The organism is Ramlibacter sp., assembly GCF_035655895.1.
Classification (GTDB): domain Bacteria; phylum Pseudomonadota; class Gammaproteobacteria; order Burkholderiales; family Burkholderiaceae_C; genus Ramlibacter.
The window spans coordinates 280,375-335,771 of sequence record NZ_DASRTN010000011.1 but is presented as its reverse complement, the minus strand read 5'-3'; the positions used below and the strand labels follow the sequence as shown (position 1 = coordinate 335,771).

General features: G+C 69.6%; 54 protein-coding genes and 2 tRNA genes (1 of these 56 running past the window's edge). 39 read left to right on the top strand and 17 right to left on the bottom strand.

The features are described 5' to 3' along the window. The 20 genes from tpiA to VFE82_RS13875 form a co-directional block, all read left to right on the top strand. Window positions 1-737 carry the 3' portion of a triose-phosphate isomerase gene (gene tpiA / locus VFE82_RS13970; RefSeq protein ID WP_325000921.1) on the top strand. The gene continues 7 nt to the left of window position 1, outside the view, so only the last 737 of its 744 coding nucleotides appear in the window; its start codon lies off the left edge, out of view; it ends in the stop codon at window positions 735-737. 32 nt (window positions 738-769) lie between these two features. Continuing rightward, complete coding sequence (gene secG / locus VFE82_RS13965) at window positions 770-1,180, top strand: preprotein translocase subunit SecG (protein WP_325000920.1); 411 nt, start codon at window positions 770-772, stop codon at window positions 1,178-1,180. A gap of 119 nt (window positions 1,181-1,299) precedes the next feature. Next, window positions 1,300-1,384, top strand: a tRNA-Leu gene (locus tag VFE82_RS13960). 58 nt (window positions 1,385-1,442) lie between these two features. After that, the gene (locus tag VFE82_RS13955) at window positions 1,443-1,814 is read left to right on the top strand and encodes an NADH-quinone oxidoreductase subunit A (protein WP_325000919.1); all 372 of its coding nucleotides are present in this window, start codon (window positions 1,443-1,445) and stop codon (window positions 1,812-1,814) included. A gap of 36 nt (window positions 1,815-1,850) precedes the next feature. Next, complete coding sequence (locus tag VFE82_RS13950; RefSeq protein WP_027102937.1) at window positions 1,851-2,330, top strand: NuoB/complex I 20 kDa subunit family protein; 480 nt, start codon at window positions 1,851-1,853, stop codon at window positions 2,328-2,330. Window positions 2,331-2,343: 13 nt separating this feature from the next. Beyond that, window positions 2,344-2,979, top strand: coding sequence for an NADH-quinone oxidoreductase subunit C (locus tag VFE82_RS13945; RefSeq protein ID WP_325001024.1), 636 nt, complete (start codon window positions 2,344-2,346; stop codon window positions 2,977-2,979). Continuing rightward, window positions 2,972-4,225 (top strand): NADH-quinone oxidoreductase subunit D, encoded by a 1,254-nt coding sequence (locus VFE82_RS13940; protein WP_325000918.1) that lies wholly within the window; start codon window positions 2,972-2,974, stop codon window positions 4,223-4,225. Before VFE82_RS13945 ends, VFE82_RS13940 begins: the two co-directional genes overlap by 8 nt. Next, window positions 4,222-4,728 carry an NADH-quinone oxidoreductase subunit NuoE gene (gene nuoE, locus VFE82_RS13935; protein WP_325000917.1) on the top strand — a complete coding sequence of 169 codons (507 nt, stop codon included), beginning with the start codon at window positions 4,222-4,224 and terminating at the stop codon, window positions 4,726-4,728. Before VFE82_RS13940 ends, nuoE begins: the two co-directional genes overlap by 4 nt. Window positions 4,729-4,730: 2 nt before the next feature. After that, window positions 4,731-6,098: an NADH-quinone oxidoreductase subunit NuoF gene (nuoF, locus tag VFE82_RS13930; protein WP_325000916.1), complete on the top strand. Its 1,368-nt coding sequence runs from the start codon at window positions 4,731-4,733 to the stop codon at window positions 6,096-6,098. A 14-nt stretch (window positions 6,099-6,112) separates the two neighbouring features. Next, window positions 6,113-8,278: an NADH-quinone oxidoreductase subunit NuoG gene (nuoG, locus tag VFE82_RS13925; RefSeq protein ID WP_325000915.1), complete on the top strand. Its 2,166-nt coding sequence runs from the start codon at window positions 6,113-6,115 to the stop codon at window positions 8,276-8,278. Next, window positions 8,275-9,351, top strand: a complete 1,077-nt coding sequence (nuoH, locus tag VFE82_RS13920) for an NADH-quinone oxidoreductase subunit NuoH (protein WP_325000914.1) — start codon at window positions 8,275-8,277, stop codon at window positions 9,349-9,351. The genes nuoG and nuoH overlap by 4 nt, the downstream gene beginning before the upstream one ends. 106 nt (window positions 9,352-9,457) lie before the next feature. Beyond that, a complete protein-coding gene (gene nuoI / locus VFE82_RS13915; RefSeq protein WP_325000913.1) occupies window positions 9,458-9,979 on the top strand; it encodes an NADH-quinone oxidoreductase subunit NuoI in 522 nt (173 codons plus the stop codon). 30 nt (window positions 9,980-10,009) lie between these two features. After that, a complete protein-coding gene (locus VFE82_RS13910) occupies window positions 10,010-10,687 on the top strand; it encodes an NADH-quinone oxidoreductase subunit J (protein ID WP_325000912.1) in 678 nt (225 codons plus the stop codon). Further along, complete coding sequence (gene nuoK / locus VFE82_RS13905; RefSeq protein WP_325000911.1) at window positions 10,684-10,992, top strand: NADH-quinone oxidoreductase subunit NuoK; 309 nt, start codon at window positions 10,684-10,686, stop codon at window positions 10,990-10,992. Before VFE82_RS13910 ends, nuoK begins: the two co-directional genes overlap by 4 nt. A 124-nt stretch (window positions 10,993-11,116) precedes the next feature. After that, a complete protein-coding gene (nuoL, locus tag VFE82_RS13900) occupies window positions 11,117-13,192 on the top strand; it encodes an NADH-quinone oxidoreductase subunit L (RefSeq protein ID WP_325000910.1) in 2,076 nt (691 codons plus the stop codon). Window positions 13,193-13,205: 13 nt separating this feature from the next. Beyond that, window positions 13,206-14,681, top strand: coding sequence for an NADH-quinone oxidoreductase subunit M (locus VFE82_RS13895; RefSeq protein WP_325000909.1), 1,476 nt, complete (start codon window positions 13,206-13,208; stop codon window positions 14,679-14,681). A 10-nt stretch (window positions 14,682-14,691) separates the two neighbouring features. Next, complete coding sequence (nuoN, locus tag VFE82_RS13890; RefSeq protein ID WP_325000908.1) at window positions 14,692-16,179, top strand: NADH-quinone oxidoreductase subunit NuoN; 1,488 nt, start codon at window positions 14,692-14,694, stop codon at window positions 16,177-16,179. 78 nt (window positions 16,180-16,257) lie between these two features. Next, entirely contained in the window at window positions 16,258-16,566 is a 309-nt protein-coding gene (locus tag VFE82_RS13885; protein ID WP_325000907.1) for a DUF2818 family protein, read from the top strand. After that, the gene (locus VFE82_RS13880; RefSeq protein WP_325000906.1) at window positions 16,559-17,134 is read left to right on the top strand and encodes an NUDIX hydrolase; all 576 of its coding nucleotides are present in this window, start codon (window positions 16,559-16,561) and stop codon (window positions 17,132-17,134) included. Before VFE82_RS13885 ends, VFE82_RS13880 begins: the two co-directional genes overlap by 8 nt. Before the next feature lie 83 nt (window positions 17,135-17,217). Beyond that, the gene (locus VFE82_RS13875) at window positions 17,218-17,676 is read left to right on the top strand and encodes a DUF1178 family protein (protein ID WP_325000905.1); all 459 of its coding nucleotides are present in this window, start codon (window positions 17,218-17,220) and stop codon (window positions 17,674-17,676) included. 244 nt (window positions 17,677-17,920) lie between these two features. Here the strand turns inward: VFE82_RS13875 and VFE82_RS13870 are convergent, their stop codons facing one another. After that, the gene (locus VFE82_RS13870; protein ID WP_325000904.1) at window positions 17,921-19,696 is read right to left on the bottom strand and encodes an ABC transporter transmembrane domain-containing protein; all 1,776 of its coding nucleotides are present in this window, start codon (window positions 19,694-19,696) and stop codon (window positions 17,921-17,923) included. A 73-nt stretch (window positions 19,697-19,769) separates the two neighbouring features. On the opposite strand from VFE82_RS13870, the gene VFE82_RS13865 reads away from it, so the two are divergent. The 5 genes from VFE82_RS13865 (at window position 19,770) to VFE82_RS13845 (ending at window position 25,274) form a co-directional block, all read left to right on the top strand. After that, on the top strand, window positions 19,770-20,318 hold the full coding sequence (locus VFE82_RS13865) for a MarR family transcriptional regulator (RefSeq protein WP_325000903.1): 549 nt from the start codon (window positions 19,770-19,772) through the stop codon (window positions 20,316-20,318). After that, complete coding sequence (locus VFE82_RS13860) at window positions 20,299-21,750, top strand: efflux transporter outer membrane subunit (RefSeq protein WP_325000902.1); 1,452 nt, start codon at window positions 20,299-20,301, stop codon at window positions 21,748-21,750. The genes VFE82_RS13865 and VFE82_RS13860 overlap by 20 nt, the downstream gene beginning before the upstream one ends. A 14-nt stretch (window positions 21,751-21,764) precedes the next feature. Beyond that, complete coding sequence (locus tag VFE82_RS13855) at window positions 21,765-23,069, top strand: efflux RND transporter periplasmic adaptor subunit (protein WP_325000901.1); 1,305 nt, start codon at window positions 21,765-21,767, stop codon at window positions 23,067-23,069. Beyond that, the gene (locus tag VFE82_RS13850; protein WP_325000900.1) at window positions 23,069-24,634 is read left to right on the top strand and encodes a DHA2 family efflux MFS transporter permease subunit; all 1,566 of its coding nucleotides are present in this window, start codon (window positions 23,069-23,071) and stop codon (window positions 24,632-24,634) included. Before VFE82_RS13855 ends, VFE82_RS13850 begins: the two co-directional genes overlap by 1 nt. 85 nt (window positions 24,635-24,719) lie before the next feature. Beyond that, entirely contained in the window at window positions 24,720-25,274 is a 555-nt protein-coding gene (locus VFE82_RS13845; protein WP_325000899.1) for a hypothetical protein, read from the top strand. Between the two features lie 12 nt (window positions 25,275-25,286). On the opposite strand, the gene VFE82_RS13840 is transcribed toward VFE82_RS13845, so the two are convergent. Both VFE82_RS13840 and VFE82_RS13835 read right to left on the bottom strand, forming a co-directional pair. After that, window positions 25,287-26,321, bottom strand: coding sequence for a carotenoid 1,2-hydratase (locus VFE82_RS13840; protein ID WP_325001023.1), 1,035 nt, complete (start codon window positions 26,319-26,321; stop codon window positions 25,287-25,289). Between the two features lie 14 nt (window positions 26,322-26,335). Continuing rightward, window positions 26,336-28,864 carry an ABC transporter permease gene (locus VFE82_RS13835; protein WP_325000898.1) on the bottom strand — a complete coding sequence of 843 codons (2,529 nt, stop codon included), beginning with the start codon at window positions 28,862-28,864 and terminating at the stop codon, window positions 26,336-26,338. 47 nt (window positions 28,865-28,911) lie between these two features. Between VFE82_RS13835 and VFE82_RS13830 the strand changes: the two genes are divergently transcribed. Then, window positions 28,912-29,646, top strand: coding sequence for a GNAT family N-acetyltransferase (locus VFE82_RS13830; RefSeq protein ID WP_325000897.1), 735 nt, complete (start codon window positions 28,912-28,914; stop codon window positions 29,644-29,646). A 16-nt stretch (window positions 29,647-29,662) separates the two neighbouring features. On the opposite strand, the gene VFE82_RS13825 is transcribed toward VFE82_RS13830, so the two are convergent. After that, complete coding sequence (locus VFE82_RS13825; protein WP_325000896.1) at window positions 29,663-30,151, bottom strand: hemerythrin domain-containing protein; 489 nt, start codon at window positions 30,149-30,151, stop codon at window positions 29,663-29,665. A gap of 261 nt (window positions 30,152-30,412) precedes the next feature. Here VFE82_RS13825 and VFE82_RS13820 point away from each other — a divergent pair, with 261 nt between their 5' ends. Both VFE82_RS13820 and VFE82_RS13815 read left to right on the top strand, forming a co-directional pair. Continuing rightward, window positions 30,413-30,610 (top strand): ribbon-helix-helix protein, CopG family, encoded by a 198-nt coding sequence (locus tag VFE82_RS13820; RefSeq protein WP_325000895.1) that lies wholly within the window; start codon window positions 30,413-30,415, stop codon window positions 30,608-30,610. Window positions 30,611-30,721: 111 nt separating this feature from the next. After that, entirely contained in the window at window positions 30,722-30,934 is a 213-nt protein-coding gene (locus VFE82_RS13815) for a CopG family transcriptional regulator (RefSeq protein ID WP_325000894.1), read from the top strand. Between the two features lie 21 nt (window positions 30,935-30,955). On the opposite strand, the gene VFE82_RS13810 is transcribed toward VFE82_RS13815, so the two are convergent. From VFE82_RS13810 to mutL, 4 genes are read right to left on the bottom strand one after another with little or no spacing between them, the layout of a single operon-like run. Next, window positions 30,956-31,621, bottom strand: coding sequence for an ABC transporter ATP-binding protein (locus VFE82_RS13810; RefSeq protein WP_325000893.1), 666 nt, complete (start codon window positions 31,619-31,621; stop codon window positions 30,956-30,958). After that, window positions 31,618-32,595: a tRNA (adenosine(37)-N6)-dimethylallyltransferase MiaA gene (miaA, locus tag VFE82_RS13805; protein ID WP_414708759.1), complete on the bottom strand. Its 978-nt coding sequence runs from the start codon at window positions 32,593-32,595 to the stop codon at window positions 31,618-31,620. The genes VFE82_RS13810 and miaA overlap by 4 nt, the downstream gene beginning before the upstream one ends. A gap of 56 nt (window positions 32,596-32,651) precedes the next feature. Beyond that, window positions 32,652-33,494: an alpha/beta hydrolase gene (locus tag VFE82_RS13800; protein ID WP_325000892.1), complete on the bottom strand. Its 843-nt coding sequence runs from the start codon at window positions 33,492-33,494 to the stop codon at window positions 32,652-32,654. Window positions 33,495-33,527: 33 nt separating this feature from the next. Continuing rightward, window positions 33,528-35,411, bottom strand: a complete 1,884-nt coding sequence (gene mutL / locus VFE82_RS13795) for a DNA mismatch repair endonuclease MutL (protein WP_414708758.1) — start codon at window positions 35,409-35,411, stop codon at window positions 33,528-33,530. 36 nt (window positions 35,412-35,447) lie between these two features. Here mutL and VFE82_RS13790 point away from each other — a divergent pair, with 36 nt between their 5' ends. Then, window positions 35,448-36,092, top strand: a complete 645-nt coding sequence (locus VFE82_RS13790; RefSeq protein ID WP_325000891.1) for a DedA family protein — start codon at window positions 35,448-35,450, stop codon at window positions 36,090-36,092. A 38-nt stretch (window positions 36,093-36,130) separates the two neighbouring features. On the opposite strand, the gene VFE82_RS13785 is transcribed toward VFE82_RS13790, so the two are convergent. Next, a complete protein-coding gene (locus VFE82_RS13785) occupies window positions 36,131-36,676 on the bottom strand; it encodes a PAS and helix-turn-helix domain-containing protein (RefSeq protein WP_325000890.1) in 546 nt (181 codons plus the stop codon). Window positions 36,677-36,778: 102 nt separating this feature from the next. Between VFE82_RS13785 and VFE82_RS13780 the strand changes: the two genes are divergently transcribed. The 5 genes from VFE82_RS13780 to VFE82_RS13760 all read left to right on the top strand — a co-directional run bounded on the left by VFE82_RS13780 (window position 36,779) and on the right by VFE82_RS13760 (window position 40,883). After that, entirely contained in the window at window positions 36,779-37,477 is a 699-nt protein-coding gene (locus VFE82_RS13780) for a CoA transferase subunit A (RefSeq protein WP_325000889.1), read from the top strand. Between the two features lie 10 nt (window positions 37,478-37,487). Then, window positions 37,488-38,123, top strand: coding sequence for a 3-oxoacid CoA-transferase subunit B (locus VFE82_RS13775; protein WP_325000888.1), 636 nt, complete (start codon window positions 37,488-37,490; stop codon window positions 38,121-38,123). Between the two features lie 136 nt (window positions 38,124-38,259). Further along, window positions 38,260-38,817, top strand: coding sequence for a hypothetical protein (locus VFE82_RS13770; RefSeq protein WP_325000887.1), 558 nt, complete (start codon window positions 38,260-38,262; stop codon window positions 38,815-38,817). A 72-nt stretch (window positions 38,818-38,889) separates the two neighbouring features. Then, on the top strand, window positions 38,890-39,564 hold the full coding sequence (locus VFE82_RS13765) for a response regulator (protein ID WP_325000886.1): 675 nt from the start codon (window positions 38,890-38,892) through the stop codon (window positions 39,562-39,564). Then, window positions 39,561-40,883, top strand: a complete 1,323-nt coding sequence (locus VFE82_RS13760) for an ATP-binding protein (protein ID WP_325000885.1) — start codon at window positions 39,561-39,563, stop codon at window positions 40,881-40,883. Before VFE82_RS13765 ends, VFE82_RS13760 begins: the two co-directional genes overlap by 4 nt. A gap of 16 nt (window positions 40,884-40,899) precedes the next feature. On the opposite strand, the gene VFE82_RS13755 is transcribed toward VFE82_RS13760, so the two are convergent. Then, window positions 40,900-41,472 carry a DNA-3-methyladenine glycosylase gene (locus VFE82_RS13755; RefSeq protein WP_325000884.1) on the bottom strand — a complete coding sequence of 191 codons (573 nt, stop codon included), beginning with the start codon at window positions 41,470-41,472 and terminating at the stop codon, window positions 40,900-40,902. Beyond that, the gene (locus tag VFE82_RS13750) at window positions 41,459-43,300 is read right to left on the bottom strand and encodes an ABC transporter ATP-binding protein (protein WP_325000883.1); all 1,842 of its coding nucleotides are present in this window, start codon (window positions 43,298-43,300) and stop codon (window positions 41,459-41,461) included. The genes VFE82_RS13755 and VFE82_RS13750 overlap by 14 nt, the downstream gene beginning before the upstream one ends. A gap of 90 nt (window positions 43,301-43,390) precedes the next feature. Here VFE82_RS13750 and imuA point away from each other — a divergent pair, with 90 nt between their 5' ends. The 4 genes from imuA to VFE82_RS13730 all read left to right on the top strand — a co-directional run bounded on the left by imuA (window position 43,391) and on the right by VFE82_RS13730 (window position 49,367). Next, the gene (gene imuA / locus VFE82_RS13745; RefSeq protein WP_325000882.1) at window positions 43,391-44,128 is read left to right on the top strand and encodes a translesion DNA synthesis-associated protein ImuA; all 738 of its coding nucleotides are present in this window, start codon (window positions 43,391-43,393) and stop codon (window positions 44,126-44,128) included. Continuing rightward, window positions 44,097-45,383, top strand: a complete 1,287-nt coding sequence (locus tag VFE82_RS13740) for a DNA polymerase Y family protein (RefSeq protein ID WP_325000881.1) — start codon at window positions 44,097-44,099, stop codon at window positions 45,381-45,383. Before imuA ends, VFE82_RS13740 begins: the two co-directional genes overlap by 32 nt. Further along, on the top strand, window positions 45,376-48,666 hold the full coding sequence (locus VFE82_RS13735; RefSeq protein ID WP_325000880.1) for an error-prone DNA polymerase: 3,291 nt from the start codon (window positions 45,376-45,378) through the stop codon (window positions 48,664-48,666). The genes VFE82_RS13740 and VFE82_RS13735 overlap by 8 nt, the downstream gene beginning before the upstream one ends. Before the next feature lie 83 nt (window positions 48,667-48,749). Next, window positions 48,750-49,367 (top strand): YbhB/YbcL family Raf kinase inhibitor-like protein, encoded by a 618-nt coding sequence (locus VFE82_RS13730; RefSeq protein ID WP_325000879.1) that lies wholly within the window; start codon window positions 48,750-48,752, stop codon window positions 49,365-49,367. A 59-nt stretch (window positions 49,368-49,426) separates the two neighbouring features. Here VFE82_RS13730 and VFE82_RS13725 read toward each other — a convergent pair whose 3' ends face one another. After that, window positions 49,427-49,954 (bottom strand): phasin family protein, encoded by a 528-nt coding sequence (locus tag VFE82_RS13725; RefSeq protein WP_325000878.1) that lies wholly within the window; start codon window positions 49,952-49,954, stop codon window positions 49,427-49,429. Between the two features lie 202 nt (window positions 49,955-50,156). Further along, window positions 50,157-51,605 carry a hypothetical protein gene (locus VFE82_RS13720; protein WP_325000877.1) on the bottom strand — a complete coding sequence of 483 codons (1,449 nt, stop codon included), beginning with the start codon at window positions 51,603-51,605 and terminating at the stop codon, window positions 50,157-50,159. Window positions 51,606-52,027: 422 nt separating this feature from the next. On the opposite strand from VFE82_RS13720, the gene VFE82_RS13715 reads away from it, so the two are divergent. After that, on the top strand, window positions 52,028-53,143 hold the full coding sequence (locus VFE82_RS13715) for an ABC transporter substrate-binding protein (protein WP_414708766.1): 1,116 nt from the start codon (window positions 52,028-52,030) through the stop codon (window positions 53,141-53,143). Window positions 53,144-53,271: 128 nt separating this feature from the next. Here the strand turns inward: VFE82_RS13715 and VFE82_RS13710 are convergent. The 4 genes from VFE82_RS13710 to VFE82_RS13695 all read right to left on the bottom strand — a co-directional run bounded on the left by VFE82_RS13710 (window position 53,272) and on the right by VFE82_RS13695 (window position 55,388). Beyond that, a tRNA-Gly gene (locus VFE82_RS13710) sits at window positions 53,272-53,345 on the bottom strand. A 65-nt stretch (window positions 53,346-53,410) separates the two neighbouring features. After that, window positions 53,411-54,070 carry a phosphoribosylanthranilate isomerase gene (locus VFE82_RS13705; RefSeq protein ID WP_325000875.1) on the bottom strand — a complete coding sequence of 220 codons (660 nt, stop codon included), beginning with the start codon at window positions 54,068-54,070 and terminating at the stop codon, window positions 53,411-53,413. Between the two features lie 78 nt (window positions 54,071-54,148). Further along, window positions 54,149-54,961 (bottom strand): helix-turn-helix transcriptional regulator, encoded by an 813-nt coding sequence (locus tag VFE82_RS13700; protein WP_325000874.1) that lies wholly within the window; start codon window positions 54,959-54,961, stop codon window positions 54,149-54,151. Between the two features lie 28 nt (window positions 54,962-54,989). Beyond that, window positions 54,990-55,388, bottom strand: coding sequence for a VOC family protein (locus tag VFE82_RS13695; RefSeq protein ID WP_325000873.1), 399 nt, complete (start codon window positions 55,386-55,388; stop codon window positions 54,990-54,992). Window positions 55,389-55,397 lie beyond the last annotated feature (9 nt).

Below are 55,397 nucleotides of genomic sequence, written 5' to 3'. Positions count from 1 at the left end.
AGAAGCTGATCGCCGGCAACTGGAAGATGAACGGCAGCGTGGCGGCCAACGACGCGCTGGTGCGCGCGGTCGTGGCTGGCATGCGGGATGCCGCGTGCCAGGTCGCCGTGTGCGTGCCGGCCCCGTACCTGGCCCAGGTGCAGATGCTGCGCCACGGCTGCGCGCTCGAGCTCGGCGCGCAGGACGTCTCCACCCACGAGCAGGGTGCCTACACCGGCGAGGTGTCGGCGGCCATGCTCAAGGAGTTCGGCGTGCGCTTTGCCATCGTCGGCCACTCCGAGCGGCGCCAGTACCACGGCGAGACCGACCAGCTGGTGGCCGACAAGGCCAAGGCCGCGCTGGCCCACGGCATCACGCCCATCGTGTGCGTGGGCGAGACGCTGGCCGAACGCGAGGCGGGCCACACCGAGGAGGTCGTCAAGCGCCAGCTGGCGGCCGTCATCCACACCAACGGCCACTGCATCAGCGAGATCGTGGTCGCCTACGAGCCTGTCTGGGCGATCGGCACCGGGCGCACCGCCACGCCCGAGCAGGCCCAGCAGGTGCATGCCGTGTTGCGCGCGCAGCTCAAGGCGGCAACGCCGCAGGCCGACCGCGTGTGCATCCTCTACGGCGGCAGCATGAACGCCGCCAACGCGGCCAGCCTGCTGGCCCAGCCGGACATCGACGGCGGCCTGATCGGTGGCGCGTCGCTCAAGGCCCCCGATTTCCTGCAGATCATCGCGGCTGCCCGCTGAGCGGCCGAAACACCTTCCGGAGTGAACCAAGCATGAACGTGATCCTCAACCTCCTGCTGGCCGTCCAGATCCTGACGGCGCTGGGCATGATCGGGCTCATCCTCATCCAGCACGGCAAGGGCGCCGACATGGGCGCCGCCTTCGGCAGCGGCGGCTCGGGCAGCCTGTTCGGCGCCTCGGGCAGCGCCAACTTCCTGTCGCGCACGACGGCCGTGCTGGCCAGCGTCTTCTTCGTGTGCACGCTGGCGCTCGCGTACTTCGGCAACTACCGCGCGCCCGAATCGGGCAGCGTGCTCGACCGCGCCGCGGCGCCCGCCGCCGCCCCGGCCTCGGTGCCGGCTGGTCCTGCCGCGCAGATCCCGGGCACCAGCGTCCCGGCCCCCGGTTCGGCGCCGGCGCCGGTTGCGCCGGCCTCCGGCGCCGGCCAGATCCCGACGAAGTAGCGCGGCGAATCAGCTCCCCGTCAGGGGAAGCGCTGGCTTTTCGGAGTAAACTCCAAGGCTGCCCGGAAAGCCAGCAACAAAGAAGACAGCCTCATGCCTGTCCGGGCAAGCAGCGACATGCCGTCGTGGTGAAATTGGTAGACACGCTATCTTGAGGGGGTAGTGGCGAAAGCTGTGCGAGTTCGAGTCTCGCCGACGGCACCAGACAAAAAGAGCCGCGGGCCGCGCCCCGCGGCTTGAATCTCGGACCTCCAGGCCTCAGATGCAACTCGATCAGTACCTCCCAGTCCTTCTCTTCATTCTGGTAGGCATCGCGGTCGGGGTCCTGCCGCAGGTCCTGGGCTATGTCTTCGCGGGGGCGGCCGGCTTCAACAAGCCCGACGCTGCGAAGAACTCCCCCTACGAATGCGGCTTCGAGGCGTTCGAGGATGCGCGCATGAAGTTCGACGTGCGCTACTACCTCGTGGCGATCCTGTTCATCCTCTTCGACCTCGAGATCGCCTTCCTCTTCCCGTGGGCCGTGGCGCTCAAGGAAATCGGACCGGTGGGCTTCTGGGCCATGATGGTCTTTCTCGGGATCCTCGTGGTCGGCTTCGTCTACGAATGGAAGAAGGGCGCGCTGGATTGGGAATGACCCACTCCCGGCGCAACGCCAAGGATTCAAAAGCAAATGGCTAACGAAGGCATTCTCGACAAGGGCGTCGTCACGACGACCGTGGACAGCGTCATCAACTGGGCCAAGACCGGCTCGTTGTGGCCGATGACGTTCGGGCTCGCGTGCTGCGCGGTGGAGATGATGCACGCCGGTGCGGCGCGCTACGACATCGACCGCTTCGGCATGCTGTTCCGGCCGAGCCCGCGGCAATCCGACCTGATGATCGTGGCCGGCACGCTGTGCAACAAGATGGCCCCGGCCCTGCGCAAGGTGTACGACCAGATGCCCGAGCCGCGCTGGGTGCTCTCGATGGGCACCTGCGCCAACGGTGGCGGCTACTACCACTACAGCTACTCCGTGGTGCGGGGCTGCGACCGGATCGTGCCGGTCGACGTCTACGTGCCCGGCTGCCCGCCGACGGCCGAGGCGCTGCTCTACGGGATCATCCAGCTGCAGCAGAAGATCCGCCGCACCCAGACCATCGCACGGGCCTGACGCCATGACCGCCATCACTCCCTTCGCGGTCGATCCCGCGGCACTGCAGGCCACGCTCACGCAGGCCCTGGGGTCGCTGGCCAAGCGCGTCGACCTGCGGCTGAACGAGATCACGGTCACGGTCTCGCCCGAGAACTACCTGCCCGCCGCCCAGGTCCTGCGCGATGCGCCGGATTGCCGGTTCGAGCAGCTGATCGACCTGTGCGGGCTGGACTACTCGGACTACCGCGGCGGCGCCTGGGACGGCCCGCGCTACGCCGTGGTCTCGCACTTCCTGTCGGTGAGCCTGAACCACCGGGTGCGCCTGCGCGTCTTCTGCGCCGACGACGAACTGCCGGTGGTCGATTCGCTGACCGGCCTGTGGAGTGCGGCCAACTGGTTCGAGCGCGAGGCGTTCGACCTGTTCGGGATCATCTTCGAGGGCCATGCGGACCTGCGCCGCATCCTGACCGACTACGGCTTCATCGGCCACCCGTTCCGCAAGGACTTCCCGGTGTCCGGCCATGTCGAGATGCGCTACGACCCCGAGCGCCAGCGCGTGATCTACCAGCCCGTGACGATCGAGCCGCGCGAGATCACGCCCCGCATCATCCGCGAGGAGCACTACGGCGGCATCCAGGCCGGCCGTGGGCTGGACAATCATGGCTGAGATCAAGAACTACACCCTGAACTTCGGCCCGCAGCACCCGGCCGCGCACGGCGTGCTGCGCCTGGTGCTGGAGCTCGACGGCGAGGTCATCCAGCGCGCCGACCCGCACATCGGCTTGCTGCACCGGGCCACCGAGAAGCTGGCCGAGACCCGCACCTACATCCAGTCGCTGCCCTACATGGACCGGCTGGACTACGTCTCGATGATGTGCAACGAGCACGCCTACTGCCTGGCCATCGAGAAGCTGATGGGCATCGAGGTGCCGGTGCGCGCCAAGTACATCCGCGTCATGTTCGCCGAGATCACCCGGCTGCTGAACCACCTGCTGTGGCTCGGCGCGCATGGTCTCGACTGCGGCGCGATGAACATGCTGATCTACTGCTTCCGCGAGCGGGAGGACCTGTTCGACATGTACGAGGCGGTGTCCGGCGCGCGCATGCATGCGGCGTACTTCCGCCCGGGCGGCGTCTACCGCGACCTGCCCGACAGCATGCCGCAGTACAAGGCGAGCAAGGTGCGCAACGAGCGCGAGATCAAGCGCATGAACGAGAACCGGCAGGGCTCGCTGCTGGACTTCATCGACGACTTCACCAAGCGCTTCCCCGGCTACGTCGACGAGTACGAGACGCTCCTGACCGACAACCGGATCTGGAAGCAGCGCACCGTCGGCATCGGCGTGGTGACGCCCGAGCGCGCGCTGAACCTGGGCTTCACCGGCCCGATGCTGCGCGGTTCCGGCGTTGCCTGGGACCTGCGCAAGACGCAGCCGTACGAGGTCTACGACCAGATGGATTTCGACATCCCGCTGGGCAGGACGGGCGACTGCTACGACCGCTACCTGGTGCGCGTGCAGGAGATGCGCGAGGCCAACCGCATCATCAAGCAGTGCGTCGACTGGCTGCGCGTCAACCCGGGTCCGGTGATCACCGACAACCACAAGGTGGCGCCGCCCGACCGCGAGTCGATGAAGTCCAACATGGAAGAGCTGATCCACCACTTCAAGCTCTTCTCCGAAGGCTTCCGCGTGCCCGAGGGCGAGGCCTATGCCGCCGTGGAGCATCCAAAGGGCGAGTTCGGCATCTACATCGTGAGCGACGGCGCCAACAAGCCGTACCGCCTGAAGATCCGCGCGCCCGGCTTCCCGCACCTGGCCTCGCTGGACGAGATGGGCAGGGGCCACATGATCGCGGACGCGGTGGCCATCATCGGGACGATGGACATCGTGTTCGGGGAGATCGATCGATGATCACTGAGACCATGAAGGCGCGCTTCGACCGCGAAGTGGCCAAGTACCCCCCCGACCAGAAGCAGTCGGCCGTGATGGCCTGCCTGGCCATCGTGCAGCAGGAGCAGGGCTTCGTCAGCCGGGCTGCCGAGCAGGAGGTCGCCGAGTACCTGGGCATGCCGCCGATCGCGGTGCACGAGGTCACGACCTTCTACAACATGTACAACCAGGCGCCGACGGGCAAGTACAAGCTGAACGTCTGCACCAACCTGCCGTGCCAGCTGCGTGACGGCGCCAAGGCCCTGCACCACCTGGAGCAGCGGCTGGGCGTGAAGATGGGCGAGACCACGGCCGACGGCCTGTTCACGCTGCAGCAGAGCGAGTGCCTGGGCGCCTGCGCCGACTCGCCGGTGATGCTGGTGAACGACCGCACGATGTGCAGCTTCATGAGCAACGACAAGCTCGACCAGCTGGTCGACGGCCTGCGCGCCGCCGATGGCGCGTCGAAATCGAAGGCGGGCTGACCATGAACGCCCAGCAAGTTCTTTCGCAGTTCCAGGCGACCGGGGTGCAGACCTGCTTCCACGGCCGCCACCTGAACCCGCAGATCTACGCCAACCTGGACGGCACCAACTGGCGCCTGAAGGACTATGAGGCGCGCGACGGCTACAAGGCCCTGCGCAAGATCCTGCAGGAGGGGCTCACGCAGGACCAGGTGATCGCCACCGTCAAGGAATCGGCCCTGCGCGGCCGCGGCGGCGCGGGCTTCCCCACCGGCCTGAAGTGGAGCTTCATGCCCCGCCAGTTCCCGGGGCAGAAGTACCTGGTGTGCAACTCCGACGAGGGCGAACCGGGCACGTGCAAGGACCGCGATATCCTGCACTACAACCCGCACATCGTCATCGAGGGGATGATCATCGCGGCCTACGCGATGGGCATCTCGGTGGGCTACAACTACATCCACGGCGAGATCTTCCAGACCTACGAGCGTTTCGAGGAAGCGCTGGAGGAGGCGAGGGCGGCCGGCTACCTCGGCGGCAACATCCTGGGGTCGGGCTTCTCGTTCCAGCTGCACGCGGCGCACGGCTTCGGTGCCTACATCTGCGGCGAAGAGACCGCGCTGCTGGAATCGCTCGAAGGCAAGAAGGGACAACCCCGTTTCAAGCCGCCGTTCCCGGCCAGCTTCGGCCTGTACGGCAAGCCCACGACGATCAACAACACCGAAACCTTCGCCGCGGTGCCCTGGATCATCCGCAACGGCGGCCAGGCCTTCCTGGAGGTCGGCAAGCCGAACAACGGCGGCACCAAGATCTTCTCGATCTCGGGCGACGTGGAGATGCCCGGCAACTACGAGATTCCGCTGGGAACACCGTTCAGCAAGCTGCTCGAGCTCGCCGGCGGCGTGCGCGGCGGCAAGAAGCTCAAGGCGGTGATCCCCGGCGGCTCGTCGTCGCCGGTGCTGCCGGCCGACATCATGATGCAGTGCACGATGGACTACGACTCCATCGCCAAGGCCGGCTCGATGCTGGGCTCGGGCGCCGTGATCGTGATGGACGAGACGCGCGACATGGTCGAGAGCCTGCTGCGCCTGTCGTACTTCTACATGCACGAGTCCTGCGGCCAGTGCACGCCGTGCCGCGAGGGCACCGGCTGGCTGTGGCGCGTGGTCGACCGCATCCAGAACGGCCACGGCAAGCCCAGCGACATCGAGCTGCTGAATTCGGTGGCCGACAACATCCAGGGGCGCACGATCTGCGCCCTGGGCGACGCGGCGGCGATGCCGGTGCGCGCCATGATCAAGCATTTCAAGCACGAGTTCGAGGCCAAGATCACGCGCCCGAACCTGCCCACGTCGGACGGCAAGCAGCCGGTGCCTGCGGGCGCCCGCGGCTGATCGTCGAGAGAACCATGGCTGAAATCACCCTAGACGGACAGAAGGTCGAGATCGCCGACGGCAGCATGGTGATGCATGCGGCCGAGAAGGCTGGCACCTACATCCCGCATTTCTGCTACCACAAGAAGCTGTCCATCGCGGCCAACTGCCGCATGTGCCTGGTGGACGTGGAGAAGGCACCCAAGCCCATGCCGGCCTGCGCCACGCCCGTCACCAACGGCATGGTCGTGCGCACCCGCAGCGACAAGGCCATCAAGGCCCAGCAGTCGGTGATGGAGTTCCTCCTCATCAACCATCCGCTCGACTGCCCCATCTGCGACCAGGGCGGCGAGTGCCAACTGCAGGACCTGGCCGTCGGCTACGGCGGCTCCGCTTCGCGCTACGAGGAAGAAAAGCGCGTCGTGCTGCACAAGGACGTCGGCCCGCTGATCTCCATGGAGGAGATGAGCCGCTGCATCCACTGCACCCGCTGCGTGCGCTTCGGCCAGGAAGTGGCCGGCGTGATGGAGCTGGGCATGGTCAACCGGGGCGAGCACTCCGAGATCACGACCGTGCTGGGCGACACCGTGGACTCCGAGGTGTCGGGCAACATGATCGACCTGTGCCCGGTGGGCGCGCTGACCAGCAAGCCGTTCCGCTACAGCGCCCGCAACTGGGAGCTGTCGCGCCGCAAGTCGGTGTCGCCGCACGACTCGACCGGCGCCAACCTGATCGTCCAGGTGCGCAACAACCGCGTCATGCGCGTGCTGCCGCTGGAGAACGAGGCCGTCAACGAATGCTGGCTGGCCGACCGCGACCGCTTCTCTTACGAGGCGGTGAACAGCGACGACCGCCTGACGGCTCCCATGCTCAAGCAGGGCGGCGAGTGGAAGCAGGTCGACTGGCAGACCGCGCTCGAGTACGTCGCCAACGGCCTCAAGCAGATCAAGGCCGACCACGGCGCCGGCAGCATCGGCCTGCTGGCCAGCCCGCACAGCACGGTCGAGGAGCTGTTCCTGGCCGGCGCCCTGGTGCGCGGCCTGGGCAGCGAGAACATCGACCACCGCCTGCGCCACGCGCAGTTCACGCCGTTCGAGGGCGTGCGCTGGCTGGGCACCAGCATCGCCTCGCTGTCCGAGCTGCAGCGCGTGCTGGTGGTGGGCTCCAACCTGCGCAAGGACCATCCCCTGTTCTCGCTGCGCATCCGGGCGGCGGTGCGCAAGGGCGCACAGGTCTCGCGCATCCACGACAGCGCGCCCGACTGGGCGATGTCGCTCGCCGCGTCGGCCGTCGCGCCGGCCGGGCAGTGGGCGCAGCTGCTGGCCGACGTGGCCACGGCGGTCGCCGCCGAGAAGGGCACCAGCGCGCCGGCGCAAGGCACCGCGACCGACGCCGCCAGGGCGATCGCCGGGTCGCTGCTCTCCGGCGAACGCAAGGCCGTCCTGCTGGGCAATGCCGCCGCGCACCATGCCAACGCCTCGACCCTGCTGGCACTGGCCCAGTGGATCGGCGAGGCCACCGGCGCGACGGTGGGCTACCTCACCGAGGCCGCCAACACCGTCGGCGCGCAACTGGTGAACGCCCTGCCCGGCCAGGGCGGGCTGGATGCGGGCCAGATGCTGGCCGGCGGCCTGAAGGCGGCCGTGCTGCTGAACACAGAGCCCGAGTTCGACTCCGCTGCCGGCGCCCGAGCGCCGGAGGCCCTGTCCAGGGCCGAGATGGTCGTGACGCTCAGCCCGTTCAAGACCAACCTGGCATTCAGCGACGTGCTGCTGCCGATCACTCCCTGGACCGAGACGCCCGGCACCTTCGTCAACGCCGAAGGACGCGTGCAGTCGTTCCATGCGGTGGTCAAGGCGCTGGGTGAGGCGCGGCCGGGCTGGAAGGTGCTGCGCGTGCTGGGCAACATGCTCGGCCTGCCGGGCTTCGGTTTCGATTCCGCGCAGGAGGTGCTGGTCGCCGCGCGCGGGGCCGCCGACGCGCAGCAGCCGATGGTGCAGGGCGCCAAGCTCTCCAACCGCACCGGCGCCAGGGCCGACCTGTCGGTGCCGGCCGGCACGCCGGTGACGGCGGCGATCTACCAGCTCGACGGCATCGTGCGTCGCGCCGAGTCGCTGCAGCTCACCGCCGACGGCCAGGCGGCGCTGCCACCGGCTGCGCAGCGCACCGCCGCGGCCCGCGAGGAAGAGGTGCTTGCATGATCGATTCGATCTACGGCTTCGGCAATGGCCTGATCGCCGCCCCCTGGTGGGCGGCCGCGGGCTGGCCGGTGATCTGGACGCTGATCAAGATCGTCGTCGTGGTCGCGCCGCTGATGGGCGCCGTCGCCTACCTCACGCTCTGGGAGCGCAAGGCCATCGGCTTCACCCAGCTGCGCCCGGGCCCCAACCGCACCGGTCCGCTGGGCATCCTGCAGCCGATCGCCGACGCCTTCAAGCTGCTCACCAAGGAGATCATCCTCCCGACGGTGGCCAACAAGGGCCTGTTCCTGCTCGGCCCGATCATGACCATCATGCCGGCGCTGGCCGCGTGGGCGGTCATTCCCTTCGGCCCCGACGTCGCGTTGGCCAACATCAACGCCGGCCTGCTGTTCCTGATGGCCATCACCTCGCTCGAGGTGTACGGCGTGATCATCGCGGGCTGGGCGTCGAACTCGAAGTACGCCTTCCTGGGCGCGCTGCGCGCGTCGGCCCAGATGGTGAGCTACGAGATCGCGATGGGCTTCGCCTTCGTGGTGGTCCTGATGGTGACCGGAAGCCTGAACATGACCGACGTGGTCATGAGCCAGGCCAAGGGGCAGTTCGCGGGCATGGGCCTGAACGTCCTGTCCTGGAACTGGCTGCCGCTGCTGCCGATCTTCCTGGTGTACTTCATCTCCGGCCTGGCCGAGACCAACCGCCACCCGTTCGACGTGGTGGAAGGCGAGTCCGAGATCGTCGCCGGCCACATGATCGAGTACTCGGGCATGAGCTTCGCCATGTTCTTCCTGGCCGAGTACGCCAACATGTGGCTGGTCTCGATCCTGGCGGTGATCATGTTCCTGGGTGGCTGGCTGCCCCCGTTCGAGTTCCTCTCGTTCATCCCCGGCTGGATCTGGCTGGGCGTCAAGACCTTCATGGTCGTGACCATGTTCCTGTGGGTGCGCTCGACGTTCCCGCGCTACCGCTACGACCAGATCATGCGTCTGGGCTGGAAGATCTTCATTCCGGTCACGCTGGTCTGGCTCGTGGTGGTCGGCGCCTGGATGCAGACCCCGTTCAACATCTGGAAGTAACCGACATGAGTCCCCACGCTCGCCACTGCGCGCGGTCGCTGCCCCGTCGGGCGGCACTCGCCGCGCCGGGGCGGCCGTGCGGCGGCCCGGTGTCTGGAAATTGACTATGGCTACTCAAACCCTCCCGCGAAGCCAGTCCGCGTTCTCGTTGAAGGACTTCCTCTCCAGCTTCATGCTGGTGGAACTGTTCAAGGGCCTGCGCATCACGGGCAAGTACTTCTTCGCGCGCAAGATCACGGTGCAGTTCCCCGAGGAGAAGACGCCGCTGTCGCCGCGCTTCCGCGGCCTGCACGCGCTGCGCCGCTACGAGAACGGCGAAGAGCGCTGCATCGCCTGCAAGCTGTGCGAGGCCGTCTGCCCGGCACTGGCGATCACCATCGACTCCGACCAGCGCGCCGACGGCACCCGCCGCACCACGCGCTACGACATCGACCTGACCAAGTGCATCTTCTGCGGCTTCTGCGAGGAGAGCTGCCCGGTCGACTCCATCGTCGAGACGCACATCCTCGAGTACCACGGGGAGAAGCGCGGCGACCTGTACTACACGAAGGACATGCTGCTGGCCGTGGGCGACCGCTACGAAGCCGAGATCGCCGAGCGCAAGGCCGCGGACGCCAAGTACCGCTGAGCGCGCGGGACGACAACGACAACAAATCCCATGGACGTCAAAACCGGCTTCTTCTACCTGTTCTCGGCGGTGCTGCTGTTCGCGGCCTTCCGGGTCATCACCGCGCGCAACCCCGTGTACGCCGCGCTGTACCTCGTGCTCGCGTTCTTCCAGGCCGCCGCGGTCTGGATGCTGCTCAAGGCCGAGTTCCTCGCCATCTCGCTCGTGCTGGTGTACGTGGGAGCGGTGATGGTGCTCTTCCTGTTCGTGGTGATGATGCTCGACATCAACGTCGACGCGTTGCGCGCGGGTTTCTGGAAGCACTTCCCGGTCGCCGCGGTGGTCGGGGTGGTGATCGCGCTCGAGATGGCCGCCGTCCTGATGGGCGGTTTCCGTCCGGCGGAGCCGGGCAACGGACCGGCCGCCGCGCAGGCGGCACAGGCGGGGGCCACGGCCGCCGCCCAGGTGTCCAACACCAAGGAACTGGGCAAGCTGCTGTACTCGCAGTACCTGTACCCCCTGGAGATCGCGGCGGTCCTGCTGCTGGTGGCCATCATCGCGGCCATCGCGCTCACCTTGCGCGAGCGCAAGGACAGCAAGCACATGGATCCCGGCGAGCAGGTCAAGGTGCGCGCCCGGGACCGCCTGCAGGTCATCAAGATGCCGCCGACGATGGTCGCGCCGGCGGCCGAACCCCAGGCCGCCGCGGCGGTGGAGGCCAAGGCATGAGCATCACCCTGGGTCACTTCCTTTCCCTTGGCGCGATCCTGTTCGCGCTGTCGGTCGTCGGCATCTTCCTGAACCGGCGCAACCTGATCGTCCTGCTGATGGCCATCGAGCTGATGCTCCTGGCCGTCAACATGAACTTCGTGGCGTTCTCGTACTACCTGGGCGACATGCACGGCCAGGTGTTCGTGTTCTTCATCCTGACCGTCGCCGCCGCCGAGTCGGCGATCGGCCTGGCTATCCTGGTGCTGCTGTTCCGCAACAAGTCGAACATCAACGTCGAAGAACTGAACATGCTCAAGGGCTGATCAGAACAAGAACGACAAGAGGAACCGTCGTGGCAGGCTCGTCCTGCCAACGAACGGGCTGTGCGCGATCGCCGCCGCTGGTTGCCGGGCCGAGCCCGGGCCGCAAGCGGCAGGAAAAAGAAACATGAGTCAGACACTCTCCGCATCGACCCTGCTCGCCGTCCCGCTGGCGCCGCTGGCCGGGGCCGCGCTGGCCGGCATCCTGGGCACCAGCTTCGGCGGCAACTGGATCGGCCGGCGCCTGTCGCACACCTTCACCATCCTGGGGGTGTTCGTCGCCTTCGTCATCTCGGCGATGACGCTCAAGAGCGTGGCCCTGGACGGCGCCCGCTTCAACGAGACGCTCTACGAGTGGATGGTGGTGGGCGGCCTGAAGATGGAGGTCGGCTTCCTGGTCGACGGCCTCACGGCGATGATGATGTGCGTGGTGACCTTCGTGTCGCTGATGGTCCACATCTACACCATCGGGTACATGGAGGAGGACGACGGCTACAACCGCTTCTTCGCCTACATCTCGCTGTTCACGTTCTCGATGCTCATGCTGGTCATGAGCAACAACTTCCTGCAGCTGTTCTTCGGCTGGGAAGCCGTGGGCCTGGTGTCCTACCTGCTGATCGGCTTCTGGTTCAACAAGCCCAGCGCCATCTTCGCCAACATGAAGGCGTTCCTGGTCAACCGGGTGGGCGACTTCGGCTTCATCCTGGGCATCGGCCTGATCGCTGCCTATGCCGGCACGCTGAACTACGCCGAGACCTTCGGCAAGGCCGGCGAGCTCGCCAAGCTGACCTTCCCGGGCACCAGCTGGATGCTGGTCACCGTCACCTGCATCTGCCTGTTCATCGGCGCGATGGGCAAGAGCGCGCAGTTCCCGCTGCACGTGTGGCTGCCCGATTCGATGGAAGGCCCGACGCCGATCTCGGCCCTGATCCACGCCGCCACCATGGTGACCGCGGGCATCTTCATGGTGGCGCGCATGTCGCCGCTGTACGAGCTGTCGGACACGGCGCTGTCGTTCATCCTGGTGATCGGCGCGATCACGGCGCTGTTCATGGGCTTCCTGGGCATCATCCAGAACGACATCAAGCGCGTGGTCGCGTACTCCACGCTGTCCCAGCTGGGCTACATGACCGTGGCGCTGGGCGCCTCGGCCTATTCCGTGGCCGTGTTCCACCTGATGACGCACGCCTTCTTCAAGGCGCTGCTGTTCCTGGCCGCCGGCTCGGTGATCATCGGCATGCACCACAACCAGGACATCCGCTGGATGGGCAACCTGCGCAAGCACATGCCGATCACGTGGATCACCTCGCTGCTCGGGTCCCTGGCGCTGATCGGAACGCCGCTGTTCGCCGGCTTCTATTCCAAGGACAGCATCATCGAGGCGGTGCACCTGTCCAGGCTGCCGGGTTCCGGCTTCGCGTACTTCGCCGTCATGGCCGGCGTGTTCGTGACGGCGTTCTACTCGTTCCGGATGTACTTCCTGGTCTTTCACGGCAAGGAGCGCTACGACCAGAACCCCGAGGCGCACCACGCGCACCATTCCGACGAGGAGCCCGACGTCTCGCACCACGATCACGGGCACGACGATGCCCACGGGCACGGCCACCAGCCGCACGAGTCGCCCTGGGTGGTCACGGCGCCGCTGCTGCTGCTGGCGCTGCCTTCCGTCGTGATCGGCTTCCTCACGATCGGCCCGATGCTGTACGGCGACTTCTTCAAGGACGCGATCTTCGTGAACTTCGAGAAGCACCCGGGCCTGGAGGAGATGGCCAAGGAGTTCCACGGCCCGGTGGCGATGGCGCTGCACGGCCTGATGACGCCGGTGTTCTGGCTGGCCTTCGCAGGCGTCGCGCTGGCGTACTACCTGTACATGGTCAATCCCGCGCTGCCGGCCCGACTGCAGGCGGTGTTCCGCCCGCTCTACCGCGTGCTGGACAACAAGTACTACATGGACTGGTTCAACGAGAACGTGCTCGCGCGGCTGGCGCGCGGGCTGGGGCTGGCGCTGTGGAAGGGCGGCGACCAGGCGATCATCGATGGCGCGGCGGTCAACGGCAGCGCCCGCGTGGTGGGCCTGTTCGCCGGCGTGGTGCGCCGCGTCCAGACCGGTTACCTGTACCACTACGCGCTGGCGATGATCGTCGGCGTGTTCGTGCTGCTCACCTGGTTCGTTGCGCCGTGGTCGGCACTGCTCGGCAAGTAGGAGAAGAAGAAAAATGGGTGTGTTGAGCCTTGCCATCTGGACGCCGATCCTGTTCGGTGTCGCCCTGCTGGCGCTCGGGAAGGACGAGCATGCGCGCGCCGTGCGCTGGATCGCCCTGATCGGTTCCGTCGCGGGTTTCCTGGTCACGCTGCCGATGCTCGGCAGGTTCAAGCTCGGCACGGCCGAGATGCAGCTGGTGGAGCGCACGCCGTGGATCGAGCGCTTCAACGTCCACTACCACCTGGGCGTCGACGGCATCTCGTTCTGGTTCGTGCTGCTCACGGCCTTCATCACGGTCATCGTCGTGATCTCCGCGTGGGAGGTGATCACCGAGCGCGTCAACCAGTACATGGGCGCGTTCCTGATCCTGTCGGGCCTGATGATCGGTGTCTTCGCGGCTCTCGACGCGATGCTGTTCTACGTGTTCTTCGAGGCCACGCTGATCCCGATGTACCTGATCATCGGCATCTGGGGCGGCCCCCGGAAGATCTATGCGGCGTTCAAGTTCTTCCTGTACACGCTGCTCGGCTCCCTGCTGATGCTGGTGGCGCTGATCTATCTGTACAGCAAGTCGGGCGGCAGCTTCGACATCCTCACCTGGCACCGGCTGCCGCTGCCCGGTCCGGTGCAGACGCTGCTGTTCTTCGGCTTCTTCGCGGCGTTCGCCGTGAAGGTGCCGATGTGGCCGGTGCACACCTGGCTGCCGGACGTGCACGTCGAGGCGCCGACCGGCGGCTCCGCGGTGCTGGCGGCGATCATGCTGAAGCTGGGCGCGTACGGCTTCCTGCGCTTCTCGATGCCGATCGCGCCCGATGCCGCGCGCGAGTGGGCCTGGCTGATGATCGGGCTGTCGATCGTAGCCGTGATCTACGTGGGCCTGGTCGCGATGGTGCAGCAGGACATGAAGAAGCTGGTGGCCTATTCGTCCGTGGCCCACATGGGCTTCGTCACGCTCGGCTTCTTCATCTTCAACGACCTGGGCGTCGCCGGCGGCCTGGTGCAGATGATCGCCCATGGCTTCGTGTCGGGCGCGATGTTCCTGTGCATCGGCGTGCTGTACGACCGGGTCCACTCGCGCGAGATCGCCAGCTATGGGGGCGTGGTCAACACCATGCCCAACTTCGCGGCCTTCGCGCTGCTGTTCTCGATGGCCAACTGCGGCCTGCCCGCGACCGCCGGTTTCGTGGGCGAATGGATGGTGATCCTCGGCACGGTCAAGGCCAACTTCTGGCTCGGCCTGCTGGCGGCCACGGCGCTGATCTGGGGCGCCGCCTACACCTTGTGGATGTACAAGCGGGTGTACCTGGGCCCGGTGGCGAACGACGACGTGCGCCAGCTCACCGACATCAATGCGCGGGAGTTCCTGATGCTGGGCATCCTGGCGATCGCCGTCCTCTACATGGGCATCTTCCCCAAGCCCTTCACCGACGTCATGGACGCCTCGGTCCAGAGCTTCCTGAAGCACGTCGCTGCTTCCAAACTGAACTGAAGCCACGGCCATGCTGGACAAACTGAGCCTGATCGTCATCTCGCCCGAGATCCTGCTGCTGGTGATGGCCTGCGTCATCGCCCTGGTCGACCTTGGCGTCAAGACCCGCCTGCGCGGCCTGACCTACTGGCTGACGCTCGCCTCGCTGGCCGTGGTCGCCTGGGTCACGGCCCAGGCCGCCGTCGCCGGCGAAACCTACTACGCCTTCGGCAAGATGGTCGTCTCCGACCCGATGGGCAACTGGCTGAAGTTCTTCTCCACCATCGCCGTGATGGTGACGCTGGTCTATGGCCGCCCCTACGCGGCCGACCGCGCCATGCTGCGCGGCGGCGAACTGTTCACGCTGTCGATGCTGTCGCTGCTGGGCATGTTCGTCATGATCTCCGGCAGCAACTTCCTGCTGATCTACCTCGGCCTGGAGCTGATGACGCTCTCCAGCTACGCGCTGGTGGCGCTGCGCCGTGACCACGAGGTCGCCACCGAGGCGGCCATGAAGTACTTCGTTCTCGGCGCGATGGCCAGCGGCTTCCTGCTGTACGGCATGTCGATGCTGTACGGGGCCACCGGCTCGCTGGACCTGAACGAGGTCTTCCGGGTCATCGGCAGCGGCCGCGTGAAGCACCAGGTGCTGGTGTTCGGCCTGGTGTTCATCGTCGCCGGCCTGGCGTTCAAGCTGGGCGCCGCGCCGTTCCACATGTGGATCCCCGACGTGTACCAGGGTGCCCCGACCGCCATCACGCTGATGATCGGCTCGGCCCCCGAGCTGGCCGCGTTCGGGATGGCGATCCGCCTGCTGGTGGAGGGCATGATCCCGCTGTCGATCGACTGGCAGCAGATGCTGCTGCTGCTGTCGGTGGCGTCGCTCCTGGTGGGCAACTTGGCCGCCATCGCGCAGACCAACCTCAAGCGGATGCTGGCGTATTCGACCATCGCCCAGATGGGCTTCGTGGTGCTGGGCCTGGCCGCCGGCGTCGTCGGCGGCAACACCAACAACGCCCAGTACGCCTACAGCGCCGCGATGTTCTACATCGTCACGTACGTGCTGACCACGCTGGGGGCCTTCGGCATCATCCTGCTGCTGGCGCGCGAGGGCTTCGAGAGCGACGAGATCGCCGACCTGGCCGGCCTCAACCAGCGCAGCCCGCTGTACGCCGGCATCATGGCCGTGTGCATGTTCTCGCTGGCCGGCGTGCCGCCGCTGGTGGGCTTCTACGCCAAGCTGACGGTGCTGCAGGCGCTGGTGGCCTCGGGCGAGACGCTGTACCTCGGCCTGGCGGTGTTCGCGGTGCTCATGTCGCTGGTCGGTGCGTTCTACTACCTGCGCGTGGTCAAGGTGATGTATTTCGACTCGCCGATCACCGCCACCACCGTCTCGGCCCCGGCCGACGTCCGCGTCGTGCTGTCGCTCAACGGCGCGCTGGTCCTGGTGCTGGGCATCGTGCCGGGCGGCCTGATGACCCTATGCGCCAACGCCATCGTTAAGACGCTGGCCACCTGACCATGGTTGCCGCCGCCTGCACCGCTCCGCGGGTACGTTCCCGGTGCCCCCGGGCGGCAAGCTGAGGCCGATCGGACGATGTCGCAGACGGCTTCGATCTGGCTGGTGATCGTGGCGGCCCTGGTGGCGGCCAACCTGCCGTTCGTGCTCGACCGGGCCGTGCTGGGCGTGTACGCGCTGAAGGCGCCCAAGCCGATCGCGCTGCGTCTTGCCGAACTGCTCGGGTACTACCTGCTGGTGGGCGCACTCGGCTTGGCGCTGGAGCGGCGGGTCGGCCAGATCGCGCCCCAGGGCTGGGAGTTCTACGCCGTCACCGGCGCACTGTTCCTGACGCTGGCCTTTCCTGGCTTCGTCTGGCGCTACCTGGTCAAGCACCGCCGTGGCTGATCCCGACCGCCACCTGGTCGAGAAGACCGTCCACCGGCAGGAGCTGTTCCGGGGGCATTTCCTGCATGCGGTGCGCGAGCAGGTCGAACTGCCGGACGGCACCCACGCCGACCGCGAGTTCATCCTGCACCCGGGCGCCGTGATGGTGATCCCGCTGCTGGACGATGGGCAGGTGGTGCTGGAGCGCCAGTACCGCCACCCCGTCGGGCAGGTGCTGATCGAGTTCCCGGCCGGCAAGCTCGATCCCGGCGAGGACCCGCAGGCCTGCGCCCGCCGCGAACTGCAGGAGGAGACCGGCTATTCGGCGCGCGAGTGGGCCCGTGCCGGCGTGCTGCACCCGGTCATCTCGTATTCCACCGAGTTCATCGAGATCTGGTTCGCGCGTGGTCTCACCGCCGGCGAACGCCGGCTGGACCAGGGCGAGTTCCTCGACGTCTTCAGCGCCACCCCGCGGCAGCTGCAGGACTGGTGCCGCGAGGGCCGGGTGACCGATGCCAAGACGCTGACGGGCGCACTGTGGCTGCAAAACGTCCTGGCCGGGGCTTGGCAACTCGACTGGCGTCCATAATTCCGGTCCATGTTCTCTCACGTTGTCGACGCCGGGGAACGGCGGTCCAGCGGCGGTCCGGCGCCTGCGAATGGAGCCGTCGCATGAAGGTGCTGAACCTGCAGTGCACGCACCGGCACGTCTTCGAAGGCTGGTTCGGCTCGGAAGACGATTTCCAGGACCAGCTCGGCAGGCAGCTGGTCGAATGCCCGATGTGCGGCGACACCGCCATCGCCAAGCTGCCTTCGGCGCCGCGCCTGAACCTCGGCGCGCAACCGCAACCAACGTCATCGGCCCCCGCCACGGCCCGGCAGGACGTCGCCGCGGCGCCGGAAGCCGCGCTCCAGCAGGCATGGCTCAAGATGGTCCAGCACGTCATGGCCAGCACCGAAGACGTCGGCGAGCGGTTCGCCGAGGAGGCCCGCCGGATCCACTATGGCGAGAGCGAGGACCGCGGCATCCGCGGGCAGGCCTCGCGCGAGGAAACCGAGGCCTTGCTCGAGGAGGGCATCGCGGTGCTGCCCCTGCCGATTCCCAAGGCGCTCAAGGGACCGGTGCAGTAGGGGGGGGCCGTCGCCCCGCCGGACGCCAGGCCGCTCCACGGCGTTGCACGGCGCAACGGGGCGGGTCGGCAAGAGCCTCAAGCCGCGTCGCCGCCTGCCACGCCGCGCACCGTGGACACGTCGCCATGGCAGGCGGAACACGCACGCGGCTGCATCGGGGCTCCTGTTGGAAGTGGCCGACGGCCGGACTACCTGAGGTGCCGCCCCCGCGCCCCGAGAGGGCCGGCCCGCAGACCGGGCCGGGTCAGTCCAGGAACTGCAGTGCCGCCAGCCGGGCGTACACGCCGCCGGCCGCCACCAGCTGCTCGTGGCGACCCTGTTCGACGATGCGGCCATGCTCGAGCACGACGATGCGGTCGGCCTGCTGCACCGTCGCCAGCCGATGCGCGATCACCAGCGTGGTGCGGTGGCGCATCGCCGAGACCAGGGCGGCCTGCACCATGCGCTCGCTCTCGGCATCGAGTGCGCTCGTGGCTTCGTCCAGCAGGAGCAGCGGCGGGTTCTTCAGGATCGCGCGCGCGATCGCGATGCGCTGGCGCTGGCCGCCCGACAGCCGCACGCCGCGCTCGCCCAGGAAGGTGCGGTAGCCCTCGGGCAGGGCGCAGATGAAGTCGTGGGCGTAGGCGGCGCGCGCGGCCTGCACCACCTCGTCGTCGCTGGCGCCCGGACGGCCGTAGCGGATGTTCTCCAGGGCACTGGCGGAGAACACCACCGGTTCCTGCGCCACCAGGCCGATGCGGCCACGCAGGTCCTGCAGCGCCATCGCCCGGATGGGAACGCCGTCGAGGTCGATGCTGCCGGCGGCCGGGTCGTAGAAACGAAGCAGCAGCGAGAACACCGTGGATTTGCCGGCGCCGCTCGGGCCCACCAGGGCCACGGTCTCCCGCGGCGCGACCTGCAGCGTGAGCGCCTGCAGCGCCGGCGCGGCCGGCCGCGAAGGGTAGTGGAAGGTGACGTCGGACAGCGTCAACGCACTGCCTGCGTCAGTCGCGGCGGGCCGCACCGGCTGCGCGGGCGACGCCACGGGTGAGCGGCTCGACAGCAGTTCCATCAGGCGTTCGGTGGCGCCCGCCGCACGCAGCAGGTCGCCGTAGACCTCGCCGAGCACGGCCACCGCGCCGGCGAAGATGACCACGTAGAGGGCAGCCTGTCCAAGCTGGCCGGCCGTCATGCCGCCGCTCAGCACCGCCTGCGCCCCCTGGTACAGGCCCCACAGCATCAGCGCCGCGTTGGCGATGATGATGAAGGCCACCAGCACGGCGCGCGCACGGGTGCGGCGCACGCCGGTGCGGAACGCGTCGTCCGTGGCGGCGGAAAAGCGCCGTGCTTCGCGGGCTTCGCCGGTGTAGCTCTGCACGGTCGGGATCGCGTTGAGCACTTCGGCGGCGATCGCACTGGAATCGGCCACCCGGTCCTGGCTGGCCCGGGAGAGCCGCCGCACCCTGCGGCCGAAGACGGCTGCGGGCACCACGACCAGCAGCACCGCCCCCAGCACGAGGGCCATCACGTACGGATGCGAGTACACCAGCATGCCCAGCGCGCCCACGCCCATCACCACGTTGCGCAGCCCAAGCGAGAACGAGGAGCCGACCACGGTCTGCACCAGGGTCGTGTCGGTGGTCAGGCGCGAGAGCACCTCGCCGGTCTGGGCGGTCTCGAAGAACTCGGGGCTCTGCTCGATCACGTGCGCATAGACGGCGCTGCGCAGGTCGGCGGTGACGCGCTCGCCCAGCCAGCTCACGGTGTAGAAGCGGGCCGCCGAGAACAGCCCGAGCGCGACGGCGACGCCGAACAGCTCCAGGAAGTGTCCGCGCAGCGCCAGCAGCCGCTCGCCGTGGCCGGCCTGTGCCAGTCCCTGGTCGACCAGGCCGCGCAGCGCGACGGGGAACACCAGCGTCGCCGCGGCGGCCAGCACCAGGAAAAGCCCGGCCAGGACGATGCGGCCGCGGTAGGGGCGCAGGAACGGGCGCAGGCCGGAGAGGGACTGGGGCGAACCTTGGGCAGGAGGGATGTCGGCCATGCGCGACAGTCTACTCCTTGCCCCGCCAACAGCAGCCTTGACAGTGATTGTCTAGGCAACTAATATCGCACCTATGCCAACCGCCACCAGCGCCGGGACCGACAGCCGCACCGCGGACGTCCAGGCCAGCGAGCCCATCTACCGGCCCGAGGACTACCGCCCGGACGACAGCGTCGCCTATCTCATGCGCAGGCTGATCACCAGCTTCGCCAACGAGGTGGAGCACGAACTGGATCCACGCGGCCTGACCAATGCGCAATGGGTGCCGCTCTACAAGCTGCACCTGGGGCATGGCCGCACGGCTGCCGAGCTCGCGCGCGAGTGCCAGCTCGACGCCGGCGCCATGACCCGGATGCTGGACCGGCTGGAGGCCAAGAACCTGCTGCGGCGCGAGCGCTCCTGCGAGGACCGCCGCGTCGTCAAGCTGGAACTCACCGAGGAGGGCCGCAAGGCGGCGGGACAGATCCCGTTCGCGCTGTGCAGCGTGCTCAACGCGCACCTGCGGGGCTTCAGCCGGGAGGAAGTGCAGCAGCTCAAGTCGATGCTCGTGCGGATGCTCGAGAACGGCGCCGCGCTGCAGAAGGAACGGGACCAGACGACCAATGACAACCAGAACCGCTAAGAACTCCGCGCGCCTGTCCGCCCTGCTGGCGGCGGCGCTGCTGGCCGGCTGCGCCAGCTATTCCGGCATCGAGTCGCAGGCGCGCCTGCGCACCCCCGACGCGTTCGGCCTGCCGGCCGGCGGCGCACAGCCCTCGATGCCGGTGTCGCCCGCGTGGTGGAAGGACTTCGGCGACGCCCAGCTCGACCGCCTGGTCGGCCAGGCGCTCGACGGCAGCCCCAACCTGAAGATCGCCCGCGCCCGCGTGGCCCGCGCCAGCGCCGTGCTCGAGCTGGCCAACGCGGCGACGGTTCCGCAGGTCGAAGGCTCGCTGGAAGCGCGCCGCCAGCGCTACACCGAGAACGGCGCCGTGCCGGCACCGCTGGCCGGTTCGATCCGCGACACCGGCACGCTGCAACTGGGTGCCAGCTGGGAGCTGGACTTCTTCGGCCGCTACGCACAGGCGCTGGAAGCCGCCATCGGCGCCTCGCGCGCCGCCGAGGCCGAGGTGGAGGCCGCCCGCGTGCTGCTGGCCAGCCAGGTGACGCGCAGCTACTTCCAGCTGGCACGCCTGCAGGACCAGTTGCAGGTGGCGCGGCGCACGCTCGCCCAGCGCGAGGAGTCGCTCGGCCTGGTGCGCGACCGCGTGCGGGCCGGCCTGGACACGACCCTGGAGCTGCGCCAGAGCGAGGCCGGCCTCCCCGAGGCGCGCCAGCAGATCGAAGCGCTGCAGGAGCAGGTGCAGCTGACCCGCAACGCGCTCGCTGCACTGGTCGGCCGGCCCGACCTGCAGGTGGAGGCGCGCTCGCTGGCCAACGCCAGGCCGGTCGCCGTGCCGTCCGCCATTCCGGCCGACCTGCTGGGCCGCCGGCCCGACATCACGGCGGCCCGCTGGCGCGTCGAGGCCGCCACCCACGACATCGAGAGCGCGAAGGCGCAGTTCTATCCGAACGTCAACCTGTCGGCCTTCGCCGGCCTGTCCAGCATCGGCCTGTCGCGCCTGCTGGAGGCGGGCAGCCTGCAGTGGGGCGTCGGGCCCGCGATCCACCTGCCGATCTTCGACGCCGGGCGGCTGCGCGCCAACCTGCGCGGCAAGACCGCCGACCTCGACGTCGCGGTGGAAAGCTACAACGGCACGGTGCTGGATGCGGTGCACGACGTCGCGGACCAGGTCGCGTCGTCGCAGTCGATCGCCCGCCAGCAGGTGCAGCAGCGCGAGGCGCAGGCTGCCGCCGAAGGCGCGTACGAGATCGCGCTGCAGCGCTACAAGGCGGGCCTGGGCACCTTCCTGAACGTGCTCACGGCCGAGACCGCCGTGCTCAACCAGCGTCGGCTCGGGGTGGACCTGGCCGGACGCGCGCTCGACACCCAGGTGCAGCTGATGCGATCGCTCGGCGGCGGCTTCCAGCCCGATGCCGACACCCAGCGCCTGGCCACCCGGACTCCCTCCTGATCGAAGAAGACACCATGAACGACGCACAACAGAACGACGCCGCGCTCGCCACCGCCGACCGCAAGGCCAAGCGCAAGAAGGGTTTGACGGTGCTCGCCGTCGCCGTGGCCGTGGCCGGCATCGGCTGGGGCACCTGGGAGTGGCTGGTGGCCAGCCACTATGAATCGACCGACAACGCCTACGTCCAGGGCAACGTGGTGCAGATCACGCCCCAGATCGGTGGCACCGTGCTGGCGATCCACGCGGACGACACCGATTTCGTGAAGGCGGGCCAGCCGCTGGTCAAGCTCGATCCGGCCGACGTGTCGGTCGGCCTGCAGCAGGCCGAAGCCAACCTGGCGCAGACCGTGCGCCAGGTCCGCACGCTGTATGCGAACAACGGTTCGCTGGCGGCCCAGGTGCAGCTGCGCCTGGCCGACGTCGCCAAGGCCGAGGCCGAAGTGCACCGCGCCAGCGACGACCTCAACCGCCGCCAGTCCCTCTCGGGCAACGGCGCGGTGTCCAGGGAAGAACTGAACCACGCCACCACCCAGCTGGCCAACGCGCGCAGCGCCCTTGCCGCGGCGCAGGCCGGTGTCACGGCAGCGCGCGAGCAGCTCGCGAGCAACCAGGCCCAGACCGAGGGCACGACCGTCGAGCAGCACCCGAGCGTGCAGGCCGCCGCCGCCAAGGTCCGTGAGGCGTGGCTGGCCTCGCAGCGGGCCGCGTTGCCGGCGCCGGTCGATGGCTACGTGGCCAAGCGCACCGTGCAGCTGGGCCAGCGCGTGGCCGCCGGCACGCCGCTGATGTCCATCGTGCCGCTGCAGCAGGTCTGGGTCGATGCCAACTTCAAGGAAGTGCAGCTGCGCAAGATCCGCATCGGCCAGCCGGTGACGCTGACGGCCGACGTGTACGGCAAGAAGGTCGAGTACCGCGGCACGGTCGCCGGGCTGGGCGTGGGCACCGGTGCGGCGTTCGCGCTGCTGCCGGCGCAGAACGCCACCGGCAACTGGATCAAGGTGGTGCAGCGGGTGCCGGTGCGCGTCGCGCTGGATGCCGACCAGGTCGCCAAGAATCCGCTGCGCGTGGGCCTGTCGATGGACGTCCAGGTGGACGTGACCAACCAGGACGGCAAGACGCTGGCCGACGCCCCGCGTTCCTCCGCGGTGACGCAGACGGCGGTGTTCGGCTCCCAGGATGCCGGTGCCGATGCCGAAGTGCGCCGCATCATCGCGGCCAACCTCGGCCGCAGCAACACCACCGCGGTCGGTGCCGCGCCCGCCGCCCACGCGTCGGCGCAGCGCGTGCGCGGCACCACGGTGGCCGCCGGAGCCCACTGATGGCCACGGCACCCGCGGCGCGCCCCGCGGCGCACGCCCCCCTGGAAGGCACGGCACGGGTCTGGGGCACGATCGCGCTGTCGGCGGCCACGTTCATGAACGTGCTGGACACGTCCATCGCCAACGTGTCGCTGCCCGCGATCGCCGGCGACCTGGGCGTCAGCCCCAACCAGGGCACCTGGGTCATCACCAGCTTCGCGGTGGCCAATGCCATCGCGGTGCCGCTGACCGGCTGGCTGTCCCAGCGGTTCGGCCAGGTGCGGCTGTTCGTGGGCAGCGTCATGCTGTTCGTGATCGCGTCCTGGCTGTGCGGCCTGGCGCCCAACATGACCATGCTGATCGCGTTCCGGGCGCTGCAGGGCTTCGTGGCCGGGCCGATGATCCCGCTGTCGCAGACGCTGCTGCTGGCCAGCTACCCGCCGGCACTGGCCGGCCTGGCGATGGCGATGTGGGCGATGACCACGCTGGTGGCGCCGGTCATGGGGCCGCTGCTGGGTGGCTGGATCACCGACAACATCAGCTGGCCCTGGATCTTCTACATCAACATCCCGGTGGGCATCGTCGCGGCGACCGCGTCCTGGGGCATCTACCACAAGCGCGACAGCGCCATCCGCAAGCTGCCGATCGACAAGGTGGGACTGGCGCTGCTGGTGGTGTGGATCGCGGCGCTGCAGATGATGCTGGACCTGGGCAAGGAGCACGACTGGTTCCACTCGCCCCTGATCGTGAGCCTGGCGGTGATCGCCGTGGTGGGTTTCGCCTTCTTCCTGGTCTGGGAGCTGACCGACGAGCACCCGGTGGTGGACCTGCGGCTGTTCACGCGGCGCAACTTCTGGGCCGGCACGATGACCACATCCGTGGCCTACGGCCTGTTCTTCGGCAACGTGGTGTTGCTGCCGCTGTGGCTGCAGCAGTACATGGGCTACACGGCGACCGACGCCGGGATGATCATGGCGCCGGTCGGCGTGATGGCCATGCTGCTGTCGCCGCTGGTGGGCAAGACAGTCGCCAAGGTCGATCCGCGCCGCTATGCGACGTTCGCGTTCATCGTGTTCGCCCTGGTGCTGTGGATGCGCTCGCGCTTCAACACCTCGGCCGACTTCGGCACGATCATGATCCCGACGGTGATCCAGGGCGTGGCGATGGCGTTCTTCTTCATCCCGCTGATGTCGATCACGCTGTCGGGGCTGACGCCCGACCGCATCCCGGCCGCCTCCGGCCTGACCAACTTCGTGCGGATCACGGCGGGCGCGATGGGCACGTCGATCTCGACGACGCTGTGGGAGAACCGGGCGGCGCTGCACCACGCGCAGCTGGCCGACGCGGTCAATCCCGGCAGCATCGCGGCCCAGTCCGCGCTGTCGGGGCTGGCCGCCGGCGGGTTCACGCCGGAGCAGGCGCTGGCGCAGGTGAACCGGCTGGCCGACCAGCAGGCGTTCACGATGGCGGCCACCGACCAGTTCTGGCTCTCGGCGATCCTGTTCCTGGCGCTGATCCCCCTGGTGTGGATGTGCCGCCCGCAACGCACGCCGGGCGGGGCCGACGCCGCTGCCGGAGCGCACTAGGGGATTTACAAACCTGACGCACTCGGGCGACAGCGCTGTGGAACACTTCGTCCACACACGCAAGCCGCAGTCTCGGGAGCTTGAGATGACAGGGACGATCTGGACACCGGTGTTGGGATGGGTCGGCGCGGTCGCGACGGCCCTGGGACTCGCGTTCGCGGTCCCCAGCGAGAGCGGCCTGCTCGGGCGCCTCCCCAGCGTGAGCGGCAAGCGCCTGCACGACCAGAGCCACATCGCGCTGCCGCAGCAGCTTCCCTCCGAGCGCACCGTGGCCGTGGTGCAGTTCAAGAAGTCCCAGGCCGCCGAGGCGCAGGGCTGGATCGACGGGATGGGCCTGCACCGCAGTCCGGGCGTCGCCTGGCTGCGGCTGCCGGTGCTCAATGATCCGGGTGACGAACCGCAACGGCGGGCCAAGGAAGCGCAGCTGCTCGAACGCTACCCGTCCGCCGACGAGCGCTCGCGGCTGGTCACCGTGTTCACCGACAAGCAGGCGTTCGTGCGCTCGGCCGGTCTCACGACGTCCGAGCACGCCTCGGTGCTGGTGCTCGACCGCAGCGGCAACGTGCTGGCCAAGGCCGAGGGACCCTACGACCACGGCAAGGCCCAGGCGTTGCGCGAGACGCTGCTGGCGCAGCGCTGACCTGGGTGGGGCTCAGAGGCGCAGCCGCTGCGCGTAGCCCGTCATCTCCAGGTAGCCGCGGCCCACGCGCCGTCCGCTGCCATCGAGCAGCTCCGACAGTCCTTCCCAGTAGATGCCGCCGGTCGATGCGCGGCTGTCGAGCTCCTGGTCGTCGACCAGTGCGCGCACCGTGTACAGGCCGGCTGGCGTGCGGACCGTCCACGCCACCGGGTAGGTTGCCCCGGACAGCGGGCTGGTCCAGCGCCGTTGCGCGGTGAACGCGGTCTCGCCCGGCCCGGCGACCTCGACCGTGCCGCCGGGCCGGCGGAACGAGCCGCCGTCCCACAGCGCCGATCCGTCCGGCCGGCGCAGCTGGAAGGCGGTGAGCGCGCTGCCGTCGTCCAGGTTCATCCCGATCCAGTCCCAGCCCACCGCCTCGGGGTGCAGGAGGGCCTCGCTCCATTCGTGGTCCAGCCAGGCCCTCCCCTCGAAGGGCAGCCGCCGGCCTTCCAGCACGATGGTGCCGGCGGCGGCCAGCTGCGGCACGCTGTAGTAGTAGCTCGCCTGCTGCGGGTCGGGTCCCTTGCGCGAGAGGCCCTGGCGTCCCTGCACCAGCACCGGCTGGGTCGGCGCGAAACGCAGGTCCAGCCCGAACTCGCGGCCGAGGAGGGTGGCGGCATAGCGGCCGTCGCCCTCGCGCGCCAGCCGCCAGTCGCGCAGGACGACGCGCGTGTCGTCCGTGGCTGCCTCGGCCACGCCGAAGCCGGCCCGTGCGATGCGCTGGTCGTGCCGCAGCCGGCGGCCCTGCACGTCGGTCACGGCTGCATGCGCGAACACCAGTTGCCGCGCGGCGAACCGCGATGCCAGGTCCTGCGCCGCGTCCACGCGCGAGCGGAAGAAGGTGAGCTGGAACCCGAGCTCGCGCCCGCCGGCGGTGCCGGCGCCGGTGATGTACCACCACTCGGTGCGAAGGTCCGGATGCGCACCGTGGTCGCGCGGGAACTGCAGCGGCCGCAGCGGCAGCGCCCGCGCGTCGGCCAGCGCCAGGGCCGGCAGCGCCGCCAGCATCGGCCGGCGGCGGATCACCAGTCCTCCTTGACCGCCAGCACGGCGTCGCGTCCGGCCGCCGCGCGCCCCGCGAGCCAGGCGGTGATGGTGCCGGCCAGCACGACGGCCAGGCACAGGAGCAGCAGGCGAAGCCAGGGCACCAGCAGGTCCATGGTCCAGTGGAAGCTCTGCGGGTTGACCACGTGCACCAGCACCACCGACACGGCCAGGCCCAGCGCCAGGCCCGCCAGTGCCCCGACCAGCGTCCAGGCGGCGCCTTCGCCGGCGACCACTGCCAGGATCTGGCGCCGTGTCAGGCCCAGGTGGGCCAGCAGGCCGAATTCCTTCCGGCGCGCGAGCACCTGGGCGCTGAAGCTGGCCGCCACGCCGAACAGCCCGATGCCGATCGCCACCGCCTGCAGCCAGTAGGTGACGGCGAAGCTGCGGTCGAAGATGCGCAGCGAGGTGGCCCGGATCTCGCGGGCGGACGCGAACTCGAGCAGGCCGCCGGCGCCCCCGGCCTGCTGCCGCAGCAGCGCCTGCACGCGGGCCGCGTCGGCCTGTGGCTGCAGCCAGAGCTGCAGGTCGTTGACCCGGCGGTCACCGGTCAGGCGCTGGTAGGCGGCCTGGTCCAGCAGGATGGCGCCGCTCTGCCGCACGTAGTCCCGCCAGACGCCCGCGACGCCGAAGCGGCTGGCCCCTGCCGGGCCGGGCGGCAGCCCGAGCGCCGCGTCGAGCAGCGGCAGCGGCGCGCCAGGGTGCGCCCCGTACAGGTCCACCATCGCCTCGCTCACGTAGACCGGCACCTGCCCCGGCGCGACCGCCACCGGCTCGCCGACCATCGGGACGTCCGCCCCCGGATCTGCCAGGGGCCGCGCCAGCAGGGCGACCGGCGGCCGGGCGGCATCGGGCTGCAGCGATCGCACGCGCTGGGTGGCCACGCGGTCCACGCCCGGGGTGCGGGCCGCGGCCTCGACCAGCGCCGTGTCCAGGAACGCCGTGTCCCCCGCCACGGTTCCGCCCGCCGTCCGGACGTACAGGTCGGCCGGCAGCACCACGTCGAGCCAGCGCGTGACCGAGTCGCGGAAGCTCGCCACCATCACCGTCAGCGCCACGGCCAGGCTCAGCGACGCGACCACCCCGCTGACCGCGACTGCCGCGGTTTCGCGCACCCGACGCGCGCGTTCCACCGCCAGCAGGGGCAGGAGGCGGCCGGCCAGCGCCGGCGCCAGCCGGTCGTAGACGAGCGCCACGGCCGGCGGCAGCGTGGTGATGCCGCCCACCAGCAGCAGGGCCACCGACACGTACGCCCCGAGCGGCAACCCCGCGATCGGAGGCAGCAAGGCGAGCGCCAGGGCGGCCACCAGGAGCAGGAGGCCGGCCCAGCGCCGTCCGCCCGCCGCGGCGCCGACGCGCAGCCCCTTGAGCGACTGCGCCAGCGGCAGTCGTTCGGCACTTCGGGCCGGGAACCAGCCGCCCACCGTCGCCGCGGCCACCCCCAGGGCGCCGTACAGCAGCGCCGCGGGAGTGCTCCACTGCAGGCGCGGCGCGACCCCTTCGAAGTAGCCGCCGCCCAGATCGCCGCCGAGCACGCGCAGCGCCACCGCCGCCAGCGAGGCGCCCAGTGCCACGCCGGCGACGCTGCCCAGGGCGCCGAGCGCCGCCGACTCGGCCAGCACCAGCGCCCGTCGCTGGCGCGCGTCCAGCCCCAGCACGCCCAGCAGCGCGAACTGCTGCGAGCGGCGCGCGACGCTGAGGGACAGCACCGAGAACACGAGGAATGCGCCGGTGAACAGGGCCACCAGCGCGAGCACGGTCAGGTTGACGCGGTAGGCCCGCGAGAGGTTGCTCACCCGCTGGGTGGCGTCGCCAGGCTCCGCCGCCAGCACGTCGGGCGGCAGCTCCAATGAGCGCGTCCAGCCCGCCCGGTCCGTGCCCGATCGCAGCCTGACGTCGATGCGCGACAGCTCGCCGGCCCGCCCGAACAGGTCCTGGGCCGCACCGATGTCCATCACCGCCAGCGGCGCGCCGCCCGCCGCGACGCTGCCCGCCACGCGCACGTCGCGCAGCTGCAGGCCGGCCTGCAGCCGCAGGTGGTCGCCGGCCAGCTGCTGGCGTGCCGCCGGGTTGAGGAAGACCGTGTCCGCCGAGAACAGGGCCAGCCGGTCGACGTTCGCCGCCGGCACCGGTGCCAGCGACGGCGCGAGTGCGGCGGCCGACAGCGCGTCCAGGCCCAGCACATGGAGCGGGACGCGCTCGCCACGGATGTCGACGGCATTGGTGGCCAGCTCCAGCACCGGGCTGGCCAGCTCCACCCGCGGATCGGTGGCGACGCGGGCGAACAGCGCTTCGTCGAAGCCGCCGCGCGTGGCGCGCAGTTCCAGGTCGGGCTGCCCGTTGACCGACCGCACTGCGGTGGAGAACTCGCTCAGGGCCGAGGCGTTGATCAGGTGCACGGCCAGCGCCAGCGCCACCCCCAGCATGACCGCGGCGACGGCCGCGACGCTGCGCCACGGATGCTGGCGCAGCTCCTGCCAGGAAAAGGTGCGCAGCAAGGCCAGCATGGTTGTCGATTGTGCAGGTGCGCGCGGGCGTGCCGCTACGATGGGCCATGGACCTGGATGTCGCCGCCCTGGAATTGGCCACGCTGGACGCGGTGCCGCCGCGGCAGCTGGTCACGCTGGACGGCTGGGTGGCCGGGCTCGACGATGGCACGGTGGGCCGCGCGCACAGTGCAGTGCCGACCCGCCACCACGCGGTGGATGCCGGGGCGGTCGACGTGCTCGAGGCGCTCTATGCCCGGCATGGCCTGCCGGCCACCTTCCGCGTGCCGGTGCTGCCCGCCTTCGCGGCGGTCCGGCAGCGCCTGGTCGCCGGGGGCGCCACGCCGCGACAGCCGACACTCACCATGACGGGGCGGGCCGAGGCGGTGTCGCAGGCCGGATGCGGCGAGGACGTCCACCTCGAGGCCTGCCCGGGCCAGGGCTGGTCCGACGCCTTCCTCGGCGAAGGCTTCGATCCGGCTGAAGGTGCCGGCCGCCTGGCGATCCTGCGGCGCTCGCGCAGCAGCGTGTTTGCGGCGGTGCAGCGGCAAGGGCAGGTGGTCGCGGTGGGGGCGGCATGCCTCGGCCGGGGGTGGTGCGGGATCCACGGCATGCGCACGGCCCCTGCGTGGCGCGGCCGCGGGTTGGCCGGCAGCATCCTGGCGACCTTCGGGCGGCTCGCCGCGCAGCGCGGGATCGGCCAGGTGTTCCTGCAAGTGGAACAGGCCAACTCGGCGGCACAGCATCTGTACCGCCGCGTTGGCCTGCAACCTGCCTGGACTTACGAGTACTGGCGCCGCTGACGCGGCGTCCCGGTGCTCAGGCCGTCGCCCCCATCTCGGACATCAGCTCTTCCTTGCGCGTCTCGAGTTCCTCGCGCATTCCCACGAGGTCAAGCTTGCGGGAGGCACGGGCCTTCGTGAAGATGTCGCTGCGCTCTTCCTTCACGTGGTGGTCGATGTACTCGCCCAGCACCTTGACCATGGCCTCGAACTTGTCGTCCGGCTCCGGCGCGGCCTGGATCTGGGCGATCAGGTCCTTGGCGCTCTGGTGCTCGACCTCGGCCTCGTCGAGCAGGTCGGTTTCCTTGATGGCGGCGCGCAGCGCGGGGTAGAAGATCTCTTCCTCGATCTGCGCGTGCACGGTCAGTTCCAGGCAGATCTGGCGTGCCAGGTCCATCTTCTTCTGGCCGGCGCTGCGCGCGCGCGACTGCGTGAGTTCCTCGAACTCCTTGAACATCTTCTTGACGGCGCGGTGGTCTGCGTCGAGCAGGTCGCAAGCGTCTTTTCCGGCACGGGTGCTGGGCATGGTGGACTCCTTGTCTGGGTACCCCATCTTGGAATCGGCAGGCACGGCGGTTTGTAGGAAAACCGCGCTTCACGTCCGCCTTGCCGCCGCGATGCGCGGCTTGCGGCCCGGGCCGGCGGCCAGGGGAGCACCGGCGAGCGGATCAGCACCAGCGCGCCGGCCGACGGCCCGGTGCACCGCGCGCGGGCCTGCTGCCACTGCGGCGAGAGTCGCCTTGCAGATGCATCGTATGATCATGTCATTCACCTGTATGGGACGTCCATGGAAGACAAGCCGGCGCGCTTCACGATCCTGATCGACGCCGACAAGAAGAAGGCGTTCGATGAACTTTGCGCATCGCTGGACATGACGTCCTCGCAGGTGGTGCGGCAGTTGATCCGCGACTACCTCGATCTGCACGGCGAGCAGGCCGCCACCGGCAGGGTCCGCGCGAAGAAGCCGCGGAAGGCACGCAAGTGAGCCCGCGCGCGCCAACCCGGTAGCAGGAAATGCAAATCGATGCGTCCTCAGCGGGTGCGGCGTGAGGGGATTCGTGATTACAATCCGATTCACATCGCAGCCGGTTTTCCCATGGAGACCAAGACCGCCAGGCTCACTGTCCTCATCGATCCCGCGAAGAAGGAGGCTTTCGAGTCTCTCTGCTACTCGCAGGACATGACACCTTCCCAGGTGATGCGCCGGCTGATCCGGGACTTCATCGCGCAGCATGCACCCGTGCAGGTGCAGGCACCCGGCGCCCGCAAGGTCGCCGCGCCCAGAGCCGTCGTCCGCAAGCGCGGCTGACCGGCCCCGGCCACACACCCCTCAAGTCCCCGCGATCCCCTCGGCACTCAGGTGCAGCACGCGGTCGGCGCGCGCCGCGGCGGCGCTCGAATGCGTCACCAGCATCAGGGCCGCCTGATGCGTGCGGGTCTGCGCGATCAGCAGGTCCATCACCTGTTCCGCCGTCCGCGGATCGAGGTTGCCGGTCGGTTCATCCGCCAGCAGCAGCGGGGGCTGGTGCACCAGGGCGCGGGCGATCGCCACACGCTGCAACTGGCCGCCACTGAGCTGCTGGGGCAGCCGGTCGCCCAGCCCGCCGAGTCCGACCGCCGCCAGCATGCCCTGCACGCGGGCCGGGTCGGGGCGTTGAAGCAGCATCAGCGGCAGCGCCACGTTCTGCGCCACGTCCAGGTGCGGCAGCACGTGGAACGCCTGGAACACGAACCCTACCTGGCGCCGTCGCCACTGCGCCCGGCCGCTCTCGTCCAGCGAGCCCAGGTCGTGGCCGTCCAGCGCGATCCGCCCCTCGTCCCAGTCGTCCAGGGCTGCCAGGCAGTTCAGCATCGTGGACTTGCCGACCCCCGATTCGCCGACGATCGCGACGAACTCGCCGCGGGCCACGTCGAACGACACGTTGCGGAACACGTGCGTCGTGCCGTAGCGCTTGCCCAGGCTCTCCACGCGCACCAGCGGCGACGGCGCGGTCATCGCAGCACCTCCCGGGCCGCCTGCAGCAGGTCGCCCACCGGATCCGGCCCATCGCACGCGACCGTCCGGCGCTCCATCGAACGCAGCCAGGTGAGTTGCCGCTTGGCCAGCTGGCGGGTCGCCGCGATGCCACGTTCGCGCAGCATGGCCGGCGTCCACCCGGCGTCCAGCGCTTCCCACGCCTGGCGATAGCCGACGCAGCGCATGCTGGGCAGGCCCGGGTGCAGGTCGCCGCGGGCGCGCAGCGCGCGCACTTCGTCCAGGAAACCCGCCTGCAGCATGGCGTCGAACCGGCGCGCGATGCGTTCGTGCAGCCACCCCCGGTTCCCGGGCTCGAGCGACAGCAGGGCGGCCGGGCGCAGGCCGCGTCCGGGTCGGCCCTGCTGGAACTCGCTCAGCGGCCGGCCGGCGCTGCGGTACACCTCCAGCGCGCGCTGGATGCGCTGGCTGTCGTGGGGTGCCAGCCGCGCCGCCGTGCGCGGGTCGACCGCCGCCAGTTCGGCGTGCAGCGCCGGCCAGCCGCGGTCCGCTGCTTCGCGCTCGAGCCGGGCGCGCACGTCGGGATCGGCCGCCGGCATCTCGTCCAGGCCGTCGAACAGCGCCTTGAAGTACAGCATGGTGCCGCCCACCAGCAGCGCCAGCCGTCCGCGCGCCTGGATCTGCGCCACCCGGATCGTCGCGTCGGCCACGAACTCGGCCGCGCTGTACGGCTGCGCGGGATCGCGGATGTCGACCAGGTGGTGCGGCACGGCGGCCAGCTGTTGCGCGGTGGGCTTGGCCGTCCCGATGTCCATGCCGCGGTAGACCAGGGCCGAGTCGACGCTGACGATCTCGGCATCGAACTCGCGCGCCAGCGCAAGCGAGGCGTCGGTCTTGCCGGCGGCCGTGGGCCCGGCCAGGGCCAGCAGGCGCGGCGGCCGGAAAGCCGCGGAGGGCGAGGGCGGCGGGAAGGGGGAGGGGGAGGGCAGCGACACCGGCGGCGAGCCTAGCAGAACGCCGCCCCACCCTGCACCGCAGTGCGGCGGGCCGCTCAGCGCAGGCTGAACAGCTGCTGCACCGCTTCCTGGTACTTGGCGCGGCCCACCATCATGGTGCTGTGGTGCGAGCCGCCTTCGACCAGCACGAAGCGCTTCTTGCCGGTTGCGGCATCGAACAGGCGCTGGCCCAGGGTGCTGTCGATCAGGCTGTCGGCGGCCCCGTGCACGACCAGCAGCGGCGAGCCGATCCTGGAGACCTTGTCGATCGACGAGAACCGCTGCGTGATCAGGGGGCCGATCGGCAGCCAGCCCCACTTGAAGCTGCTGGCCACGTCGGGGATGGAGGTGAAGGTGCCTTCGACGATCGTCCCCTTCTCGTCGGCAACGCGGGAGGCCAGGTCGATGGCGATGGCACCCCCCAGCGAGTGCCCGAACACGTAGCGCGGCCGCTCCGGATGGTGCTGGCGCAGCCACTCCCAGGCGGCGCGGGCATCCTCGTACGCCATCTCCTCGGACGGCAGGCCGCCGCTGCTCTTGCCGAAGCCGCGGTAGTCGATGGCCAGCACCGAGAAGCCCAGCTCCTGCATGCGGCGCATGCGGCCGGCCGACCCCGAGACGTTCCAGCGCGCGCCGTGCAGGTACAGCAGCACCGGGGTGTCGGCCCGCACATCGTCGGCCTCGAGCCAGAGCCCGTGCAGCTTCGCCGGCGAGCCGGTCACGCGCGAGTCGAACGCGATCCAGACATCGTCCATGCCCTCGGCGTAGCTGGCGCTGCCGCCCCAGGCCCGGTCACTCGGCTGGAAGATCCAGGCGCGCTGCTTTTCGTCGAGGGTGGCGCATCCCCAGCTGAGCAGTGCGGTGAGCAGGACGAGGGTGGCGGCGAGGACTCGTTTCATACGGACAGCAGAGTCGCGCGGTGGCGGGAAAGTTCAGCGGCCCCGCAGAAAGAGCGCATCCAGTTCGCGCAATGTGAGCTGGCGCCAGGTGGGACGGCCATGGTTGCACTGGTCGGAGCGCTCGGTGACCTCCATCTGGCGCAGCAGCGCGTTCATCTCGTCGATCGTGAGCGTGCGGTTGGCCCGCACCGCGCCGTGGCAGGCCATGGTGGCGAGCAGTTCGTCACGGGCGCGTTGCACCACGGTACTGGCGTCGTGCTGTGCGAGTTCGGCGAGCACGCTGCGTGCCAGTTCGGCCGCGTCGCCCTGTGCCAGCGTCGTCGGCACCGCGCGCACGGCCAGCGTGCGGGCCGAGAACGGCGCGATCTCCAGGCCCAGCGTGCGCAGGGTGTCCGCGCAGGCCTCCGCGGTGGCGATCTCCTGCGCGGTGGCGGCGAAGGTTGCCGGAATCAGCAGCGGCTGGCTCGCCAGCGCCTGCCCGGCCCCCGTGCCCAGCTGCGTCTTGAGGCGCTCGTAGACGATGCGCTCGTGGGCGGCGTGCATGTCGACCACCACCAGGCCCTGGCGGTTCTCGGCCAGGATGTAGACGCCCTGCAGTTGCGCCAGTGCGCGGCCGAGTGGCCAGTCGCCCTCGGGCAGGGTCTTGGCGCCGCGCGCCGCCGCGCCCCGCGCGGGCCCGCTCGCCGTGAAGAACGTCGCGGAGGACGGGGCAGGGCCGGCCGACGCGTCTGCGATCGCTCCGGCCGGATGCGTGCTGGCGGCCGCAGGCGACTGCTGCCACAGCGCGCCGAGGTCGCTCACCCGATGGCCGGCCGGCGTGCCGAAGTCCATTCGCGGTTGCGACCAGACGGGCGTGCCGGTCGCGGCTGCCGGCGTCAGGGCCGGCTGTGGCGACGGTGCCAACTGCCCCGCACGGGGCGCGGCCAGCGCGGCCTCGACGGCCCGCCGGACGGCCTGGTGCACCTCGCGCCCGTCGCGAAAGCGCACCTCGATCTTGGTCGGGTGCACGTTCACGTCGACGCGCGCGGGGTCGATCTCGAGGTACAGCGCATAGACGGGCTGCCGCTGGCCGTGCAGCACGTCCTCGTAGGCGCTGCGGGCGGCATGGGCCAGGACCTTGTCCCGCACGAAGCGGCCGTTGACGTAGGCGAACTGGTGGTCCCCGCGCGAACGCGCTGCATCGGGGATGCCGGCGCGGCCGGTGATTCGGATCGGCCCGAGGGTGTGGTCCACCGCCACGCTCTCGGCCAGGAAGTCCTCGCCGAGCACGTCGGCCAGCCGCCGCTCGCGGGTGGCCGGCCGCCACTGCTCGACCAGCTTGCCTTCGTGCCAGATCGCGAAGCCGACCTCGTGCCGCACCAGCGCGTGGCGGCGAACCGCCTCGATGCAATGGGCGAGCTCGGTGGCATCGGTCTTGAGGAACTTGCGGCGGGCCGGCGTGCTGAAGAACAGCTCCTTGACCTCGACCGTGGTGCCGGTGGCGCGCGGCGCGGGCCGCAGCTCGCCGCTGCGGGCATCGAGCAGGAAGGCGCTGGGCTGCCCGGTGCAGCGCGAGAGCAGGCTCATCTCGGACACCGACGCGATGGCGGCCAGCGCCTCGCCGCGGAAGCCCATGGTGCCGACCGCCTCGAGGTCGGCCAGGCTGCCGATCTTGCTGGTGGCGTGGCGGCGCAACGCGATCGGCAACTCCTCCCGCGGGATGCCCTGGCCGTCGTCTTCCACGCAGACCAGGCGCACGCCGCCCGCGAGCAGCCGCACCGTCACCTGGGACGCCCCGGCGTCCAGCGCGTTGTCGACCAGCTCGCGCACGACGGAAGCGGGACGCTCGACGACCTCGCCGGCCGCGATCTGGCTGATCAGTTCGTCGGGGAGTTCACGGATCGGCCGGCGATGGTCCGAATGGAGCACGGCATTCACGGCTGGGATTCTAGGCGCCGCCCGATAATCGGCCCGATGGAATTCGTCGCCTTCCTGATCGACTTCATCCTGCACGTCGACGTGCACCTGCAGAACTTCGTGACCACCTACGGCACGTGGGTCTACGCGCTGCTGTTCCTGATCATCTTCGTCGAGACCGGGGTGGTCGTGATGCCGTTCCTGCCCGGCGACTCGCTGCTGTTCGTGGCGGGTGCCCTGTGCGGACTGGGACTGATGGACTTCAGCGCCACCTGCGCCGTGATGCTGGTGGCGGCCATCCTGGGCGACCAGTCCAACTACGCGATCGGGCGCTACTTCGGCCCCAAGGTGTTCCAGTGGGAGAACTCCCGGCTGTTCAACCGCAATGCCTTCAACCAGGCCCACGCGTTCTACGAGAAATACGGCGGCATCACCGTCATCCTCGCGCGGTTCATGCCGTTCCTGCGCACCTTCGCCCCGTTCGTGGCCGGCGTGGCCGAGATGACCCGCACCAAGTTCACCCTCTTCAACGTGGTGGGCGCGGTCATCTGGGTGCTGGGCATCGTCACGGCGGGCTACTTCCTCGGCAGCATCCCCTGGGTGAAGACCAACCTCGACAAGATCATCTGGGCCATGATCCTGGTCCCGGGCCTGGTCGTGATCTTCGGCGCGCTGAAGGCCCGGCTGCGGCCCGCGACCTGAGGCGCCTGCCCGCTGCGCAGCTCTGCGGCGCCGCAGACTCAGTGGCCCGCGGTGAGCTTGTGCACCAGGTCGGCCGTCGTGCTGGCCTTGTACTTGCGCATCAGCCGGGCCCGGTAGATCTCCACCGTCCGGTGGCTGATCTCCAGCGCCTTGCCGATCTCCTTGGACGTCATGCCCTCCAGCAGGCGGGCCGCCACCTCGCGCTCGCGCGCGGTGAGTTCGGCCTTCACCGGGCGTTGGGAACTCAGGTCCTCGAAGGACCAGATGCCCGACTCGTGCGGCGCCTCGCGGTTGAGCGCGCGGCCGGTCACGTGGCACCAGAACACCTCGCCGTTGGCGCGCTTCATGATGCGATCATCGGCGTAGTGCCCCTTGGCGTTCAGGATCGGCGCCATGCGCGCGCCCAGCCGCTCGTACTCGTCCGGGCTGGGGTAGAGGGTCATGAACGACTGGCCGATCAGGACCTCGCGCGAGAAGCCGAACATCTCGCACAGCTGCCGGTTGCAGTCGACGATGGCGCGGTTGCGCGACAGGCACAGCCCGACCGGGGCGAGGTCGAACGCCAGGCGGTAGTCGACGTCCATCGGGCTAGTCTTTAGGGAGAACTACGTAGAACACTAGGTAGTATCGTACCCGCGTTGCCCGGCCTTCCGGCCGCGGCGTCCTTTCCGTCAGGAGACATCCACGTGAACAAGCTCTATCCCTCCGCCGCCGCCGCGCTCGAAGGCGCGGTGCGCAGCGGCCAGCTGCTGGCCGTCGGCGGCTTCGGCCTGTGCGGCATCCCCGAGGCGCTGATCGAGGCGCTGCGCGACAGCGGCGCGAAGGACCTCACCGTCATCTCCAACAACGCGGGCGTCGACGGCTTCGGGCTGGGCAAGCTGCTGGAGACGCGGCAAATCCGCAAGATGATCTCCAGCTACGTCGGCGAGAACAAGGAGTTCGAGCGGCAGTACCTGGCCGGCGAACTGGAGCTGGAGTTCACGCCGCAGGGCACGCTGGCCGAGAAGCTGCGCGCCGGCGGCGCCGGCATCCCGGCCTTCTTCACCAAGACCGGCGTGGGCACCATCGTCGCCGAGGGCAAGGAGCTGCGCGAGTTCGACGGCGAAACCTACGTGATGGAACGTGCCCTGGTGCCCGACGTCGCCCTCGTCAAGGCCGACGTGGCCGACAAGTCGGGCAACCTGCGTTTCCGCCTGACCGCCCGCAACTTCAACCCGGCCGCCGCGATGGCCGGCAAGCTGTGCATCGTCGAGGTCGAGAAGCTGGTCGAGGTCGGCGAGCTGGCGCCCGACGACATCCACCTGCCCGGCATCTACGTGCACCGCATCGTGCACAACCCGAATCCCGAAAAGCGCATCGAGAAGCGCACCACCCGGACCGCTTAAGGAGAGCACCATGCCCTGGACCCAGGACCAGATGGCCGCGCGCGCGGCCCAGGAACTCGAGGACGGCTTCTACGTGAACCTCGGCATCGGCATCCCGACGCTGGTGGCCAACTTCACCGGCGACAAGGAAGTCTGGCTGCAGTCGGAGAACGGCATGCTGGGCATCGGCCCGTTCCCGACCGAGGCCGAGGTCGACGCCGACCTCATCAATGCCGGCAAGCAGACCGTCACCACCATCAAGGGCTCGTCGATCTTCGGCAGCCACGACAGCTTCGCCATGATCCGCGGCGGCAAGATCAACCTGTCGATCCTCGGTGCCATGCAGGTCAGCGAAAAGGGCGATCTGGCCAACTGGATGATCCCCGGCAAGATGGTCAAGGGCATGGGCGGCGCCATGGACCTGGTCGCCGGCGTTCCGCGCGTGATCGTGCTCATGGAGCACGTGGCCCGCAAGAAGGACGGCACGGAAGACCTGAAGATCCTGCCGCAGTGCACCCTTCCGCTGACGGGCGTGGGTGTGGTGGACCGCATCATCACCGACCTGGCCGTGATGGACGTCACCCCGCAGGGCCTGAAGGTGGTGGAGCTCGCCCCGGGCGTGACGATGGAACAGCTCCAGGCCAAGACCGGGGTTCGGCTGCATTAGCCGCCCGCCCCCACCCAGGCCACCCGCTGCCGGTTTCGGCTGACAGCGGAATTCCGCTTTCTCCGGCGCCAGACGCAACTGCCGAGATCAAGGATTGCGCCCTGGAGCCGACATACCGGTCTCGGGAGGTGATGCCATGAACTTTCGACAAGCAGCGCTGGGCGCCCTGGCCCTGGTGGCCGCCGGGCAGGCCGCGGCCTGCTACACGGTCTACGACCGCAACAACAAGATCGTCTACAACGCGCAGAAGCCGCCGGTGGACATGAGCCGCCCGCTGTCGGAGACGCTGCCGGCGCGCTTCCCGGGCGGCCACCTCGTGTTCGACAACGGCAGCTCCGACTGTCCGGCCGACAACCAGCCGCGCAGCCAGTTGCAGACCGCCGTCGATGCCGGCCGTTCGCCGCTGCTCACCGACGCCAGCACCGCCACCTCGATGGGCCTGCCGCACACGCCGCTGGGCAACGGCGTGGTGATGGTGCCCAACCGGCCGGCCACGATGCGCCCCGGGGTCGTGCTGGCCGATTCGATCCCGAACGCGACCGCCATCGCCGCGCCCTCCACCGCAGCGATGGGCGCCGGCCCCGCGCCGCAGCAGCGCCCGGCGGCGGCCCAGGTCGCGCCCACGACCACGCCGGCCAACACGCCGCCCTGGACCTCCGGCCAGTCCCAGCGCAAGGCTCCCGCCAGCCGCTGAGTCCGTCGCGCCGCTCCCGCGCCGGGAGCTCCGCGCAGCGCATGCATACTTGCGCGCTGCCGGATCTCCTCCATGCGCATTCTCATCGTCGAAGACGACCATCAGCTGGGCGACGCCATCGCCACCGGCCTGCGGCAGCTGGCCCATGCGGTCGACTGGTTCCGCACCGGTGACCACGCCGATGCCGCGCTGGCCGACACCCCCTACGACGCGGTCGTGCTCGACCTGGGCCTGCCCGGTCGCGATGGCATGCACTGGCTGCAGCGCTGGCGCGAGCGCGGCATGGCGATGCCCATCCTGGTGCTCACGGCCCGTGACGCGGTGGAGCAGCGGGTGGCCGGCCTGGATGCCGGTGCCGACGACTACCTGGTCAAGCCGATCACCATCGACGAACTGTCGGCCCGGCTGCGGGCCCTGCAACGGCGCTCCGGCGGCCGGGCGCAGCCGGTCTGGCGGCAGGGACGGCTGGACTACGACCCGGCCTCGCACCACGTCCGCTGGAGCGGCGAGCCCGTCGAGCTGACGGCGCGCGAGACGGCGCTGCTCGCGGCCCTGATGGCCGATCCCCAACGCGTGCTGTCCAAGGCGTCGCTGCAGCAGAAGCTCTACGACTGGAGCGGCTCCGAGCCCGAGAGCAATGCGCTCGAGGTGCATGTGCACCACCTGCGCCGCAAGCTCCATCCGAGCGTCGTGCGCACCGTGCGCGGCGTGGGTTATGCGCTGGGCGGCTGCGAGGCCGGCGAATGAGCCTGCAACGCCGACTGCTCCTGTTCCTGGCGGTGTGCGCTCCCCTGGTGTGGGGCCTCGCGCTGCTGGTCTCGGTGAACCGTGCCCGGCACGAGGTCAACGAGCTGTTCGACTCCGAGCTGATCCGCCTGGCGCGGCAGGTCCAGGCGACGATGGTGCCTTCGGCCACGTCCTCGACCTCGGCCGGCGGTCGCGCGGACCTCGGCGAGGGCGATCTGCACGACCTGGCCATCGCCGTGTGGGACGGCAAGGGTCGCCTGCTGGTCACCGACCGCGAAGGAGCGCAGCTGCACTGGCTGCCGCAGGCCTCCGGCTTCGCACCCGACACCATCGACGGCCAGCCCTGGCGCATCTACTACCTGCGCACGGACGATGGTTCCCGGCTGGTGGCCGCGGGGCAGAAGCTCCACGAGCGCGACGAGCTCGTGCTCAGCCTCACTGCCAGCCAGCTGCTTCCCTGGCTGCTGGTCCTTCCCGTCCTCCTCGGTGCGATGGCCTGGGCCGTGCGCCGTGCCCTGGCACCCATGGTCCAGCTCTCCGGGGACCTGCGCCGCCGCCGTGCCGAGGACCTGGACCCGCTGCCCGAGGGCGGCCTGCCCACCGAACTCTCGCCCCTGGTCGGTGCGATGAACGGGCTGTTCGCGCGCATCCGCGACCAGCTCGCCCGGGAGCGCCGCTTCACCGCCGACGCGGCGCACGAACTGCGCACTCCGCTGGCGGTCTTGCGCGCGCAATGGGACGTGGTGCGCCGCGCCGGCGACACCGACCGTGCCAGGGCGGAAGCCCAGTTCGAGGCCGGCCTGCAGCGCCTGGACAGGCTGGTCACCCAGCTGCTGGCCTTGTCGCGGGCCGAGGCCGCCCAGCCGCCGGCCGAAGCACCGCTGGTGGACTGGCCGCCGATCGTCGAGGAGGTGGTCAACGACTGCCTGGCCCTGGCCGAGCGGCGGCAGGTGGAACTGGCCTGCGACTGGCCCGCCGATGGCACCGCGGCCCTGCCGGTGCATGGCGAGCCGCAGCTGCTGGCCGTGCTGCTGCGCAATCTGGTCGACAACGCGGTGCGGTACGGGCCGGAGGGTGGCACCGTGGTCCTGCGCATGGGCCGTGACGCGATCGAAGTCGAGAACGACGGGGAGCCGCTGCGCATGGACGTGGCCGCCGTCATGGGCGAGCGCTTCAAGCGCCCCCCCGGCCAGCGCGAGACGGGCAGCGGACTGGGCGTGTCCATCGTGCAGCGGATCGCGTCGCTGCACCGGCTGCGGCTGGACTACGACACGTGCGCCGACGGCCGGGGGGTGCGTGCGCTCCTGCGACCGGCCTGAGCGCCGGTCGGTGCCTTCAACGGAACCGCTGGCTGATGAAGGGCGAGCCTGCCAGTCCGAACCGCCAGGGCACGTCGACGGCCTTGCTGATGCCGATGCGCGGGCCCACCACCAGCGGTGCGGGTGACACCGGCGCCAGCACCTGGAACGGCGGGCGGTCCAGCCGCTCGCCGTTCAGGGCATGCGTGATGGCCAGCGCCTGCCCGAGCTTGCCGGGCCCGGAACACAGCAGCTTCAGGTCCTGCAGGCCACGCCGCTCGCGCATGGTGTCCAGTCCGTGCGTCGGTTCGAGCGCGCGGATCAGCACGCCGGCGCCGTGGCCGGCCTCGCGGCAGACGAAGTTCAGGCACCAGTGGATGCCGTAGGAGCGGTACACGTAGGCGCGGCCCGGCGGACCGAACATCGACTGGTTGCGCGGCGTGGGGCCACCATAGGTGTGCGATGCCGGATCGGCGTGGTCGTACGCTTCGGTCTCCACGATCCGGCCACCGACGCCGTCGACCAGCAGCGTGGCGCCGATCAGGGCCTGCGCCACCTGGTGGGCATCGCCCTGGAAGTCATCGGGTCCCAGCTGCCTAGTCGTCGCCATCCGTGTTCTCGCCCAGGAAGCCGCCGCTCTGGTGCGCCCACAGCTTGGCATACAGCCCGCCTTGCGCCAGCAGCGAGCGGTGCGAGCCTTCCTCGACGATGCGTCCCTGGTCCATCACCACCAGCCGGTCCATGGCGGCGATGGTCGACAGCCGGTGGGCGATCGCGATCACGGTCTTGCCCTGCATCAGCTCGTCCAGGCTGGCCTGGATGGCCGCTTCCACTTCCGAGTCGAGCGCGCTGGTGGCCTCGTCCAGCAGCAGGAGGGGCGCGTCCTTGAGCATCACCCGCGCGATGGCGATGCGCTGGCGTTGCCCGCCCGACAGCTTGACCCCGCGCTCGCCGACGTGCGCGTCGTAGCCGGCGCGGCCCTGGGGATCGGTCAGGCCGCGGATGAAGTCCTCGGCCTGCGCCCGGCGGGCCGCCGCCACCATCGCCTCTTCCGATGCACCCGGATTGCCGTAGAGGATGTTGTCGCGCACCGAGCGGTGCAGCAGCGAGGTGTCCTGCGTCACCATGCCGATGTGCCGGCGCAGGCTGTCCTGCGTGACCCCGGCGATGTCCTGGCCATCGATCAGGATGCGTCCGCCGTCCAGGTCGTAGAAGCGCAGCAGCAGGTTCACCAGCGTGGACTTGCCGGCGCCCGAGCGGCCGATCAGTCCGATCTTCTCGCCCGGCCGCACGGTCAGGCGAAAATCCGAGATCACCGGGGTGGGCTTGCCGTAGCCGAACACGACATCGTCGAACACCACTTCGCCGCGCGAGACCTGCAGCGCAGCGGCGCCCGGACGGTCGACCACGGCCCGTGGGCGTGTCAGGGTGGCCATCCCGTCCTGCACCGTCCCGATGTTCTCGAACAGCGAGGCCATCTCCCACATGATCCAGTGCGACATGCCGCTGATGCGCAGCGCCATCGCGGTCACGGCCGCCACCGCCCCGGCGCCCACCTGGCCCTGCGACCAGAGCCACAGCGAGTAGCCGGTCACCCCCAGGATCAGGCCGACCACCAGTGCGTGGTTGACGATCTCGAAGGTGCTGACCAGCCGCATCTGGGCGTAGCCGGTGGTCTTGAACTCCTGCATCGCGGCACGGGCGAAGCCGGCTTCGCGCTGGGTGTGCGAGAACAGCTTGACGGTCGGGATGTTGGTGTACGCGTCGGTGATGCGGCCGGTCATCATGGCCCGTGCGTCCGCCTGCTTCTTGCCGATGCGCCCCAGCCTCGGCACGAAGTACCAGACCGAGAGGGCATAGCAGGCCAGCCAGGCCAGGAACGGCAGCATCAGCCGGCTGTCGAAGCCGCCGGCCAGCAGCACGATGGTGATGAAGTACACCCCGATCCCGATGATCACTTCGGTGGTGGTGAACACCATCTCGCGCACCGCCAGGGCCGTCTGCATGACCTTGGTGGTGATCCGCCCGGCGAACTCGTCAGCATAGAACGCCAGGCTCTGGCCCAGCATCAGCCGGTGGAAGTTCCAGCGCAGGCGCAGCGGGAAATTGATCGCCAGGGTCTGGTGCTTGACGATCGTCTGCATCGCGATCAGGGCGATGCTGCCCAGCAGCACCGCGCCAAGGCCGGCCAGCACCTGGCCGTGCTCCGTCCAGAGTGCCTCGGGCCGGGTGCGGCCGAGCCAGTCGACGATCCGGCCCAGCATCCAGAACAGCACCGCCTCGTAGCCCGAGACGCAGGCCGACAACACCGCCAGCCAGGCGATGTAGGCACGCAATCCGTGGGTGCAGTCCCAGACGAACGGGAAGAAGCCTTGCGGCGGCAGGGCCGGTTCGGCTTCAGGGTAGGGATGGAGGAGGGTTTCGAAGCGGCGGAACAAGGGGCAGGAGGATGCCACAGGGCCGTGGCGTGGACGGGAAACGCTGACGAATAGGCACGAAGGCAGCGGACTTTACTGTATAAATGAACAGTGCTTTCCTCGCCTTCCCCGCCTCCAACAACACCTGCCGAGCTGTGCTTGCCGCATGTCTGGCGGGTCACCGACCTGGCACGCGAGGAGTGCGTCGTCCCCACCGGGCATCCAGCGCTCGATCGGGAATTGCCCGGGGGCGGATGGCCGGTGGGGAGCCTGGTCGAACTGCTCCAGGAGCGGCCCGAGGCGCATGCCTGGCAACTGCTGCTGCCGGCGCTGGTCAGCTGGTCGGCTCGCCGGCCGGGGCCGCTGGTGCTGGTCGGCGCGCCGTACGTGCCGTTCCTGCCGTCGCTTGCCGCGCGCGGGCTGCCGGCCGAGCGCCTGCTGTGGATCCGGTCCGAGGCCGCGGCCTCCCGGCTCTGGGCGGCCGAGCAGGCCCTGCGCTGCGCCGATGTCATCGGCCTGATCGCCTGGTTGCCGCAGTCGCGTGCCGCCGACCTGCGCCGGCTGCAGCTGGCAGCCCGCCTGCATGGGAAGCTGCTGTTCGTGCTGCGTGGGGCAGGGCAGCGGTTGCAGGCGAGCCCCGCCCCGTTGCGGCTGCTCCTGCTGGGGCTGGACGACATGCAGGTCCATGTGCTCAAGCGCAAGGGCCCGCCGCTGGAAACCCCCGTGTTGCTGCCGGCCCACCCGGAGCGGCTGGCGGCCTTGCTGGCGTCGCGCCGGCGCTCGGTCGAGCTGCCGGTCCCCGTCGAAGAAAGATCGCATGTTCTGGATCGCCTTGTCACCCAAGGCTGAGCCGGACCGGCAGGCGTGGATCTGGTGGTCCCTGCGCTTCACACCCCGGGTGGCGCAACGGGGACCGGCGATCCTGCTCGAGGTCTCGGGAAGCCTGCGCCTGTTCGGCGGTCGCAAAGCCCTGCTGAGGCTGCTGTTGCGCTCGAGACCCGAACTCGGTCCAGTGCAGTGGGCGGCCGGGGCGACCTCGCTGGTGGCGCTCGCCCTGCTGCGATGCCAATGCCGAGGCGAGCCGCCACCGGCGCTGCTGCCCGACGGTCTGCCGGTGGACTTGCTGGATGCTGCGCGCGAGGTGGCGGACCTCCTGGAACGCATGGGCATCCGCACCTGGGGCCAGTTGCGGTCCTTGCCGCGCAGCGGTGTCTCGCGCCGGTTCGGCGCGGGCCTGCTGCAGGCGCTCGACTGCGCGTACGGCCAGGCACCGGACCAGCACGCCTGGGAAGTGCTGCCCGAGGATTTCGACCTCGATGCCGAGCTGGTCACCCTCGCGACCACGGCGCCCGACCTGCTGCTGGGCGCCGAATGCCTGCTGCTGCGGCTGCAGCTGTGGCTGCAGGCGCGGCACCGGGGCATCCTGGCGGTCGAACTGGAATGGACCCTGGACCTGCGCCGCCTCAATGGGGTGCAACTGCCACCGAAACAGCAGTTGCAGGTGCGCACGGCCCAGCCCACGCAGGACATGGCCCACCTTCGCCGGCTGGTGGGGGAGCACCTGGCGCGCACCACCCTCGCGGCGCCGGCCAACCACCTGCGGCTGCGCTCCCTGGACACCGTCCCCTGGGGGGGCATGACCACCAGCCTCCTGCCGCAGGAGCAGGTGCAGGGCGAGCGGCTGCACCAGCTGGTCGAACGCCTGTCGATCCGCCTGGGTGAGGACAACGTCGTCATGCCGGTGCCCCAGGACGACCACCGTCCCGAATGCAAGCAGGACTGGCGGCCCGCCCGCGACGCCGATGCCGGCGCCCCGTGCGACACGGATGCCCTCTATCCCGCCTGGGTGCTGCCGCAGCCGCTGCGGCTTCGGATGCAGGGCGAGACCCCGGTGTTCGGCGGGCCGCTGCGACGGCTGGCCCGCCTGTACCGCCTGGAGACGGCCTGGTGGCAGGAGGAGGGGCCGGCGCTGCGGGACTACTTTGTGGCCCGCAGCCCGCAGGCCGGGCTGGTCTGGATCTACCGGGAGCGCCCACGCCAGCTGGCCGAGGATCTCGCCCGCGCGGGGCAGTTCGCCTGGTACCTGCAGGGGCTGTATGCCTGAGAGCCCGCTCAAGCCGAAACCGGTGCTGGACGAGGAGCGCCTGCCGCCCCTGCTGGGCAGCGGTCCCGACCGGCTGCCCGGCTATGCGGAGCTGCATTGCCTGTCCAATTTCAGCTTCCAGCGCGGTGCCTCGCACCCGCAGGAGCTGGTGCGCCGCGCCTACGACCTGGGCTACCAGGCCCTGGCGATCACCGACGAGTGCTCGGTGGCCGGCGTGGTGCGCGCCTGGTCGGGACTGAAGGACTACCTGGCGTTCATCCTGCGCCTCGAAGAGGCTTATCCGCGGCACAGGCGGCTTCGCCCCTTCCGACTGCTGTTCGGCGCCGAATTCGATTTCGGGGACGGGCGCCTGGTGGCCCTTGCGAGCGACCTGGCGGGCTGGGGCGGCCTGTGCGAGTTCATCACCACGGCGCGCCGGGCCGCTGCCAAGGGCAGCTACCAGGTCGGCTGGGACAGCAGCGACCTGGGGCAGCTCCAGGGGTGCGAGATCCTGTTCGTGCCGACCCGCACTGCGGGCCAGGACCTGGACCTGCAGGCGCTGTGTGCTCGCCTGCAGGTGTTGCGGTCACGCTTTCGCGACAGCCTCTGGCTCGCGGTGAATCTGCCGCATCGCCTGGATGACGACCTGTGGCTCTCGCAGCTGCAGCTGGCGGGCGAGCAGGCGCAGGTGCCGTTGGTGGCCACGGGCGACGTGCACATGCATGCCCGTTCGCGCAAGCCGCTGCAGGACGTCGTCACGGCCATCCGGCTGGGTCGGCCGGTGGCGCGGTGCGGCGTGGCCCTGCAGGGCAATGCGGAGCGGCACCTGCGCCAGCGCAAGCGGCTGGCGGAGCTGTACCCGCCCGAGCTGCTGGCCAACACCCTGGCGGTCGCGGGTCGCTGCCGCTTCGACCTGGAGGAGATCCGCTACGACTATCCACGGGAGACGGTGCCCGAGGGGCTCACGCCCACGCAGGCGCTGCGGCGCCTCACCTACGCCGGCATGGATGCCCGCTACCCCGCCGGCGTTCCCCTGAAGGTGCGGGTGCTGGTGCGCAAGGAGCTCGCCCTGATCGCCCAGTGCAGGTACGAGATGTTCTTCCTCACGGTGCACGACATCGTGCGGTTCGCGCAGGACCAGAAGATCCTCTGCCAGGGGCGGGGGTCCGCCGCCAATTCGGCGGTCTGCTTCTGCCTGGGCATCACGGCGATGGATCCGATGCTGTCGCAGCCGCTGCTGGAGCGCTTCATCAGCGTGGACCGGCGCAACGAGCCGCCGGACATCGACGTCGATTTCGAACATGAGCGGCGCGAGGAGGTGATCCAGTACATCTACCGCAAGTACGGCCGGGAGCGCGCGGCCATCGCCGCCGTGGTCATCAGCTACCGCACCCGCAGCGCCATCCGCGACGTCGGCAAGGCGCTGGGCATCGCCGATCCGCTGGTCGATGCCTTCGCCAAGGACCATTTCTGGTTCGACGACCAGCTGGCCACCGACAGGCTGCAGGTCATGGCCCAGGCCTGCGGCGTGACGCTGGCCGAACATCGCGCCCGTCTCTGGCTGGAGCTCACCCAGCAGCTCATGGGCTTTCCGCGGCATCTCAGCCAGCACGTCGGCGGCTTCGTGCTCACGCAGACCCGCCTCACGCGCCTGGTGCCGGTGGAGAACGCCAGCATGAAGGACCGCTCGGTCATCCAGTGGGACAAGGACGACCTGGAGGACATGGGGCTGATGAAGGTGGACGTGCTGGCGCTGGGGATGCTCACGGCCATCCGCCGCTGCATCGATCTGGTGGCGTTGCGCCGCGGGCGCCCCTTCACCCGCTACGACATTCCCAACGAGGATGCGGCCACCTACGCCATGATTCGCAAGGCCGACACCGTGGGCGTGTTCCAGATCGAGAGCCGCGCCCAGATGTCGATGCTGCCGCGCCTGAAGCCGCGCGAGTTCTACGACCTGGTGGTCGAGGTGGCCATCGTGCGGCCCGGCCCGATCACCGGCGGCATGGTGCATCCCTACCTGAAGGCACGCGAGCGGCGCGAGCGCGGCGAGCCGATCGCCTACGAGCGCTCCCGGCACGACGGCAAGGAGCCGCGCCTGAAGAAGGCGCTGGAGCGCACGCTGGGCATCCCGATCTTCCAGGAGCAGGTGATGGAGATCTCGATGCTCGCGGCCGGTTTCACCGCGACCGAGGCCGATTCGCTGCGGCGGGCGATGGCCGCCTGGAAGCGCAAGGGCGGTGTCGACCGGTTCGAGGCGCGGCTCAAGGGCGGCATGCTGGCCAACGGCTACAGCGAGGAGTTCGCGCACCGCATCTTCGAGCAGGTCAAGGGCTTCGGCGACTACGGCTTCCCGGAAAGCCATGCCTACAGTTTCGCGCTGCTGGCCTATTCGAGCAGCTGGCTCAAGTGCCACGAGCCGGCCTGCTTCCTGGCCGCGATGCTCAATTCCCAGCCCATGGGGTTCTACGGGCCGTCGCAACTGATCCAGGATGCGCAGCGGCATGGCATCCAGGTGCTGCCCCCTGACGTGTCGCACAGCGAATGGGACAGCTCGCTCGAAGGCGACATGGGGCAGCCGTCCGTGCGCCTGGGCCTGCGGCTGGTGGGCAGCCTGCGCGAGGAGGCCGGGCGGCGCATTCCGCTGGCCAGGGCCGACGGGCCCTTCGCCGACACCGAGGACCTGGCACTGCGCGCCCGGCTGGAGGTGCAGGACCTCTCGGCGCTGGCGGCCGGCGACGCCCTGCAGTCGTTGTCCGGCCACCGCCGCCAGCAGGTCTGGGAGGCTGCCGCCCAGCGCCGCGCGCCCGAACTGCTGCAGGACGCGCCGATTCGTGAACCAGCGCTGACGCTGCCGGCGGCGGCGGAAGGGGAGGAGATCGTGTTCGACTACGCCTCGATGGGGCTGACGCTGCGGCGGCATCCGCTCGCGCTGCTGCGTCCGAGGCTGTCGAAGCTGCGCTACCTCAATGCCGGACAGCTGAACCAGCTGCGCAGTGGCTGCCGCGTCTCGGCCTGCGGCATGGTCACGGTGCGCCAGCAGCCCGCCACGGCAGGCGGGACCATCTTCGTGACCCTGGAGGACGAGACCGGGCCGGTCAACGTCATCGTCTGGCAGCGGGTGCGCGAGGAACAGCGCGAGCCCTTGATGCATGCCAGGCTGCTGGCGGTGCACGGCACCTGGCAGCGTGACGAGGCCAGCGGCGGCCAGGTCTGCCATCTGCTGGCCGAACGGCTGGAAGACCTGACCCCGCTGCTCGGGCGACTGGGGCGGCAGGGCAATCGCAGCCGCGACTTCCACTGACGCCTTCGTTGCCGGGCAGCTTGCGGCAGCGTCCGACACCGCCTGTGCGGCAGGGCCGCTACACCTGCCGGCAAGGAGCGACCATGCTGGAGAAACTGCCCGAAGTCGTCGGCCATGTCCTGCGCGATCGCCGCGCCGGACTGGACAAGCTGGTGTTCAACCGCTGCGGGCTGCGTGCCGGCCACGGCACCCTGCAGGTGGGCAGCCTGGCCTTTGCCGACCATGCGCCCATTCCAGAGCGCTACTCGGCGGACGGGGAGGGCGTGTCGCCGCCCTTGCACTGGGACGGCATTCCTGCCGACGCGCACAGCCTCGCGCTCATCGTGGAGGACGCGGATGCCCCGACCAACGAACCGCTGGTGCATGCGATCGTGGTGGACCTGCCGACCGACAGCCACGTCCTGGCCGAAGGTGCGCTGCGCAGCCCCGGGCACGAGGGCGAGCAGGTGCACGAAGGCCGCAATTCTTACCTTCGTGCGGGCTGGCTGCCGCCCGACCCGCCACCGGGTCACGGGCAGCACCGCTACGCTTTCCAGCTGTTCGCACTGGGCGCGGGGGCTGCGTTCGGCACCACGCCGGGGCGGGACGAACTGCTGCAGGCGGTGCAGGCGCACGGGCTGGCCAGCGGCCTGCTGGTGGGGACCTACGAACGTCCGGACGGCACCATCCGCGCCGGTTCCGCCCAGGCCGCGGTGGCCTGAAGCACGCCGGCGCGGAGGCGCCCCGCCACAGACCCCGGCCCTTGCACGCCCACGACCGTTCAGTGAGGCTGCTGCGTCGCCCCGCCGTTCATCGCGCCGGTGAACATCTGCTGCCAGGCCTGCATCATCGGCGCGGCGGCGTTCATCGCCGCCCCTGCCATGTTCGTCGGTCCCTGGGTGGCGGCGCCCGTGGCGCCCGGCTCGAGCTGCGAACGCTGCAGGCTCTCGTTGCCCACGCGGGCGGCCGCCATCATCAGCTCCTGCCAGTAGCGCATCGCCTCCTGGCACTCGTAGACCACCAGGCTGGACTGGATCGACATCAGCTCCATCGGGCTGCTCGCGCGCCGCATGTTGTCGGCTGCCTGCCGGTGCAGCAGGGCGGCGCGCTGGCTCATCTGCATCTGCGTCATCTGCAGCGCCTCGTTCGCACGGAACATCACTGCCATCAGGTCCGCTGCCACGGTCATGTGCTGCCGTGCCATCTCCGAGGCCACGTTGACTGCGTTGGCGGTCGCCGATGCCGTCACGTCGTCGGCGTTGCCGTTGGTGCCGTTGCCATCCGGGCCGCGTGTCGCTTTGCTTGCCATGCCTCACTCCTAGGTCGACCGCCGCCGCCGGAGTGGCTGCTGTCGCGGACGGCCCACTGTAGGGGCGAGGCCATGGGGTGCGTGCTCGGCAATCAACTGTTTCGCATCGCCGATTCGCGATTGCCTGCCCCGGATCCCCACGCGCGGACGAAAAAAACCCCGGCCTGGCGGGCCGGGGAGGTGGTGCGATCCGCGCGTGCGGTCAGCAGGCCTTGGGGGCCCAGTAGTACGTGCTGACCGTCGGGATGTAGCCGGGGTTCGCGTACTTGGCCACGTAGAGCTTGCCGTTGTAGCTCACCACGCTGCCGGCCGTGTAGTACCTGCCGTTGACCCAGGTCGCCGCGGTGCAGGCGGCGGGCGGCGTCGGAGTGGTGGGCGTCGTCGGCGTCGTGGTTCCGGTGCCGCCACAGTAGTAGCGGGACCAGTAGTAGGTGCTGACGGTCGGGATGTAGCCGGGGTTGGCGTACTTGGCCACGTACAGCGCGCCGTTGTAGCTGACCACGCTGCCGGCCGCGTAGGACTTGCCGTTCACCCAGGCCGCGGCACTGCAGCTGCCACCGGTCGAGGGCGGCGGGCTGGTCGGGGCAGGGGCGGGCGCAGGCGCAGGCGCAGGCGCAGGCGCAGGCGCAGGGGCGGGGGCGGGGCTCGTCGGCGTGGTGCCGGTCGACTCGCGCGAGATCTTGTAGTTGTAGACCGTCATGTCACCGGAGCCGACCACCGGCTCGATGCCCAGTTCGGCGCTCACCAGGTATTCGTTGCCCAATGCCCACGGCGTGCCGCACGCGTCCTTGCGGGTGGACAGGTAGTTCACGATGGCGGCCAGGTCGATGTCGCCCGCCGCGACCGGCATCTGGCTGGGCACGAAGGCGATCATCTTCCAGCCCTTCTTGCCGTACGCGCCGTTCAGGCTGCCGAAGCTGTAGCGGCTGCAGCCGTCACTGTCCTTGGTGATGTAGACGTGGTAGCGGACGCCGGCGATCACCGCGTCGTGGTCGTACCAGCCCGGATTGCGGCCGCCGTTGACCGCGTGGGCGCCGTAGTTCCCCCAGTTGGCCAGCGGGATCATGATCTCGTGCGTGACCGACGAGCCCAGGAAGCCACTGTCCTGCTTCGGGTTCGACTGCAGCCACAGATCGAACGTGAGCTGGCCCTGTCCGCTGGGCGTGGCGTTGTGCTGGAAGGCGACCTTGGCCTTCAACGACGACAGCGGCAGCTGCAGCGGGAAGATGTTGCCCGGCGTGAAGCCCGAGGGCGACTGCTGCAGCGTGCTGCCGTTGGCCAGCTTGACCGGCAGGCCGTCCACCAGGTTGGAGGTGCTGGCGAAGCCGGGCTTGCGTCCGTAGAGCGCGGCCGGATAGCCCTTGACCTCGGTCGTGCCCTGCGGCCAGTTCCAGTTCATGCGGAACGCCACCTCCCCGTTCGCCCCGACGGTCGGCGACACGCCCACCCCTTGCGAGAACTGTCCGGCCTGGATGCCGCCCTGGCCCCAGCGGTTGTCGATCACCCAGTAGGCGTCGTTGCTGTTGCCCACCTGCAGCCATTCGCCGGTGTGCGGCGCCGCGGTGATGGAGGGCACTTGCGCCAGCGTGGCGCCGGCCCCGAGGGCCAGGGACGCGGCCAGCAGGCTGCGCAGGGGGAATCGTCGTTGCATCTCTGTTCGGCGCGCCCGGGTCGCGCGGGAAGTCGGCAGGCAAGGCTCCGCCCGGCACGGGCGCGGCAGTCTTGCCGCGGAAGCCGCGTGGGTCTGGACGGAGAAGGCCGCTTGGTCGGACGAAGGTCCGCAGTACGGTCCAAGGACCAGCACAAGCTCAGCGGTGGAGGCAATCCTAGTAGGACGCGTCTGACAAGCTCGGCTGTAACGTGTTGATCTGTATCGGGTTTACAGATGGGCTGGGCAGCTCTGCGGAAACTTACAGACAGTGACGAAGCGAGAGGCGCCGTGGCGGCCATCTCCCTCGGCACCATGTTGGTGAACAGCGACAGTCGCCGGCGTTAGCATGCAACCGTGAACAAGTAACGTTACGTGATCGTAACCATTTGTTATCCTCGGGTTTTCCTGAGGTGCATCAAGTGTTGAAGAGCAGTATTGCGGCCTGCCTCGTGGCGCTGGCCGTGGTGTCCGGCGCGCCCGCCCGGGCCCAACTCCTGATCGGTCAGACGACCGGGTTCAGCGGCCCCATCGCCGCAGGCGCGAAAGAGAACTCGACCGGCGCCAAGCTCTGGATCGACGCCGTCAACGCCAAGGGCGGCGTCAACGGCCAGAAGATCGAGCTGATTCAGATGGACGACAAGTTCGAGCCCAAGCTGGCCGCGGCCAATGCCAAGACGCTGATCGAAGAGAAGAACGTGCTGGCGCTCTTCCTGTCCCGCGGCACGCCGCACAACGAGGCGATCATGCCGCTGCTCGAGGCCGGCAATGTCGTGCTGGTGGCGCCGTCCACCGGCGCCATGGTGCTGCACGAGCCGGTCAACCGGCACATCTTCAACGTCCGCGCGACCTACCAGCGCGAAGCCGAGCGCGGCATCGACCACCTGGCGGCGATCGGCATGACCCGGCTGGCGGCGGTGGTCCCGAACGACAGCTTCGGCGACGACACCGAGCAGGGCATCGCGCGCGCCTTCCAGCGCAACAAGCTCAAGCCCGTGGCCCAGTTCCGGGCCGATCGCGCCAATCCCGAGTACGCCAAGATCATCCCGGCGCTGGTGGCCGGCGATGCCCAGGCCGTGCTGTGGATCGGCACTGCCGACGCGGTGGCCGGCGGCATCAAGGCGCTGCGCGCTGCCGGCTCGGCGGCCCAGGTGGTGACCCTGTCGAACAACGCGGCCGGCGGCTTCGTCAAGGCGCTGGGCAACCAGGCCCGGGGCGTGATCGTCTCGCAGGTGTTCCCGGCCGAGCGCTCGATCGGCTCGCCGTTCGTGCGCGAGGCGCAGGAGCTGGCCAAGGCCGCCGGGCTCGAGGGCGTGACCCCCGCCATGCTCGAGGGCTTCGCCGCGGCCAAGGTGCTCGTCGAGGGCTTGCGGCGCGCCGGCAAGAATCCGACGCGCGCCTCGCTGCACACCGCCCTGGAAAGCATCCGCAACCTCGACCTGGGCGGCGGCCTGGACGTCAGCTTCTCGCCGACCGACCACACGGGGCTGAACTACGTCGAGCTGTCGATCATCGGCGACGACGGCAAGTTCAAGCGCTGAGGATCGCGCCCCGCAGCGCACAGGGGCGCGGCGCACCGGAAGAAGGCCAGGTTCGCCTGGCCTTTTGCATTGGAGGGGAGAAGGAGGCTGGCCCGAGGGTTCCGCAGACCGTCGGCCGTCTGGAGACGTGGAGCGGGCGATGGGAATCGAACCCACGTCTTGAGCTTGGGAAGCTCAGGTCCTGCCATTGAACGACGCCCGCGAGGCTGAGACGATGATTCTAAGCCGGATCGGGACGTGCTCGAGTCTGCTGGTCCAAGGTGCCAATCAGCTGGTTGGTGTCCGGATGGCGGCCACGTAGGCGTGCAGCTTTCCCGGATCGAGTCGGCCGTCGGTTCGCACGCCGGAGCAGATGTCCAGGCCGAACGGCTGCACCTGCCGGATCGCCTCGCGCACGTTGTCCGGCCGCAGACCGCCCGCCAGGAACACGGGCCGGCGCGCGCGGCGCACGAACTCCGCGCTGATCTTCCAGTCATGCACGCGCCCGGTGCCCCCCAGCAGCGGAACGGCCGCCGAGGGCGAGCCGGAGTCGAGCAGGAAGGTATGCACGTGCGGCTCGTAACGCTCCAGCAGCGTCAGGGCGTCGGCGCCCTCGACGTGGATCACCTGCACGATGCGCAAGGCGGGCAGCGATGCCCGCAGCCGTCCGAGTTCCGCCGGGTCCACATGGTTCACCACCTGCACCGTCGACACCGCGCACCGATGCACGTGTTCCGCGATGGCTTGCGCCGTGCACTCCTGTGTGAGCAGGAAACCGGCCACGGCTGCGGGCAGCTCCAGGGCCACGGACCGGATCACCTCGTCTCCGATCACGCCTGGCCCGCTCGGCATGGCGCCCACCAGGCCCAGCGCGTCCGCGCCGGCGCCGATGGCGAGCGCCGCTTCTTCCTGGCTGCTGATGCAGCAGATCTTGATGCGTGGTTGCATCGGCTCGCACTCCCTGCCGTTTCGAAACGGCGGAGTTATAGCCGATCGACACTGCTGGCGATGACGACGATCGGACCCTCAGCGGTCATGCCCCCGGATCACGGAAGGTGCGAAACCGTACCGGTTCCTGAAGCGGATGGCGAACCGCGAGGCCGACGCGTACCCGACCTCGGAGGCGATCTCGGAAATGGGCCGGTCCGTCGATTGCAGCAACGTCAGCGCCAGGGACAGGCGAGCATCCGTCAGGACGGCCGTGAAGCCCGTGCCTTCGACGGCCAGTCGCCGGCGCAACGTCGCTTCGCTGGTGGCGAGCTCGCGCGCCGCGGCGTCGACGGTCCATGGGTTGTTTGGCTTGCCGGCGATCAGCCCCCTCAGCTTCGCGGTCGTCGAAACTGCCGCACCGCCTGACAGCCTGACGCCCTGCTCGGCGAGCCAGAGCAGCAGCTCGACCATCCTGTGCGCCGCCACTCGCTCCGGCACGCCCGGCACGTTGCCGATCGCCTCGATCGCCTGGTCGATGGCATCGGCCAAGCCCCGCGGCACCTCTCGAAGGATGGCGACGTCCGCCAGTGCATTCCCGTTCGAGAGCAAGGGCGCGGCCTGCGCGAGGAGCGCGGCGTCCCAGACGATCCACCGGGCTTCGAAGAGCCCGTCCGCGGACAGCCGGTTTTCGACGTCAAGATTCTGGCCGGCGGCCACCACGAGGGCCTCGTCCCGCCGCACCTTCCATCGCCGGGTGCCGGCGCTCAGGCTCTTCTCGCCATGGCGCAGCAGGATGAGGGCAGGGCTGTCGATGGCGAGACGACTGAACCGAAGCGAGTGGCGTTGCACGACATTGGCATGCAGGCCCACGCCGGTGCGACGGAGCAGCGTTCGGACTGCGGTGTTCATCGAGCGGTCGTCATCGCCGGCACGGGAATCATCCTTGCAGGCGGTGGATCGCGCACAGCTTGTGGCCATCGGGATCGCGCACGTACGCCAGGAAATACGTCATGCCGCCGAGCCTGCGCGGGCCGGGCGGGTCTTCGATGGAGATCGCTCCGTTGCGCACGGCGGTGTCGTGGAACACCCGCACGAGCTCCGGCGAAGCGCACTTGAAGGCCAGCGTGCTGCCGTTCGCGACGGTTGCAGGCGCGTCGTCGATCGGTTGGCTGATGCCGAGCGTATTGCCATCGTGGCGGAAGAACAGGCGCTGGTGTCCCGAATTCGACGTGCTGCGGGCGGGTGGCGTGTCCAGGCCGAGCACGGCGAGGACGGCCGTGTAGAACCTGCCTGCGCGTTCGATGTCGTTGGTTCCCAGCATCACATGGTTGAACACATTCTCTCC

Coding starts and splice junctions, on each gene's coding strand:
- VFE82_RS13820 (WP_325000895.1), top strand. CDS start 30,413: ATGGAAGACAAGCCGGCGCGCTTCACGATCCTGATCGACGCCGACAAG.
- VFE82_RS13885 (WP_325000907.1), top strand. CDS start 16,258: ATGTCGCAGACGGCTTCGATCTGGCTGGTGATCGTGGCGGCCCTGGTG.
- VFE82_RS13790 (WP_325000891.1), top strand. CDS start 35,448: ATGGAATTCGTCGCCTTCCTGATCGACTTCATCCTGCACGTCGACGTG.
- VFE82_RS13950 (WP_027102937.1), top strand. CDS start 1,851: ATGGCTAACGAAGGCATTCTCGACAAGGGCGTCGTCACGACGACCGTG.
- nuoF (WP_325000916.1), top strand. CDS start 4,731: ATGAACGCCCAGCAAGTTCTTTCGCAGTTCCAGGCGACCGGGGTGCAG.
- nuoG (WP_325000915.1), top strand. CDS start 6,113: ATGGCTGAAATCACCCTAGACGGACAGAAGGTCGAGATCGCCGACGGC.
- VFE82_RS13855 (WP_325000901.1), top strand. CDS start 21,765: ATGAACGACGCACAACAGAACGACGCCGCGCTCGCCACCGCCGACCGC.
- VFE82_RS13840 (WP_325001023.1), bottom strand. CDS start 26,321: ATGCTGGCGGCGCTGCCGGCCCTGGCGCTGGCCGACGCGCGGGCGCTG.
- VFE82_RS13735 (WP_325000880.1), top strand. CDS start 45,376: ATGCCTGAGAGCCCGCTCAAGCCGAAACCGGTGCTGGACGAGGAGCGC.
- VFE82_RS13775 (WP_325000888.1), top strand. CDS start 37,488: ATGCCCTGGACCCAGGACCAGATGGCCGCGCGCGCGGCCCAGGAACTC.
- secG (WP_325000920.1), top strand. CDS start 770: ATGAACGTGATCCTCAACCTCCTGCTGGCCGTCCAGATCCTGACGGCG.
- nuoL (WP_325000910.1), top strand. CDS start 11,117: ATGAGTCAGACACTCTCCGCATCGACCCTGCTCGCCGTCCCGCTGGCG.
- VFE82_RS13845 (WP_325000899.1), top strand. CDS start 24,720: ATGACAGGGACGATCTGGACACCGGTGTTGGGATGGGTCGGCGCGGTC.
- nuoN (WP_325000908.1), top strand. CDS start 14,692: ATGCTGGACAAACTGAGCCTGATCGTCATCTCGCCCGAGATCCTGCTG.
- VFE82_RS13730 (WP_325000879.1), top strand. CDS start 48,750: ATGCTGGAGAAACTGCCCGAAGTCGTCGGCCATGTCCTGCGCGATCGC.
- VFE82_RS13720 (WP_325000877.1), bottom strand. CDS start 51,605: ATGCAACGACGATTCCCCCTGCGCAGCCTGCTGGCCGCGTCCCTGGCC.
- VFE82_RS13865 (WP_325000903.1), top strand. CDS start 19,770: ATGCCAACCGCCACCAGCGCCGGGACCGACAGCCGCACCGCGGACGTC.
- VFE82_RS13830 (WP_325000897.1), top strand. CDS start 28,912: ATGGACCTGGATGTCGCCGCCCTGGAATTGGCCACGCTGGACGCGGTG.
- VFE82_RS13870 (WP_325000904.1), bottom strand. CDS start 19,696: ATGGCCGACATCCCTCCTGCCCAAGGTTCGCCCCAGTCCCTCTCCGGC.
- VFE82_RS13770 (WP_325000887.1), top strand. CDS start 38,260: ATGAACTTTCGACAAGCAGCGCTGGGCGCCCTGGCCCTGGTGGCCGCC.
- VFE82_RS13895 (WP_325000909.1), top strand. CDS start 13,206: ATGGGTGTGTTGAGCCTTGCCATCTGGACGCCGATCCTGTTCGGTGTC.
- VFE82_RS13725 (WP_325000878.1), bottom strand. CDS start 49,954: ATGGCAAGCAAAGCGACACGCGGCCCGGATGGCAACGGCACCAACGGC.
- nuoK (WP_325000911.1), top strand. CDS start 10,684: ATGAGCATCACCCTGGGTCACTTCCTTTCCCTTGGCGCGATCCTGTTC.
- VFE82_RS13740 (WP_325000881.1), top strand. CDS start 44,097: ATGTTCTGGATCGCCTTGTCACCCAAGGCTGAGCCGGACCGGCAGGCG.
- VFE82_RS13760 (WP_325000885.1), top strand. CDS start 39,561: ATGAGCCTGCAACGCCGACTGCTCCTGTTCCTGGCGGTGTGCGCTCCC.
- VFE82_RS13800 (WP_325000892.1), bottom strand. CDS start 33,494: ATGAAACGAGTCCTCGCCGCCACCCTCGTCCTGCTCACCGCACTGCTC.
- VFE82_RS13810 (WP_325000893.1), bottom strand. CDS start 31,621: ATGACCGCGCCGTCGCCGCTGGTGCGCGTGGAGAGCCTGGGCAAGCGC.
- VFE82_RS13835 (WP_325000898.1), bottom strand. CDS start 28,864: ATGCTGGCCTTGCTGCGCACCTTTTCCTGGCAGGAGCTGCGCCAGCAT.
- VFE82_RS13765 (WP_325000886.1), top strand. CDS start 38,890: ATGCGCATTCTCATCGTCGAAGACGACCATCAGCTGGGCGACGCCATC.
- VFE82_RS13700 (WP_325000874.1), bottom strand. CDS start 54,961: ATGAACACCGCAGTCCGAACGCTGCTCCGTCGCACCGGCGTGGGCCTG.
- VFE82_RS13910 (WP_325000912.1), top strand. CDS start 10,010: ATGGACGTCAAAACCGGCTTCTTCTACCTGTTCTCGGCGGTGCTGCTG.
- VFE82_RS13755 (WP_325000884.1), bottom strand. CDS start 41,472: ATGGCGACGACTAGGCAGCTGGGACCCGATGACTTCCAGGGCGATGCC.
- VFE82_RS13955 (WP_325000919.1), top strand. CDS start 1,443: ATGCAACTCGATCAGTACCTCCCAGTCCTTCTCTTCATTCTGGTAGGC.
- nuoH (WP_325000914.1), top strand. CDS start 8,275: ATGATCGATTCGATCTACGGCTTCGGCAATGGCCTGATCGCCGCCCCC.
- VFE82_RS13875 (WP_325000905.1), top strand. CDS start 17,218: ATGAAGGTGCTGAACCTGCAGTGCACGCACCGGCACGTCTTCGAAGGC.
- VFE82_RS13825 (WP_325000896.1), bottom strand. CDS start 30,151: ATGCCCAGCACCCGTGCCGGAAAAGACGCTTGCGACCTGCTCGACGCA.
- nuoE (WP_325000917.1), top strand. CDS start 4,222: ATGATCACTGAGACCATGAAGGCGCGCTTCGACCGCGAAGTGGCCAAG.
- VFE82_RS13705 (WP_325000875.1), bottom strand. CDS start 54,070: ATGCAACCACGCATCAAGATCTGCTGCATCAGCAGCCAGGAAGAAGCG.
- VFE82_RS13785 (WP_325000890.1), bottom strand. CDS start 36,676: ATGGACGTCGACTACCGCCTGGCGTTCGACCTCGCCCCGGTCGGGCTG.
- VFE82_RS13850 (WP_325000900.1), top strand. CDS start 23,069: ATGGCCACGGCACCCGCGGCGCGCCCCGCGGCGCACGCCCCCCTGGAA.
- VFE82_RS13940 (WP_325000918.1), top strand. CDS start 2,972: ATGGCTGAGATCAAGAACTACACCCTGAACTTCGGCCCGCAGCACCCG.
- VFE82_RS13860 (WP_325000902.1), top strand. CDS start 20,299: ATGACAACCAGAACCGCTAAGAACTCCGCGCGCCTGTCCGCCCTGCTG.
- VFE82_RS13815 (WP_325000894.1), top strand. CDS start 30,722: ATGGAGACCAAGACCGCCAGGCTCACTGTCCTCATCGATCCCGCGAAG.
- nuoI (WP_325000913.1), top strand. CDS start 9,458: ATGGCTACTCAAACCCTCCCGCGAAGCCAGTCCGCGTTCTCGTTGAAG.